The sequence below is a fragment of the Bacillus sp. RIT 809 genome, from assembly GCF_016892495.1.
Classification (GTDB): Bacteria; Bacillota; Bacilli; order Bacillales; family Bacillaceae_G; genus Bacillus_A; species Bacillus_A cereus_U.
In genome coordinates this window covers 1-57671 of the sequence record NZ_JAFEMR010000029.1, presented here as the reverse complement: position 1 = coordinate 57671, position 57671 = coordinate 1, and the positions used below count along the sequence as shown (strand labels likewise).

Here is a 57671-nt window from a genome sequence, read left to right as displayed (position 1 = left end):
GTAACAATAAGGCTATAAAAAAACTTATAAAACGTAGTAATCGAACAGAGGAAGATACTAACCAACGTGTGTTGTAGTCATCTATCCATTGAAAGAAGGAAATGAAATTTATGGGGGCAATCAAAACATTGGGACTTCGATCCACAACAATGGCGAATCTCCCCTGAAGGATGTGTGATACAGTTGAATCTGGTCTTTCGGTCAAGATAAACTGCGGAAAGGGTGAATATGGATTATCTTCAATAAATTCAATTATTTCGCCAGTATTAATAATCGAGTCCACCTTAATATTTTGAAATCTATTTTCCAATTCCTTAAGTACATCTTGAGAAGCTACATCTCTTAAATATAAAATAGATACTTTGGTCTTCCCTCTACTTCCAATTAAAACCTCTTTTAATACTAACTCTCTATTAGGAATATATCTTCGTATTAAAGCTATATTCTGACTAGATGTTTCTACAAACCCTTGATGCGTCCCTTTTAGAGATATTTCATTTCTAGGTTCTGTTATATCTCTTTGTGGCCATCCTTTTGTATTTAGTTGATACCCTGTGTTTTGACCGTGAATTAATAAAATACTATCCCCTTGAAAAATAGCATTTTCGACTTGATTCCAAGTATTGATTGTTTGAATTTCTCCTATTGTGACAGGTAGACCATTACTAACATCAAATGGGTTATGCATCAAAGGGGGCAGTATATTATTATGAATAGATTGTTTATCTGTTAATCCAGATAAGTATATCAAAGCGGCTTCTGATTTATTTACTAGTTGAAATTGACGAATTACCAAATCAGGAGCTTGTTGAAAAAACTTTTGAAGATCATTTGTGTTTTGGAATAAGTCACAGCTGATATTATGATTTCCCATAGTTTCTTTCTGAACATTTGAATTTCTGTTCTCCGAATCATTTATAGAATAACGTCCTTGTTTTAAAAATTTAAATATAGAGAACACAACATTGACTCCCCTCGAAAAGACTTTTCAGTATTTTTATTGTGTATAGTTTAAAAGGATTTATACCACTATTTACTTCAGCAGCAATTTTGTTTTTCAAGCAAAATTCCAACTTTGTAAACAATCTATTTTCACCATATCTTTACACTGTATTATAAAATATTTTAAGATTTTATGAATTTGCTTCTACATATCAGGATTGGATCGGAGTAGCCAAAATGCTAGTGTAAAATTTCAACTAGAGTATGCTTTACTAAGTGGTCAGTTTCTACATGTTCATGTAGGATCAGGAAAGTAAAATGAGAAAATTTATGGTTCCATTTGTTTAACGAGAATGCTTTGTGAATAGATCAATTGTTTTTTCAGATACATAGTCCTAATCTTTATCAAACGTCTCTTATTATTGTATATTCTTTAATAAGAATTCTGTAATCTCTTCATTTAGTTCATGATGGAAATATTCTCGATTAAAACCAGGTGGATCTTGCGACGGAAGAAAAGACGCATTCGTCATTTCTTTTGGAAACGGGCTAAGAAACGAAAAATGTCCTGCGTTCTCAACTATTTTATGTTGAATTTTAGTACTGTCAGTTATCCCGTTCAATATAATTTCCGCATGAAAATAAGGTGTAAATCGATCTTTCTCCCCAACAAGCATCAAAATAGGGATGTTTATGCCTTCCAAAGCCCCTTTTGTTTTAAACCAAACTGAAGCTGGCGCTAAAAGAACTAAAGATTTTATTCTGTAATCAGGTGTAACATTGATAAGATGAGATTTCTCATCAAAAGACTCATAAGGGAAAGAGGTTGATATTCCTCCTGATGCTGCTAATGCTGTGTATCCTCCCATAGAATGTCCGATGACTGAAACAGAATCAGGTTTTAAAACCTTTGTAAAATCTTCACTATTAAAGAACCAATCAATCGCCATAGAAATATGTTTTGGCCTAATAGTTAGATTATCGACTGTACCTTCCAATGTATTGTCGTTTCGATTATTGAATGGATGCTCAAGCATTTCCACAACAAATCCGTTACGAGCCAAGTGACGAGCAATCGTTCGATAAACTAATGGTGAACCACCAGTGCCATGAGATATTAAGACCAATGATACTTTAAATACATTTTTACTTTATTTGGATATGTACAATTACATAAAATTATGTATAATTTCGTCTAAAAAAGTCTTTCCATGTCGATTCATGTAGATTAAACTTTAAATATAATAGTTTAATGTTTTTGCTTCACCCTCTTCATAGGAGAAATGAAGGGTTGTTGTCATTTTCATAATAGTAAGCGCTTATAAAATGTCCAATCATTTCGATATGTAATATTTCATAAAACATTGTTGGTTTATTTTTTAAAATATTCAGGGGAAATAGACGGAATTCAACAGAATAATTTATCAGACAGGGAGAAAATGATCGTATGTATCCAAAATTTATTGATAAAATAGCGTTTTCGAAGGCGCATAAAGAGTTATTAATTAAACTGTATAATAAAGAAATTTCAAGAAGCGAGTATAATCAATTGGTAGATGCTTTTTATCGTCCACAACAAAAGTAAATATGAAGTACGTGTTTATTGTTTTATGTCTTTTGTAGAAACAAAGTTCGTTTTTATCATTTTTGGGACAAGCTCTTCTGCTAGGTTGATGGGCATGTGGAGGTACCCCTACTTCAAAATGTTATCTCCAACTTTTTGACACATTGTTTTTCATAGAAATCACGCCACTTCAAAAGGTGTACCCTTTGATACGAAAATAATTCACATTAAATTATTGTAATTTTATATAAATTATTTAAAATATAACATCTATATATTAATGTTATTCAATTAAATTTATAGGATCCATAATGGTGATATTCAGTCTTTGTACAATTGGATTATTAAGTAATATAGTAAAAATAATGAATGGCACAGCGAAAATATTTAACTATGTATTATTTGTATTTATCTTATCAGCAATAATTTATTATTTATAAACTTCTTATCAAGTAGGAAGAAAAGAAAAAACACTAGCTTAATAACAGTGTTTTTTCTTTTCTATTTATAGGTCAATGTATTTTATTTGAATAAAAAAGAGGATATTATGATAAAGAAAAATAGAATAGGCACAATTATACCGATTTTAATACCGGTTTTATTGATTTTATCTATTGTTAATGTTGCATACAAAATTATTTTAACTGAATTTGTTGGAGTCTCTATACTTTTACCTGTATTTCTTTGTCCAATTGGATTTATCTTAGCTATTTTTTCCTATGTAGTAGATAAAAATATCGGAGCGAAAATCGGGATACTATTAAATGTGTTAGTATTTTTGATTCCTTTTATTTGGATATTCGGAAGAATTACGTAGTTGAAATTTAATCCGGACATCTCTTCTATATCACTAAATCTATGAACATATAAAAAAGGAAGGGAATTTTTATAATTCTCTTCCTTTTTTATTTACGAGAAATTTCATGTTCATTTGCTATTTAGTACTTCGAAAAATGCTGTAGAATTTATCTCTATCATTATAACAGTATAAAAGTTGGTTATAAGATGCAATATTACATATCAAAATCTTTATTTGTTCTGTTATAATTTTAAGAGTAAATTATTCATCCATTAATTTACACCATCCATATCTACAGTTATGGAAACCCTAATTACATATAAAAAGAGAGAAGAACATTGGTGAGTTCTTCTCTTTTTTTTATATACTTAATATTACTATTCATTTTGACGCCCACAATTCACACATGCTCCCCGACTCCGTTGCTGATAAACCAATGTGCTGTCGCTCCCCATAATAATCCTCCTACCATACATAGAAGTTGATTTATAACAGGCCAATCAATGAGTTGAAAATGTAGCATGAATGAATAAGCGAAATTCTGTAATACCCGGACATCAGGAATTACAAACACTAGGGTGATACACATTATCCATGCAAAATGAGCAGGATTGCACGTGGAATTATTTCTCCCCATATTCGAATTGTAGCCAATGCAATGATTGATCCAAGCCACACCCGATGCAAACGATTGCCACTCCTCCCACATCTGATTGTACGTTTGCTAAAAATGATCCCATCATAAACCCTCTGGAATCATTTTCACCAAAAGGGAATCCTGGTCGATCCAGCCTTTGAATATCAAACCCGCAACCATTATCATGAATAGAAAGATATTGTAGGCATCCTATTTAAAAATGAGGTGCACACCATATTAGTGAAGCAGGCATATATATTTCGTATCTATCCAAATAAAAAACAAGTACTATTAATTCCTAAATCTATTGGTTACTGTTATTTTGTATTTAATCGTCTTCTTTCTCTATAAAATTATACATGTGTTACACAAACCCACTTTTAAGTCCATATTTACTTCTTAAAATAAACAGCACCAAAGTTTTCATTAAACCTCTTACACCAAACAGAAACCGAACCATATGCACTTACATCTATCCCTTCAGGAATTTCGTAGTTTTGGTCTCCTTTATTTCCCTTTAATTTTCCTAATTCAATATACTGATAGTTTTTCACGTCTTCATTATTTTTCAAACGATTCGTAGGAACTAATACAACTCGCACATCCGGCCCATTAGATGTTTTAAAATCAGAAAGTCGTAAAACACGTTTTCCATCCGCTAATTGATGAATTGCTGCCGTTCCAATTGTTTCATGAACACCATTTTGAAACCTTCCTTCACTTATTACTCGATCACTTTGTTGCTTTGTTTCATTTGATTGTACTTCTGTTTGTGGCAATGCTTCATTCACTTGCTTATCAATAAATAATTTCTCTGGTCGGAACAATGACCATAAAACCCCCATTACAATTATCAAACCGCCTATAAACCATACATATTTTCTTTTCATAAAGTAAAAAACCTCCTGTAACATACTGTGTAGTAGTATGTTAGCAAGAAGGTCTTTCATTTTTATAACATAAATATTACAAAAGTCTTTCAGCGGTCTTATTTTTTCTGATGCGATGGGAAGCGTAAACCAAAATTCACTACCCTGCTTGCCGTCTGCGCGCCCCCTCTCACCATTTTATCTCTTGTGCATTTCAATCAATGATTTTGCAATAGCTAATCCAAATTCAGGACTTTGCTTGCAAGAGTCTTAGAATTTTTTTGCATCCGAACCATTAAAAGTATAGTGAGGCCTATTCAGGAAACTTAAAAAGAGCAGTTAGTAAATTTAGTTTTTAACTGTGGCTTTAACTCAATAATCTTCTGAAGAATTAACAGTAGCAGAAATCTTTTGTTTTTCATTGCCAGAGACATGTCTCTCTAATTAAATCTCAGGTGTCGCATATTCTCCTGAGAAACCAATCTTAGTAATGACAACATCCATATTTTTTTCTGTTTTAAAGTGATTAATAGTTGCTTGATTAGCTGTTTCTTTAGTCTTTAGCTAGGCTTCTTTACTATATTCATCTATTATACAATCCATAATTGCATATACATAAGCACCTCGTGTTAGTAACGTAGCACTTCCTAAGACAATGTCCATTCATAATTCCATTCTATTGTTTATTTATTTTGTTCATATAAACACTTTGAATTTTAAAGTACCTTATACGCTTTTTCTATTTCATTAGACGAAAATAGCATTATATTTTTATAAATTTCTTTAGAGAATTTTTGTAAGGAAATATATTAATTTTGAATGGTACAAATAGGGAGAGTAACTTCAACCGTTGTTCCTTTATTTATTTCACTCTCAATAAATACCTTTCCGTGATGTGTTTCGATAATTTTATAGCAGATCATTAATCCTAAACCAATGCCCTCTTCCTTAATACTATAAAAAGGTTCTCCTAGATATGGTATACGTTCTTTTGAAATTCCACACCCTTGATCCATAAAACGAATGATTATTTGATCATTATCAAGTTTATCAATTTGAATCAGAATTTCGCCTCCCGTTGGCATGGATTCAATTGCATTTTTTAAAATATTAACAAATACTTGTTTTAATTGATTTCCTTCGCATGGAATCAATGGAATATCAGGTGTAAAATCGATTCTAATTTGTATATTATTCATCATTGCTTGAGGTTGCAGTAGCGTCAAAACTTGATCCATTAGCACACCAATATCATTAGGTTGTATCTTTACCACCTGTGGTTTAGCTACCGCCATAAATTCATTTGTAATACTTTCTATACGCTCAATCTCTGATGATACTATATTTATATAACCCTGATCATTCTCATTTCCCGTTGATTTTAGTAATTGCATAAACCCTTTCATTGCGGTTAATGGATTATTAATTTCATGAGCCATTGCAGTCGCTAATTGTCCTACGACAGCAAGTTTTTCAGATTTTCGTAGTAATTCTTCTGTTTTTAACCGTTCAGTAATATCACGAGAAATGCTTAGGAAAACTTTTTTACCATTTAAGTTAAAAACACGGACACTAAACTCAGTTGTTATTATTTTTCTTGTTGGAAAAACATATTCATCTTGCAAAGTGAAGGAAGTTTGTCCCTCTCTAATTTTTTCTAGTAACCTTACGATCAATCGAGAATCTTGTGGTACAACACTTGGAAATGGCAACGAGAGCAGTTCTTCTCTACTATACCCAAATCTTTTACACCCAACAGGGTTTACCTCAATAAATCGACTTGGAACATGATCTTCATTCAGCTCTACTACATATACTGCGTCAGTTGCTTGTTCGATTAGTGCACGGTACTTCATTTCACTATCTCTTAATTGTTGGTGTAATCGATGCCTTTCTCTTTCTGCTTGTTTTCTTTCAGAAATATCTCTACATATTGCTGATAAAGCTATCACATTTCCTCTTACATCTAGTATAGGAGAAACTGTCAGACTGACATCAAGAAGACTTCCATCGTTACGTTGTCTAATCGTTTCTAATCTAGTAACTATGGATTCCTCCGTTAGAATTTTCTGAATATTTTCAAGTGATTCATCCATTAAGAAATCTGGTACACAAGGTAATCTCTTACCTATGATTTCTTGTGATGACCACCCAAATATCTTTTCATAAGCTTTATTGGCTTGTAAAATATGCCCTTCTCGATCAGATATGGTAATAGCATCTACATTATGCTTTACAAACGATTCCAGTAATTCTTTGGTAGCTCTTAATTCTGATTCTACCTTTTTCCTTTTGGTTATATCGACTGTAGAACCAACAACTTCAATAACTTGTCCATTTCGTTTAATCGGCCTAAGCGCAATAAGAATAATAGTTTTATCATTTGGCCAGGGTAATTCGAATATAATTTCTTTTCCTTCCCATGCCTGAAGATAATGCTTCATCAATTGTGGAACTAAATGTGGAGGAACAATAGAAGCATCAATAGTGCGTAAGCTTTTTCCTACCACCTGTTCAGAATAAAATCCTTTTTGATAATAAAACTGCCCATCACATAAAGTGTGTATAAAGTGCTTACCCACTTTTTTAAATTTAAAAATCCCGCCTTGAAGTTCATGTACGGTATCTGTGAGTTCTTGCTTCGATTTAATTAATTCTCGATTTATTTTAGATAAATCTTGTGTTAAATAATACAATCTCTGGTAAGCTTCCATAAGAAAGAGCCCGATTAGAAGTCCTAAAGCTATATATAATAAGCCTCCAGTGTAAAGCAATGTAGTATTAAAACATAAACCAACTAACCACTTTATTCCCACAAAAACAGAAAAATATAAAGATGCACTTTTAAAAGGATGAAGGTTTTTAAAATATGTTTTAAAAGTAGCAAATAGGATACTCATACTTAAATATGCAATCACAGGTGGCTCCCAATACCCACCAATGTAAAAGATACGCATTATAATAATGCTAATTAATGTAATCCAACCAGCAATGCGACCAAAGTAAATAAAAGATAAAATAAGAGGAACAACTCTAAGATCGTAGGAAAATCCCATGTACGGAAAAGAAAAGAACATCAAAGTAACTGCGATAATCCCTCCATAGAATTTTTCAAAATATCGCCTGGAATGAATCGTAAACACTTGAATAAATATTGCTGCGCTAACTAATAGAGAAAAAATAGAAAGATTGATGAAATAATCTTTAATAATCATGTAATGTCCCTCCTTGCATTAAGTATATTCGACAAAAAAGCAGAAAATCCTACAAATAGTATAAACAGTTCTGGTGCAAAAAAATTAAAATAGATGTAAATAATCTTTAAATCTTGGACATTCTGAGATCCAAAAATTCTCTAAAGCAAATATTGAATTTACAAAAACTATGCTTTTTTAGACTCATATAATCGTGTCTGCAAAAAGCAACCAGAAATATTTACTTTCATAATGGAAGTGCTCTTTTCTAGTCTAATAAACGTAATATATCGTTTTATTGCACCAAAACTTGAAGAAAGAAATCTTCTCGAAAAGACAGAAGTACTGCATAAATTCCAAAGCAATCGGCAGAAATCAACATTCTATTTTAACAGCAATCTTATTTAGTCTGAAATTTCAATTTAACTATAAAAACGATCCTTTTTGTAGGAGCCTACAGAAAAGATCGTTTTTTTTAACTCTTATTCTTTGCTGAAATGCTCATTTATGATGGGATCGAGTGATGGACCAAATATTCCCCTTTTTTAAAACCTACGCGATTTCTTCAAAGTTTCCAATATATCATCTGTAAAGGCAGTATCCCCCTCTGCTTCAGTAAAAAGGTTTGGGTTCCGTAACGACATGATAGGCGTTATTAATAAAACTTAAACTAGAAATTCAAAATGAAATTTATATATTTTTTTGAGTGTTTTTAAAAGAAAGCATCGTCCCCTCACTATTTGATTGTAAAGTGTATTTTATATTGAACATCTTTGATATATCTTCAATATTTTTTAATCCTATTCCCGTTCCTTTGACATTTATATCAAAGCCAATTCCATTATCTCTAAAGGAAACAATATCTTCATCTATAATGATTTTGAGTTTTTTAGCTTGTGAATGTTTAAGCACATTTTGAAAAATGTTATCAAATAGCCTTTGAATCCATAACTCATTACTATTCCATATCAACTCTTTATCTTGTGGATTATATACTAATTCAATTTTATGAATGCTATACAAATAGCTCCATTTTTTAACCATGTTTTCTATTAAATTTTGTATATTCACTTCATCCTTCACAATATAAGTATTCTCTAATGTCTCTGTAGATTGAATATTAAATTCGTTAGTTAAATCACTTATATATTGTATCTGCCCATACATTGATTCAAGTACTGGTGCTTGTCCTTCGTATTCGCCTTCTAAATAATATAATTGTAATCTAACCGCAGTTAAGGGTGTATTAATATCATGCCGTAATTTATTTAATAGTTCTTTTTTTATTTGTTCTTGTTGTTGTAGTTCTAATTCTCGATAAGTCGTTCTTTCTATAAGCAAGTTTACTGATTTAATCAGTTCCCCCATCTCATCATCGATTTTGACATCTATTATATTAGGGATTTTTTTATCACTTGCTAAATCTCGAATCGTTTGATTTAATACATTAATTTTATTTAATAATGAGTTAATCGATTTTGAAAATAAAAAAGCTAATACTAATAGTGATAATAAAAATATGATTAACATAGTAGGATATGCAAAGGATTCGTGAAAAGGAATGTTCTTATTTTTAGTTTTAAAGGCAGCATTATAAATAACTGATACAAAGATACTAATCGACAACAATAACAGAGGTACGCTAATAATAGCAGAGAATAGTAGTAACTGATATTTCTTCTTTAAGTTCATTTCTTCATATAGGTATTTAATCTATACCCTTCTCCATATATATTCTGAATAATATCACCTGTTTTATCATTGATTTTGGTCCTAATTTTCTTTATATGTACGTTCATTATATTTTGATTTCTATCTTCGAGTTGCCATAAGTAATCAAAGAAGTGTTCTTTTGTTAGAATTCTATCTCTATTTTCATACAAATAGAAGAATATTTTACGCTCAATCGCAGTAAACGCAACTTCATCACGCAAACCATTAATAAAAACCCTTTTATATTCTGCATCTATAAATAAATGTTTAATTTGCGTGAAAGTACCATATTGATTATCTAACATTTTCTGAATTCTTAACAGTAATTCTCTAGGATCAAAAGGTTTTATCATGTATTCTTCTCCAATAGTCAGACCTTTTAGTTTACTATCAATATCATTCCGAGCCGATAGAAAAATAATTGGGATATTTAATCCTAGATTTTTTATTTTCTTTGTAATTTGATAACCATCTTCACCTGGTAACATAACATCCATTATGACTAAGTCTATTTCATGAATTACATCAAAAACTTCCTTTCCTTCTTTCTTCCAACACACATTATATTTCTCCCGCTGCAAAATTTTCTGTAATAAATCACCTATAATTAAATCGTCTTCAACAATTAATATGTTATATTCTTTCATCATGTAGACCTTCCGTCATTAAAATAACAATAGCTTAGTTTTTCGCTACTTTATTATTAATAAAATCCATGGTAATTTTGTATATTTCATCAGGAGCGTATAAATAAATACTATGTGTACCTTCAATTATTTTCACATCAGCTATCAATAATTTGCTAGCAAACTCCTTATAATCTTCGTTTTTTTGCTTTGTATACTTCGAATCTTTATATTGCCTAGCAATCGCATCTATAAATAAAATAGGTGTTTCTTTTGGGATTGATAAGGAATTTGATTTTTTACCGTTATTGTAGCTTTGTAACAGCTCTTGCTTCATATCATCATTAAAAGCCCTCTTATATGTAAGCGCTTTATAAATATCTTTTTCCTGTTCGTTTAAAAAGGATTGTCTAATGACTTCGGGATTATAAGTAATAGCGGGAACTAATCTCTGAAAACCAATTTTCGTTAAAATATTCATCCCTTTTATTTTTAATGAATCAACCCTGCCTATTTTATGAGTTACGTACTGTTTAGGTAAACCAATATCTAACGCAATAATCCCTTTTACTTCACTTGGATATTTTTGTGCCCAATAAATAGCCTCTATTCCCGATAGAGAGTGTGGTACTAAAATGTATGGTGGTTTATTTCCACTTTGAATAAGTGCTTCTCTCGTTTGTTCTAGTATCGTATCAATATCTCTATCATCTTGAAAAACATCACTGTATCCATAACCAGCTCTCTCAATTACAGAAATCTTGTTTTCTTTCGAAAATTTACTATATAAGCCTTTCAATTCATAAACAGGAGCGGCAATTCCAGATCCGGCCATAAATACAAACGTATCCTCCCCGCTCCCCTCATTATAAACATTCACTTTTTTATTATTGAAATTAACAAATTCACCTTCATTATTTATTAATTTCGATTCCATTCTTAATTGATAGTTATGATATATAAATACAGCGCCTGTTCCAAGAAACATAATGCTACTACACACAAAAAATATAATTTTTACTATCTTCAATAATTTTTTCATATGACACCCCTTTCAGCCTATACTGAAAGGGTACAATGTAAAAATAAATTTCTAATAAATTTTCCAAAATTAATATTTTCTCTTTGTTTCTAAGTATGGACGATTTTTAATACCTACGCAATTTCTTCAAAGTCTCCAATATATCATCTGTAAAGGCCATACTACCCTCTGTCTCTAAAACTCTGAAATATAAACTTCTTAAGAAAGCTCTAATATTTTGTACTAAAATATCATGCTGGGGATGCGGAATGTCTTCAACAATTACTATACTATGTAGCCAGTTGCTCCATTCTTCTTCAGTTAAAAGATTTTGGTTCCGTAACGACATAATTGGCGTTACTAATCTCTCATCCTCAAAGTGTATGTATACGTAGTCATTCAATCGAACCTTCTGACGAACGGCAGCAAGGATTGCATATGAAAACTCACGATTTCGTATTGTGCGTGCTAAAGCATCTAGTGCATCAGCCGCATGTGCAGTTGAGTGTGCCCAACCTTTTCCTTCTACGTAACCCCTTACATCTTCTTCTAAATAGACATATTCCAGCACTTGTTCTGCTACACTGTACAGTTGTTCTTCAGATAGCAATGGTTCTCTTTCATGAACAGATAATATAAGTGGTGGAATTAATACGGAGAACGCACGTTTAAAAACAGAGTCTGTTCCCTTTTCACCAATTTTATAAAATAAATAGTCAGGACTAATTGCTTGTAACATTAATCCTCGTAATTCTTTTTGTCTAAACACATCATTTGTAATCCATTTGTGAAGCGTACTATAAATTAATTCGTCACGTAATTCAGCATCAGGTGATCCGATATAATCTAGCATCCACTGTGCATATGGATATGCGTCTACATCTTCTGGTACAGCATAATTATTATTTTTAATTTGTTGTAGTTCTTGTTTTAATTCTTGTACTTCATTCATTATATTTCCTGTCCCCTTTTAAAGATTTTTTTATATTTCCCCTTTTACCTTATCTCCCTGCAATTCATTTCATAAAATTAAGTAGATTTCTAAAATCATTTTCACTAAGTATCTATCCTTCTATGAAATTGATTCAATTATATAAAATTTCTCCCGAGAAATAAAAGGAAATACATTGGAACACCAAAGCTTCTCACTTTGTTTACATGCATTTTATATAAGTTTAAATTATAAAATAAAGTATGTTTTTTCATTTGTATTCAAACGTAGTTACAATCAAAATTCGAATCATTTTAGAACTTGTTTAATAAATTCTGTTTTAGCTTTTGTATATGCTTCTCTATCTTGGTTAAACTTTTTTGCTAACTCTTGCTTTAGATTTGAATAATCATAAACTAATTGTGGATTTTCTCGTAAGCGGTTACGAAATAAAAGTTGTTGCTCCCATCGCTCAGTTCCTTTAACCATCAAATGCAGATGAGCTACACGCCTATTATTCTTAACCTTCACAAAGAACCTTCTCCAAGGTCTTTCATCTAATTCAGGGCTTACATAATGCCAATCATATATAGTCAATTCAGCTGCAATATCTATTACTCTATCAAATGAGTCTGTTTCAGCCATTAGATCAATTATAGGTTTTGCAGGTAAACCAGGTATGGATGTACTTCCTATATGTATTACCTTACTTATACCGAGAGGAGTAAGCAGTTCATAAAGTTGCTGTTCTTCACATCTCCCTTTATCTTGCCAATCAGGATTTGCATGAACTATCTCTACTGACTCATTCGCCCATACAGGCCAATCGTTTAGATTATCTTTTTTATCCATCCAAAACATCTCCTTTCACAAATTATAACACTATTTTTTGTTTTTAAATTTCATGTTTATAGAGATAAAGTATTTCAGTTCATTATTTTGACTCATTCAAAACTATAATAACTTTTAGTACATCTATATTTGGTAGCGTTTCAAGCATAGATAGCTACACCCTTTCCACCTTATTATTCTGCTATATAAACGATTTTATATTCCTTTACATACAACTTCCGGATTCTCAAAATCACTATTCTGAAATACAACATCCGCACACTCTTTCGGATTATGCTCGTCTATATACATCTTACAAGCTGCATGATACCTGTTCAAAAACATCTTCTCTGCTTCTTCATAACTCCCAAACGCTTCGGTTTCTCGCTTTGCACCACGATTTCTCGCAATCTCAAAATCGGTATCTACAAAAATTTTATAATCAAATAGATGCTCAATGTCTTTTTTCAATAGAAATGTTCCATCTACTATTAGCACCATATTTGACAAGGCCACTAGCGGCTCATTATGTACAGAGACATCCGTTATTAAGTTATGAGAAATCGTTTCATACTGTAAATTCCCGCTAGGTCCTAAAGGCTTTAATAATCTTTCTTTGAAAGCTGTATAATCGTGTGCATCTTCGTAATACCCTCTTGCTGATTCTTTACCTTGTGTATAGCGAATTGCTCTCGGGTTATGAAAATCATCAATGCTTGCACGTGTTACTGGTACTCCGCACTGTTTCAATTCCTCCGCTAGTTCATTTGCAAATGCTGTCTTTCCTGAGGCTGTAATACCACTCACTCCAACTCTTATTGGATGAGTTAAGTTTAACGTTAAAATATGATCAGCAATTTCTTTCATTCGTTTTTGGCGATGCACGATATGACCTCCTCATTTTTGTTTACATAACAAAATTATGATAAATAAAAATGTCACTACTTGTCGGTATATTTTTATTGATATACATATTCCTTATTTCCCTTTAAACCCTCGATATAAAGCAGTCCGTAACTCTTGCTTGTATTCCTCAATTTCTGGCATATCCAGCTCTTCTGCTAATCGAATTGCTAATTCAATATCATACGGTACACGTACGAGTTGAATGGAAAAGCTCGCTGCTTCTTTTTCATTGTAAATTCCTTCAAAAATTAAATAGGAAGCTTGTGTAATTTCAAGAGGGTTTCCTACACTACCAGCATTACATAACGTTTTCCCTCTGAAATTTTGAACGAACGCTTGGTGAACGTCACCGTAGCAAACGACATCTGGTTTTCTTTCCCCTTCTATATTTTCCGTCAGATCGCTATTTTCGAACATACTAACACGCTCTTCTCTTGAAGCGTGTGGTTGAACTCTTTCATATAAACTTCTCGGTGAAGCGTGGAACATACGAATGAGTTTCCCGCTCATATAAAAATCGATGGAAAATGGTAAACTCCTTAAATATTCATTTTGTTCTTCTGACAGTTGTTTTTGATGCCATTTTAACGCTTCAAATTCAGTTGGCTTTGTAATGAAATCATCCCAGTTCCCCATTACAACTCCTTCACATTCTTTACGAATGATTTCAATCACTTCGCTAGAATGAGGACCTTTTCCTACTAAATCTCCAAGACAAATAATGCGTTTGATTCCTCTTAATTTAATATCTTGCAGTACTGATTCTAAAGCCGGAATATTACCATGAATATCTGAAATTATCGCTATTTTATCCAAATGAACCCCTCCGTTATTTATTGCTTATTATATCCATATGATATGATTGATACCATTTCGGAATATAGGATAAAAAATGATTATGGTCTTCTAAAATTCGGTTTAATCTCTCCTTCATATCATCTACTAAATGCGGTGTGCTTCGGTTCGTCCACACAATATCCGCCGGGAATGTCATCGCTGCATACAATGAGTACAGTTTCCAAAAATAGAGCGACGGTTCACCTTCGCAATAACCGTGAACTTGTCCAACCGCAAAGGGTTTGCTTATTCTCGTAGTAAAAATCGCTACGTTATAAAAATCGTGTATTGGATCGCCAAAATCATATCCACCAAAATCGATAACGATAAATTCATTATTATGAATCATACTATTTGCTGGATGGAAGTCATCGTGTAAAAATGTGATTGGACGATTTTTCAATAAATCTTTATGATTTTTTACAAAGGTTAATACGGGCTTCAAATCCAGAAAATTCACCTCATAATCTGCTAATGCTTCTATATATCTTTCGTACTTATTCCATCTAATTGTTTCCCATTTATTACTTGCACTTGCACTTTCTCTTTCAATTGAGTGAATCCTCTTTAGTACTTCTCCTGCTTTTCTTCCTGCATTATACTGTTCTTCCGCCGATAGCTTACTTAAGCCCTCTTCACCATTTACACCTCGGGTCCATTCAAATACTTGAACACATTTATTTAATTCCTCAAGTTTTATGAAATGAATTAACTTCGGCGTTGGAATATGTAATGACTCTAATTGTTTCATATACGTATATTCTTCTTGTTTTCGTTCAAAGTTAACAGCATCACATACTTTTATAAAATACGTTACTCTGTTTTCTAATTCCACTTTATATTTCTCTTCATGTGAAAACCCTTTTGAAATAACTGTACATTTTACAATTCGAGGCCACCCTAGTTTTCTCTCTATCTCTCTTAACATTTCTTCCACAAAACTCACCTCTATTAATATACGTACATACTACCTAACACTTCATACTCTCGTTTATTTTTCCCTTTAAATTCCACTGCAAATGGATTTTCACCATTCTTATTCAAATGTTCTAGCACTAGACCTCCCCCTACTGGTTCACAAAACTGCACACTAATACCACCAAACAATACACTTTGACACTCCGCATTCCATTCTTCATTTTTCATGACTGAGCTTGCAGTTAGCTCCATTACTTCTTCCCATTTCCGCACCGTTTCTCGAACATTTTTCACTGCGTAATGAATCGTTTCAATTTGTTGTACTTTGTTTTTATGTTCAGTGATCGTCCCTATTTTACGTAAATCGTTTCTTCTTTCTTCATCCGTTTCATTCCACTGTATAAAGAAAGGTAATTTCGGTCCGTTCTCTTCTTGCTTTACAAATAACATTTTCCATTCTAAAAGACGGCCATCTTTCCTTATACGTTTTCCTTCAAATGGTCCTATCGTATGTAAGCCGTGCTTGTTAAGCTTAACTGCTAGTTCTTCAATTTCATCTGTTCGAATTGCGATTTGTAGCATCCCTTCTCCATTTTGCAATTTAACAACCGTTTCCTGTACTAATGGATTTTCTGCTTCTTTCGCTTTTTCTTCATGCTTAACTGCTAAAAATTCTATATATGATAAATCAAAGTAACATAAACTATTCCAAGTCCCCCAGTTTGTATGCTCACCGCCTAACGCAGTATGAAAACCTAGTGCCTGCATTTGTTTTGTCGCCTCCTCAGGCGTACAATGAACTGCGTGAACGAGATGATCAAATGTTAACATTTTCTTTCTCCCCTTTCTCTCCATCCTTTTATTGTATATTTTCTTTTTATTTCATTCAATTCAAAAAAATTTAAAACCTAGTTGATTTATATGATTAATATGTATTATAATAAAACAAATTTAAATATTGCTGATTGGAAAAACCAAAGGCACTTTTCTCATACGGGAAAAGTGCCTTTTTATTTATTATTACAGGGGGATTATTTATGCAGAAATTAATTATCTTTGCTATTATCGGATTTTTCGCTCAATTGATTGATGGAGCACTTGGAATGGCGTACGGGGTAACGTCTTCCTCTTTATTATTAATGTTTGGTATCGCACCGGCTGTTGCATCTGCATCGGTTCATTTAGCTGAAGTCGTTACAACTGCGGCTTCTGGTGCATCTCACATCCGATTTGGAAACGTTGATAAATATACAGTTTCCAGACTTACATTACCTGGAGCAATTGGTGCATTTGTTGGGGCATGTTTTTTAAGTAATTTACCTGGCGATGTAATTAAACCGTATATTTCCTTATTTTTATTTACTTTAGGGGTTTATATTTTATTACGATTCATCATTCAAAAACAAATTGTCACTTCGAATAAGCGTATGTCTGCTAAACAACTTGTACCGCTCGGTCTGTTCGCAGGATTTGTTGATTCAACTGGCGGTGGTGGCTGGGGACCTATTACGACACCTGTTCTTCTTGCAAAAGGAAATGATGCTAGAAAAGTTATTGGATCTGTAGATACGAGCGAATTTCCTGTTTCACTCGCTGCAACAATCGGCTTTTTCATCTCACTTGGTTGGGAACAAATAAGCTGGGTTTGGGTATTTGCCCTAATGCTCGGTGGTATTGTTGCCGCACCAATCGCAGCATGGTTAGTACGCATCGTTCCTTCGCATTTACTTGGCGTACTCGTTGGTGGACTTATTATCTTTACGAATATACGTACATTACTTACATCATTTAAAGTTGATCCAACTATTATTACACTTTCTTACGTTGCAGTTGGTCTGGTCGTTATCATTTCCCTTTTCATCGCTGTCCGTAATCACTCAAATCGTTCTAACACATCGACAGTTGGTTATCCGAAAGATCAAAAACAAATGCTACCGTAATTACGCAAAATACCGCCCGATTTACTTCGAGCGGTATTCTTTATTTTTCAATCTTCCAATTTATCATTGTTTCAGTACTATTTACTCTTTTCATATGTAATTTCTCTAATACACGAATAGAGCTATAGTTATCAAGGAGTGTCTCCGCTATAATCGTTTCCACTTCTCCTGTTTGAAAAGCCCATTTCATTAATTCACTAACTGCTTCTGTTGCATACCCTTTATTCCAATATTTCTCAATAAATCCGTAACCAATTTCTACTGTATGTTGCTCGTTCGGTTTCCCTTTAAATCCTATATCACCTAGAACAACATCATCCTCTTTCCGAATAACATACCACGCGCCCCACGGTAATAAAGCCGCATCTTGTTTCACATTTTCTATATGCCCTAAAATATGCGGGCCACTATTGTATCCTTGATTATTCGCAATTTGAACCCATTCTTCCGCACATGGGATAATATGTAATCTTTCAGTTTCTAATTTCATAACGACGTCCCCTTTTCAATTAAACAATACTTCAATTTTACTATAAATATATAGAATATTCATTCTTTTTCGTATACATATATATTTATTCTTTGAAACAAAATAAAAAACTAATCCCCTTTTGATATTTATGTCGAATTATATTTTCTGAATTTTCATTTAATTTTAAAGGGTTTTTCAATATTTTTTGCGAAACTTTTGTATAACAATTTTTTCTTTGCTTATTGTTACATAACAGTAGGTTCGGGTGGAGTTTTGCAAGCGTTTCCTATACAATAACCGATAATTTTTGACTTTTCCTAACAAAATCCCTTGCAATATATTCAGAAAATCATTACAATTGCCATATATTAAAAATCATAGCAATATATAAATCCTCATCAATCCGATGAGGTAGAGGTTGCGACTTTTAAAAGTAAAATGGACGAGACACAGCGAATGTCACTGACTCCGTTTGAAAGGAAAAGTTGCCGAAGTTTATATTTCTTCTCTGGAAATATGAGCTGGGGCTGTCTCCGAAAGGAACAGAACTGTCACGTTTACAAAATTACCGTGTAAACGTGGTGTGCTATCTTAACGGAAGGGTATGATGGGGTGGTTATTTGTGAAACGTTCCGCCTAATTCCTTTGGCGGTTTTTTGTATTTTTCTCCCCCGCTCCTTCCTAACCTACAAGAAAAGGAGTGTTGAACATGAATAGCGCAACAAATCAATCTACCTCTAAAACGCAAACTACACAAGGACAAGGTGAATTAAAACGCGGATTAAAATCTCGTCACCTTACGATGATTTCTCTCGGTGGTACAATCGGTACCGGATTATTTCTTGCCAGTGGTGGTGTTATCCATTCAGCTGGTCCTGGCGGTGCATTAGTCGCATATGCCGCAATTGGAATTATGGTTTATTTTTTAATGACAAGCTTAGCAGAACTCGCGGCTTACATGCCTGTTACTGGATCTTTTAGTACTTATGCAACAAAATTTGTTGATCCATCACTTGGCTTTGCACTTGGATGGAACTATTGGTATAACTGGGCGATTACGATCGCTGCTGAACTAGCAGCCGTAACATTAATTATGAAATTTTGGTTCCCAGATACCCCTTCTCTTATTTGGAGTGGACTTTGTTTAGCTATTATTTTTCTCTTAAACTATTTATCTGTTAAAGGTTTTGGTGAATCTGAATATTGGTTCGCACTTATTAAAGTAGTTACTATTATTATCTTTTTAATTGTCGGTTTTATGATGATTTTTGGAATTATGGGCGGCGAAGCTGTCGGTTTTAAAAACTTCACTGTTGCAGATGCACCATTTAATGGCGGCATCATGGCAATTATCGGTGTATTTATGGCAGCTGGTTTCTCATTCCAAGGAACTGAATTATTAGGAGTAGCTGCTGGTGAAACTGCTGATCCAGAACGCAATATTCCGAAAGCAATTCGTTCTATCTTTTGGCGCATTATATTATTCTATATTTTAGCAATTCTTGTTATCGGTTTATTAATTCCTTATACGACTGATAGCCTTGCAGCGAGTGATGTTACAGTAAGTCCATTTACACTTGTATTTGAAAAAGCGGGCGTTGCCTTCGCTGCTTCCGTTATGAACGCTGTTATTTTAACTGCAGTTCTATCTGCTGGTAACTCTGGAATGTATGCATCAACTCGTATGCTTTGGGATTTAGCTCGCCAAGGAAAAGCACCAAAGTTCTTAGGCAAATTAGATAGCCGCGGTGTACCTGTTAACGCATTAATCGCAACATCAGTAGTTGGTAGCGTCGCTTTCATCGCTTCTTTATTCGGTGACGGTGTTGTATACATTTGGTTATTAAATGCTTCTGGGATGTCAGGATTTATCGCTTGGGTAGGGATTGCTATTAGTCATTACCGTTTCCGTAAAGCTTATATTGCACAAGGGAAAGATTTAAAAGATTTACCATATCAAGCGAAATGGTTCCCGTTCGGTCCAATCTTTGCATTTACACTTTGTGTTATCGTTATTTTAGGTCAAAACTACGGAGCATTTACGGGAGCATCTATCGATTGGAACGGTGTACTTATTTCTTACATCGGTTTACCACTCTTCTTAGTACTATGGTTAGGTTATAAATTTATTAAGAAAACGAAAGTAATTCCACTTGATAAATGTGAACTGAAATAGAATAAAATATAGCAAAACGAGCAAACAAATTTGTTTGCTCGTTTTTTCATTACAATTCATCTCCCTTCCCTATTGCCACTGTTTTTGCAATAATAGAGGAAATATAAATAAAGGTTGGGATTACATGAACATTCGTATTACTGATGAAGCAATAGCAGCTATACATAGACTAGAACGTGAAGACAAAAAGATCATTCGCATTAGAGGTACAATGACAAACTCTTGTAGTATTTTTGTTGATGTTGATTTAATTTGGGATACATATAATGCGGATGATGTTGTATATGAAGATGAACAGCTTATTGTACAAATGGACTCATTCACGACAGACTACACTGGTGATACATTAAAACTTGATTATAAAACGACTGGTTTTAGTATTACGACTCCTAGTGAGACGTTGGTGTATGGATTGTCGATTAAAAAATAAAAATTGTTTTCATTTGACCACTGAGGTGAAAAAATGGGGAAATACGTTCCATTAAAATTTTTATTCAATAAAGAATTAGCAGAAAAAATGGCTGATTCTATTTGTAAACACGAGTCTAATTTCTCTAAAAAAAACTTTGTAGATTCTGTAACATGTAAAGTTGAAAATTTAGAGTTAAAGCAACGTGTCGAAGTAATAGCAGATGAATTACACAATGCATTACAAAAAGATTTTAATGAAGCAATACATATATTACTGAAAACATTAGGACCAGAAAACACAACAGAAGTAGGCACATTTACAAACGGATACATGTACATGCCTATCGCAAAATACGTTGAAAAATATGGACTTAACGATTTTGACTCCTCATTCAACGCAATGTATGAAATAACAAAAAGAAATACTGCTGAATATGCCATTCGTCCTTATCTTGAAAAATACCATGAAGAAACCTTAGACATATTACAACAGTGGTTACGTGACGAAAATAGCCACATTAGGAGATTAGTTTCAGAAGGTACTAGACCAAGACTTCCTTGGGCAAAAAAAATAGGAGCTCTGAAAGGTGACTTCAGAAATAATTTAAAGCTTCTTGAGCCATTAATGAATGACCCTTCTAAGTATGTTCAAAAATCTGTAGCCAATCACATTAATGATATTACGAAAGAAAATAACGAACTCGTTCTTCAATGGTTGCAACAATTACTCGATAAACAGCATCCTGTTAACCCTTGGATTATGAAACATGGATTAAGAACGATGATAAAAAATGGCACTTTACCAAAAGATTTTTGTTTTTAAGTATTTTAAACAAAAACGCTTATGCTTCAAAGATGAGGTATAAGCGTTTTTTCTCTTTAAAGCATTATCCCTGCCTTAATATATTTTGAAACATTTCTGGCTTACTTTGTTCAAAGCTCTCTATTAGTTCTTTTCCAAATATCGTTATACTCTTTTCCCAAGGATGACCTAAATAGCCCCACTTAAAATCCTTCTGAATAAAGAAATAATAATCTCCATTTGGAAAAATCGGGATAGTCCACTCATCAAATTCATTTCTTTCAAACTCTAAGTGTGGATTCACCCAATAACATTCATGTTGCCAATCAAGTGCCATTATATATTCATTCAATGCTGTATTTTCTTTAAAAACTTGTACCGCTTTATCTTCCAGATCGTCATATGCATTTAAATCTACCGATTCTCCGAAGTAATGGGAAATATCATATGTTACAAAAGGACTTGGCACCTTAAATGATGGGAATATAGAAATACTTGGTGAAAACTCAAGCTCACTATATACCCTATCCCAAATTTGCTCGTACTCTTTGTCTGTAAACTCCATCCAATTTTTCATTAAACAACTGCCTTCCCTTATCATTTCAAAGGATTTTCACTCGATTATCCCGAATATATAAATAATCATTCTCGCAAGGAGCCAATTTATATGAATCTATTCGAACACGAAACGTAAAACCGCTTCATTTTAATAAGAGGTCCTCCATTTCTCTTTTCTTACTATATCATTCATTAACGAAATAGGAGGACAAAATTATGAAACATGATCCATTATTTTTAACTTTATTAGAAAGTGCAAAGACAAACTTTAGCGGCTGGGATTTTTCTTTCATTTCAGAAACTGGCCGAATGAAGAGCGAGCCTTTATCATGGTCATATGGCAGTACTGCTTTCCAACTTATGCTGCGTGCAAAATCTATGCTAGATATGGGTACTGGCGGCGGAGAGTTTTTATCTATGTTACAACCATTCCCGCCAACTATTTATGCTACTGAGGGCTATGCTCCGAATGTCCCAATTGCACGAAAGAAATTAGAACCTTTAGGAGTTATAGTCGTAGAAGTGACTGATGATACTGCTTTACCATTTCAAGATGGTCAGTTTGATTTAATTGTGAATCAACATGAATCCTATTCTGCTTCTGAAGTGAAAAGAAGTCTTTCCATCAATGGAACATTTCTTACACAACAAGTCGGTGGTCTTGATTGTGCGGAACTTAATGAGCAGTTTGGCACACCGCTGAATAGCGAATTTTCAAGTTGGTCACTCAAAACGGCATGTAGTGAATTAGAACAAAATGGATTTACTATTTTAGAAGCGAAAGAAGAATTCCCTCTTCAGCGTTTTTATGATGTCGGTGCTGTTGTCTATTACTTACAAGCAATTCCGTGGCAAATTCCTGATTTTACAGTAGAAAGCTATAATGAGGAATTGTATCGCATACATGAAATCATCTTGCAAAAAGGATATTTTGATGTGAAGCAACATCGTTTTATTATAAAAGCGAATTATGTAGAGTAAAACTTGAATTAGCATTCCTTGCAAAAAAGCCAAATTCTTTATTGGAATTTGGCTTTTTCTTAGTATTTTAACGCATCTTATCCTATTGAGAAATGAGATGTTTTTCATATCGTTTTTTCGTATCATCTTCTGCCAAAACAGCAGTTGTGTACTCAATAATATTCCGATTATCATACGTAAATATATGATCTAAATTGTTGTCCTCTTTTAATAATATCGGTAAATATCTTTGCAAATTGCTAACTACACCTCTATTATCACCATCTAATATCCAATCAATTGACTTCCATTCTAATATACCTTCATCAGTGCTTACTGGCGTATCAATATGTACTTCATCACGTAAATCAGCAAGGAATACATACATTCCCTCTCTATCCTGAGGCTCGTCTTTAACTTTAAAAATAACATTCCCTTTATACGTTGCACTATGAAGCTCTATACCCGTTTCCTCAAACGTTTCTCTAATTATTCCTTCATATGGCGTTTCATTATCCTCGATTTTCCCTCCAACGCCATTCCACATTCCCATTGTTGGCTTTTTGTTTCTATTTAAAAGGAGTATGTTATCCCCTTTTCTAATGAAGCATATTGTGTACTTATACATATCGTCATATCCTTTCTATTTCCTAACCGTTAACTTGAAAATATCATCCTCTTTATAGGAGCACCTGCGGATTAAAAGTTACTTCTAATTCATTGATTGTTTTTTGATGAAAATAAAATAAAAATACTAAACTAGTCTAGTATTTTCATTTTCGAAAAAGGATAATATATAAATTCCACCTTGCCAATAACGTTATCTTCTTCAATATAACCTAAACCATTTCGGCTATCCTTACTATGTTCACGATTGTCTCCCATTACAAATAACTTATTTGGCGGAATCTTTGTCTTTTGAAAGTTGTAAAACACTTGTGTATTATTATATAAATCTTTATTTATATAAGGTTCATCTTGCTTTTTGTCATTTACGTATACTGTTCCATTCGTTATGTTAATTACGTCACCAGGAAGTCCTATTACGCGTTTCACATAATATTTCGACTCATCCTCTTCCTTAATAATGACGATTTCTCCGTGCTGTAAGCTAGAAAAATGTACAGCGACTTTATTTACAAATACGTAGTCTTCTTCATGTAAAGTTGGCTGCATTGATCTTCCTTCCACTTTACATAGAGTGAAAGACTGGTACGTTACTACTAGGACAAATATAAATAGTATGTACTTTCCCCAACCTCTCTTAATCTTCTCTTTCATATCCATTCCCACCTTATCAAAACACTTTTCAACTCAAAAATATATCACTGCACCTGTTCATTTGCGCAGTGATATACTACAATTTGAAGTTTTTTACTGTTCCTTACTCGGCTATTGTGCTACTGGGACTGGACTTGCACCCGATCTCTGCGTTTTTAAGTCAAAATATGCATCCAAAACCTCTTTACCAATTGCAGAATTAATACCTGATTTATCATTATTTACCCATGGCACAACAACAGAAAAAGCAACTTCCGGATCAGCATCATATGGCGCATACCCGGCGAGAGTTAAATTATAACATTTTTTTCGATAGTTGTTTTCATCTCTTCCAATATCACTTTCTCCACCGTACACTGTTTCTGCTGTTCCTGTTTTCCCAGCCGGTTTATAAGGTAATCCTTTAAAAGTTCCAGTACCTGTCCCATCAGCCTCTTGGAAAACCCTTCTAAATCCTTCTTTCACATGATTTATATATGACAGATCCATATCCACTCGATTTAACACAACTGGTTCCATCGATTGCATAACTTTCCCGACTTCCTCTGGTCTATTCGGTTGCTCTCTAATTTCTTGTACAATTTGTGGTTTCATTCGGTAACCACCATTTGCAATCGTTGACATATATTGAGCAAGCTGCAGCGGCGTATATGTATCATATTGCCCAATCGCATAATCAAGTAAAAAACCAGGTATATTATCGGTTCTACCCATTTGACCAATCGATTCATTTGGAAGGTCAATACCAGTTGGCACTCCTAGACCAAATTGTCTAAAATAATAGCGCATTTTATTAAACGCTTCTTGTTTAATATCTAGCGGATTGTTTGGTACATAATCAATCCCCGCAATCTTTAACGCCGTATTAAACATGTAGACATTGGATGAAACTTGCAATGCTCTTAAATCATCAATATCTCCAAAGTCTTTCCAAGATTTCTTCGGCTTCAAACTTCCTTTAAAGTACATTGGTGCATCAAAGAAATGCGTATATGGCTTAATCGCTCCTGTTTGATATCCCGCTAATACCGTAGCTCCTTTCACCGTCGATCCTAACTCATAAGAGCTTATCATCGTTCCTAAAGCGTAGTCTTCTATTTGCATCCCGCCGTCTTTATTTACAATTTTTTTTCCTGCTAATGATAGAATTTGACCATTTTTCGGATTCATCATAACGACGAATGCACGATCCATCATCGGTTCAGAAGAATGAAATGCCCTTAAATTCCTTTCAAGACTTTCCTCCACTTTCTTCTGTAAATCCATATCAACTGTTAACATTAAATTATTTCCACTTTTTCCTTTTGTCACTTTTTCAGTTCGAATAATATTTCCAGCTTTATCAGTAATATTTTTAGACTGTTCTTTCGTTCCATGTAACATATCTTCGTATTGTTTTTCGATGTAACTCTTACCAATACGATCATTTCTGTTATAATCTCGTACTAAATAATAGTCTAATTGCTCCCTTGGTAATCCCTCATTCTCAGTAGAAACACTACCAAGTACAGAACGTAGTATTTTATCATTTGGATATTCTCGCTCCCAATCCACAGTCGTATCTACGCCTGGCAAGATTGATAATCTTTCACTCACTACTGCATATTCATTTTGACTTACATCTTTTTTGACGATTTGTGGCGTCATTTTATATCCCGCATTCATTTTGCTTTTAATTGCTAGTACTTCTATATCCTCTTTCGAAAGCTCGTTTAATTCTTCTTGTGTAATTCTTTCTCGTCTCAACTCTTCTACTTTCTTATCTAAGTCTTTCCCTTCTATTTCCTGCTTCCTAAATTTACTCTCATCTTCTTTCGTTACTTTTGTTGCTGCGCGTTTTTCATTTAACTGCATCCAAAAGTCTTTTTTATCTGTCTCTGTTAACTTGTCCATATCTTCTTGCGGCATTTCAATTAGCTTCGCTAAATTTCTTGCCACTATTAAAACCTCTTTTGAGTCCACTCCTTTCATCTTCGTATATGTAACAGTTCGTAACGGTTTATTATTTACAATAACTTTCCCTTCCCGATCAAACATCTTCCCTCTCGGAACTGGAGTACTCACCGTTACATCTTCCTTTTTATTCACTTCATTTCGATACGTTTCTCCGTCAATGATTTGTACTTTACCTAATTGAATAATAATAGCTGAAAATAAAAGAAACACGATAAAAAATAGTACATTTAACCGAAACGGAATATGAGTCTTTTTCTTTTTCGACTGTTTCTGCTTCTCCTTTTTCTGTCTCATTTTGCTCCCTCGCTTCATTCTATTAACATTTCTCTACATAAAACATACGTTCACTACAGTGCAATCAAATACATCATTATGTATCAAATTTAATTTTATGATATATATAGAATTTTATATTAATTACAAAAGAAATAAAAGATTTAATTTTCAGTTTTTGTATTTTATATCCTATTTATTACCATTCCCCTTAATACGCAATAACATGAATGATATTCAAAAAGAAAGAGATTATAAAACTGGTTTTTCATACCATTCGTTTACATTTCTTTGTATACTAAAGAAATGAATCAATAAAAGACATTACGAAGGAGCAAATGAAAATGCCTGATTCGTTTACAATACATACTAATACGTCACATTGTTTAAACTTTATGATTTATATTCAAAATATTTATCTCAATCAAAAAGAGAACAAAGGGAATTTACGGTTTCCTTACATAGCAAGAAAATTAAATTTCTCTAATGATTTTGAAGCAAATTTCACAGAATTATGGCATACACTTCGCAAACAAATTGCTAATGGGAGCTATGATTTACAGATTTTCCATGAGGAGAATCATATATTTTATGAGAAGCTTTTTGACATCCATTTATGTAATGAAGAATCATTCAAAGAATTGATATGTAGTTTTAAAGTATGGTGGACTAGCATAGCAGGTCAGCTTTCACTAGAACATTCTGTAAGTGAGTATAGTGAGCAACTTTATAATGACTTAGTTTTATATCTTAAGCAAAATCAAATAGAACCTTTACACCAGCTACATATTAGCTTACTTTATGATGATTGTGTATTCGTTAAAGAAAATATTACTTCTTACTCTGCCATTTTACCTACCAAATACTTTTTTATAAATTATAGAGATGTGGTTACTACATTATCGACATGTTTTCAGGTGACTTAAAACAGCGATTCCTCAAATAAAAAACTGAGGTGGTCTCAATACACCTCAGTTTTTTTACGAAAAGATCAATTTATTTAATTGAAGATAATCCTTCAACAAATTCACCAATCTTTTGTCGAAAAACAAAATCAAAGTTATATTCCTGTCCTGTTAATTCTTCATTTACTAAAATTGTTGTTGCGCCTACTTCCCTCTTTGCGATTTCTGGGAATGACGCGACAGGCTGTACTTTGAGTGACGTCCCCATTACAAGAAGTACATCTGTTTCATATAAACGTTTGATCGCATTTTGATACTGAGGTAACGTATCTCCGTATAAAACAACATCTGGATTTAGTATGAAATTACACTTCTCACAACGCGGCACTTCATGATCAATCATATATTGTAAATCATATCCCGTTTTACACTTTGGACAATGCGCTGTTTGAAGCGTTCCATGTAAATCAATTACATGTTTACTACCACCTACTTGATGCAAACCATCAATATTTTGCGTTAAAATCGTTATGTCTTTCCCTTGTTCTTCTAGTTCCGCTAAAAAGCGATGCCCACGATTTGGTTTATATTGATGAAACGTATTAATTTGAAAGATTTCTTTATAATGCTTCCAAAACTCTTTCGGATTTCTATTATAATAGCCTCTCGACAAATACATCTCTACATTCGCATCAGCATATAATCCATTTGCTGAACGAAAATCAGGGATTCCACTTTCCGTACTTGCACCAGCACCTGTTAACACTGTAATTTTCTTCGCCTTTTCTAATATTGAACGTACTTCTTCAAATTGCTGCACAAAAATCACCTCTATGTATTTTCCTATACTTATTATACCAGTTGTTTACAGTAGGTGTTGTACAATTCGGTTTACTTACTACGTTGCATTATCTAAACCCAAACCAATTTAATGGTGTAAGAAAGTTATCTTGGGATCAACCATCCTACACTATCACTTCTCATATTGCAAAGGATGGTAGAGAGTTTATTCATCCGCAAAAAATAGAAGGTTAACCGTTCTAGAATGCTTAAGATTAATGAGTGTTCCAGATACATACGTTATTCCGCCTCATATACCATTAAGTCAACAATATACACTTGTTGGTAATCGCCGTAGCATTCTTAGTAGCTAAAGCACTCTCACAATCAATTCTGGATTGTTTAGAGGTAGATTCAGTGAAAGGTGTGTCTAATGAGTAAATGACGATTTTTCAATTCATTTAGAAAGCAGCCAGAAGGCTGCTTTTCTTCATCGATGGGATTAGATAGTTATGGACTACTGGGAGCCTCTTAAGTTATACTTGTATAATATAAAAAATTAATAAGGGGTAATATTAACATTATGAAAGAAAAAAACGAACTTGTTCAAAATATTCCTCAAACAGGATTTTTTGGGCATCCAAAAGGATTATTCTCTTTATTCTTCACTGAGTTTTGGGAAAGGTTTTCTCATTATGGAATGAGAGCTATTTTACTGTATTATATGTACTATTCGGTCGCAAAAGGTGGATTAGGAATTGATCAATCTACCGCAACCTCGATAATGGCAATTTACGGTTCCTTACTGTTCATGTCTAGTATTATCGGTGGATGGATATCGGATCGTTTATTTGGTCCAAGTAAAACCGTATTCTTTGGTGGCGTTTTAATTATGATTGGCCATCTTATTTTAGCTTTACCGGGTAGTAAAAGTGCGTTATTTATCTCTATGGTCTTCTTAGTTCTAGGAACAGGGTTGTTAAAGCCTAACATATCGAACATCGTAGGAAGTTTATACAGTGAAACAGATGCGCGTCGTGACTCAGGGTTCAGTATATTCTACATGGGTATTAACTTAGGTGCCTTACTTGCACCTTTAGTTGTCGGAACATTAGGTCAGCAATATAATTTCCACCTTGGTTTTGGAGTTGCGGCAATTGGTATGGCAATTGGGTTAGGGGTATTTGTTGGAACAAAACAGAAAAACCTTGGTCTAGTCGGTACGCAAGTACCTAATCCATTATCAGATTCGGAAAGAAAAAAGACTATTAAGTATTTCAGTGTTGGTCTGATTGTATTAACATTGCTAGGTGTGGTTACAATTCCAACTGGGTTGTTAACTATAAATCGTTTTACATTCTTGATTAGTATCTTAGGGATTGTTATTCCAGCCTATTATTTCATTTATATGTATCGTAGTCCTAAAACAACAAAAGTAGAGCAATCTCGTCTTCTTGCGTATATACCACTCTTTATTGCAGCTACAATATTTTGGTCTATACAAGAACAAGGTGCTATTATCTTAGCGACATACGCGGATCAACGAACTCAATTACAGTTCAATGGAATTACATTACATTCCGCTTGGTTCCAATCATTAAGTCCAATCTTTATCGTAACGCTTGCCCCGATTTTTGCATGGGTTTGGATAAAGTTAGGCAAGAAGCAGCCTTCAACGGCAAAAAAATTCGCTATTGGATTGCTATTTGCAGGTTTCTCATTCTTAGTTATGATTATTCCGGCTTTAATCAACGGTACTCACTCTTTAGTGAATCCTATGTGGTTAGTCCTTAGCTTCTTTTTAATTGTAATTGGAGAAGTTTGTTTATCTCCTTCAGGGTTATCAATAACGACGAAGCTGGCTCCAGCTGCTTTCTCTTCGCAAACCATGAGCTTATGGTTCTTATCAACTGCGTCTGCGCAAGCAATAAATGCCCAAGTTGTTAAACTGTATAATCCTGCAACAGAAGCAATTTACTTTGGTGTTATTGGTGCTATCTCCATTTTAGTTAGCATCCTGCTGTTTGCATTATCATCAAAAATCCAAAGTTTCATGAAGGGACTTCAATAACGGTCTCTTATTGAAATGAACAAATACAAGTTTCTATGTGAAGAGTAGCCAAACGGGTTACTCTTTTTTTGTATAACCATAGCAATCTCCACACAAACGCAATATAATGTGATATTTCTAGGAAAACAAAACATACCTAATAGACTAATGCAACTTTGTAAGAGAGCTGACTATTTATCTAAAGAGGAGCTTCTTAAACATAAAGACTGCGTCATCGATTTACTCGATGAACGGGAAATTTGCGAATAAAAGACCAAAACTCCAACTCATTCATGGTTTAAAATACTGATGAGCTGGAGTTTTCTCATTGCTATATATGCAAATAAAATAAAGATTACTAAAGGGATATATGCGAAAAAACTATTTCTTTTGGAGGATTTCAATAAAAGAAATAGTTTTTTGGTTATTGCAGTAAATGAAGTCATGTAGAGGGCTACTAAAATACTATATATACAAATCATTCTAATAATTCCATCTAAGTTGGAATCCCTTTACTTTGTATGTCTTTGAGTTTATCAGAACTTAACTTTTTATCCATTCATATAGACGAAAATTCTACATCATTAAGAAACTATTTAAAAAGTTTCCTTTTATTTGGAACAATTCCATATTTGTTAGAATACTCCCATTGCAACCTTTCCCTTTATATTCTATACTGCATCTTCAATTACAAAATACAAACACACAAAGAGGGCTGCATCAGCCCTCTTTAATTAACATGCTTTTTACTTAATGCGTCGCACCGCCGCACGCTACAATATCTACTTCCACCTCCGTCGTTACCTCGATTGCTAATTCTATCCCTTTACTAATAGTAGAAAGTGACATACTCGGTTGACCTGGATAGTTAGTAGCTTGTTCTGGTAAGAACGGAATATGAACAAATCCACCTTTTATTTTCTTATCATGTTTCTCTAGTTCGTGCATAAGACCATAAAATAAATGATTACAAACGAATGTACCTGCCGTTTGTGAAACAGATGACGGTATACCTTCTTCACGAAGTTTTTTCACGATTGCTTTCATCGGTAATGTCGACCAATACGCAATCGCTCCTTCTTCTACAACCGGTACATCCACTGGCTGATTTCCTTCATTATCAGCAATTCTTGCATCATCAACATTAATTGCTATTCGCTCTATCGTAACATCTGGTCTGCCCCCAGCTTGTCCAATACATATAATAATGTCAGGCGACAACTCTTCTATATACGCTTTTAATACTTGTATCGATTTATGAAATACCGTTGGAACTTGTTTACTTATAATCGTGTATTCTCCAATTGTTTTTTCATGTAAACTTTTTGCGACTTCCCAAGCTGGGTTGATGCTTTCTCCTCCAAACGGATCAAATCCTGTTAATAATACTGTTTTCATAGTTTCACTCTCCTAATTAGAAACGATATACAAGGCCGTACATGATAAACATATTGATAATGAAAATGGAAAGAGCAATTGGTACTTGCGCCTTAATAACAGCATTCTTATCTTTCAATTCTAAAAGCATCGCTGGAACAATATTAAAGTTTGCCGCCATTGGCGTAATAAGCGTTCCGCAATATCCAGCAAACATACCGAGTGCTGCCATAATTGCTGGGTTCCCGCCGTGCATTTGAACAATTAAAGGCAAGCCAATTCCGCCAGTAATAACCGCAAACGCAGCGAAAGCATTTCCCATTACAACTGTGAATAGCATCATTCCTAAACAGTACGCCATAACAGCAACAAATGGATACTCTGTCGGTAACACTTGTCCGACTAAATCAGAAACAACTTGGCCAACGCCAGACTTCGCGAAAATACCGCCAAGCGCTGCTAACATTTGTGGTAAAATAACAGCCCAGCCGACAGCCTGTAGTAATCTGCTTCCTTCTTGAACAGGCGTTGTTATTTTCGCTTTTGTAATACGCATCGCTGCAACGAATGCGAGTAGTGCTCCTAATGCTAATGCAACTAACGTTACTTTATCTGGATCAACAAGTGCGACATTTCCCCATTTTATTTTTCCTAACGTTAACGTACCGATAATCGTAAAAATAGGTATTAATAGTGCAGGCATGAAAATTTTATTCTTTAATTTCTCAGCATGTTTCACACGTTCTTGCACTGGTACTTCTTTCTCCTCAGATTTTGTTACTTTATTTAATGAAGCTAAAACGACCATAGCGAGCACAATACAGCCAACATAAAATGAAGGTATTACATTTCCGAATATGAATGTAACTGCAAACAATGCCCAAAATAAGCTAGAACCGAATCGGTTTGGATGTTCACGATCAAATGCAATACGAACAGCGATAAATGCAACGATTATTCCTAATATATAATAAATTGTATCCATTGTTATGATGTTCATCTTATATAGCCTCCTTCTCTTGTTTTTCTTCTGCCTTCATTGTTTTCTCTATATACTTATCAAACCTTCTAAACCTAATCCAGCTCACAATAAGGGCAGATATCGCAGTTGGAATACCCCAAAGCGCCATATCCCATACACCGACATGCATACCTACTGAATCGAAGAACCCTTTCATTAATAAAATGGCACCAGTTGCGATGAAAATATCCTCTCCGAAAAACCAAGCTGTATTTTCCGCAGCTGCTGCGTTTGCTTTAATCTTTTCTCTCAATTTTTCAGGGAGTTTACCATATTTACCTTGTGCAGCTCCTTCTGCCATTGGCGCAACTAGCGGTCTCACTGTTTGCGCATGACCACCGATATTAAGTCCAAGTGCTGCTGATGATTCTCTTATCGTAAAATATGACATTAATACTCTTCCAGTTGTTGCTCCTTTTGATTTCGTTATAAGTGCTTCTGCTCTTTCTTTTAAACCGTAACGCTCTAAGATTCCGATTACCGGTAAAGTTAATATGATTGGCATAGACATATATCTGTTTTCTATGAAAAATTTACCGAACATGCTAATCACATCATAAAAGCTTAAGCCTGAAACCATACCAGTAACAATACCCGCAACCATTACTACTAACAGTGTATTTAATCTAAATAAAAACCCAACTGCAACAAGTAGTATCCCAATTAATTTAATCATTTCCAGCACTTCCCCTCATTTATTATTTCGGTGCACTTATAGAAACACCGTTAAGTTCGAATGTTCTGTATATTTTTTTCGCAAATTGTACGGCTTTCTCTCCGTCCCCGTGTAAACATATCGTTTGCGCCTGAACTGCTACTTTCTCCCCATTAACCGATTCTACATACCCTTCCTTCACCATTTGAAGTACTTGTTTTATTGCTTCATCTTCATTTTTTATAAGAGCATTTTCTTCTGTACGGCTCGTTAAAGTTCCATCCTGCTTATACGTACGATCAGCAAAAGCTTCTTGTACGAGAGTTATATTATATTTTTCTGTTGCCCTTATAAACGCCTCACTATTCGCTAATCCGTAAAGTAATAATCCGGGGTTAATATGATAAATTGCTTTTGCGATTGCATCCGCAATTTCCGAATCAGTTGCCGCCATATTATATAAGGCACCGTGCGGTTTTACATGTTGCATCTTCCCACCGGCAGCTTTAACAAATCCTTCTAATGCGCCAATTTGATATAAAACATAATCGTATACTTCACTTGCTGAAACGTGCATGTTCCTTCTCCCAAATCCAATTAAATCAGGAAATCCAGGGTGTGCTCCTATTGCTACGTTATGCTGCAGAGCTTTTTCAACCGTTTGCCTCATAACGGCCGGATCACCCGCATGAAAACCACAAGCAACATTTATAGAGGAAACGAACGGAAGAATTTCATCATCATTCCCCATTTTATAAGCTCCAAAACTTTCTCCTAAATCACAGTTTAAATCAATTGTAGTCACGATGTTTTCCTCCTAATCTCAGCTTCGTAAAGCGATAAATTTCTTTAATAGACTCATACTTATTTCCTGTTCTATATATAAGTGTGCAGCTTCTTCCATAGTTATTTTTTCAAAAGTTACATAGTCTCCTGGTTTCAGCTGCGCTAGAAGAGGTAAATCTACTGAAACTACATTTCCAATTCTCGGATAACCACCTGTCGTTTGTCTATCCGCCATTAATATAATAGGCTGTCCACCATTCGGTACTTGAATTGTTCCGAATGTAACTGGGCTCGATAAAATTTCTATCTCTTCAACTCTATTTAAAACATCTCCGTCAAGCCTATATCCCATGCGATCCGCATAATTGGATACTTTATACTCTTTCGAAAAAAACGACTTTATACTTTCTTCTGTAAATTGATCATATTCAAAGTCTGTTATGACGCGAAGAATAGGCTGCTTCTTATATTTTGGTAAAGTATTGTTACAAATTGCCCACTTCGTTTTTATACGCTCTTCTTCTTGTAAATTTCGAATGAAACGACTCCCAACTTCTGCCCCTGTACCAATTTGAAAATAATCTCCTTTTTTCAGCATTCTCCCTTCAATACCGCCAAGAGCAGCACGTATGTAAGTACTTTTACTTCCCATCGTACGATCAATATTTATACCACCCGCAAAAGTCACATACGCCCTGCAACCGCTTTTCGCTTTTCCGAGACAAAGCATGCTTCCTTCTTCAGCTAATACGGGACGCCATAATGGAATGCGTTCTCCATTTAACAACGGTTCCATATCTGCTCCACCAATCGCGAGCAAAGTCGTTTTCTTGATTAACAATTTAGGTCCCATTATTGTAATTTCGAGTCCAGCCTCATTCTCCTCATTACCTACTAACATATTAATCATCCTGAGCGCATTTTTATCCATAGCCCCGCCAACAGGTACACCGTATTGTTGATAATGAGATCGTCCTAAATCTTGGACTGTTGTAAACATTCCTGCATGCAAAACCTCTACATCCATTCTTTAGCCCCCTCAAGCGATACGTACTCTTCCTTTGTTATTGGTATAAATCGTAAATACATACCACTTTGAATATATGTTGGTGTTTCTTCTTTTGGATTAAATAGAGAAATAGGTGTTCGGCCGATAATATTCCAGCCTCCTGGTGTTTCAAGCGGATAAATACCTGTTTGATTTCCGCCAATACCTACTGAACCAGGAGCAATTTGTAACCGCGGTGTTTCTTTTCTAGGTGTTTCTAGTTCTTTCGGTAATCCGCCTAAATATGGGAACCCAGGTGTAAAACCTAACATATACACGAAATATGTTGTTTCACTATGTATTCGAATAACATCCTCTACTTGTAAGCCTTGATAATGCGCAACCTCTTCTAAATCAGGTCCATATTCTCCCCCGTAACACACTGGTATAGAAATATGTTTCACATCTCGGTTCACTTCTTCTTTATATGAATCACACAGCTCCTTTATATACTGGCAAACGTGATCATATGGTCTTATATTTCTATCATTTTTCTTCCATACTTCGTACAAATTGTAGTACACCGCTAATGAAGTAAACGACGGAACGCATTCAACCATTCCTGCAAATGGATGCCGCCTCAGCGCTTGAAATAATCGTTGTACTTTTTCGTATATATCCATCCCAATTTCTTCACCAAATGTAACAATAATTGCTTGATCCCCTAACGCAGAAAATTTCATCCCACTCCCTCTTTCTATGCCCAAAAGCCGAGTTCTTTCGAAATGCGGTATGCTGTTTCTTTCACTTTCGCAGTAAAATATGCAATGTTACTTTCGCTATACTCAATTGCTAATCCCGAAATACTAATGCCAGCTACAACAGTTCCATCACTTGCAAAAATTGGTGCTGCTATAGCCGCTGTATGATTTTCTAATTCAGAGTAGCTAATTGTGTACCCTTCTTTTTTCGCCATATGTAATACTTCTAACAAATGCTCCTTATTCACGATTGTTCCATCCGCAAACTGCTTTAAATCTGTTTCCTCTACGTACTTTCTTTTCTCTTCCTCAGAAAAATACGATAGCAAAATTCTCGGACATGCACCCGCATACAGTGGAGCCCTTCTTCCAACCGCCGTATAAACACGTACCGGCTGAGCTCCTTCCATCTTCTCAACATAAATTGCGTCATTACCATCTTGAATAATCAAATTTACTGCTTGTCCTAAACTATCTCTAAGCTCTTTCATATAAGGTATCGCAATATTTCTTACGGATAACCTTTGTGAAACAAGTTGACCAAATCGTAAAAAAACGACTCCGAGACGATACTTGCCCTTTTCTGTTTTTTGTAAAAAGTCCATTTCTTCTAACGAGCCAATTAAACGATAAACAGATGTTTTCGGCATATTCGTAAGCTGAACCATCTCTGTTAAACTTAGCTCCTCATGCTCATAAAACAACTCCAAAATATCCATTGTCTTAACTGCCGTTTTATTTATACTCATCCTATCTCCTTCTTGTTCCGAATTTCGGAACTTAAATTCCGTTTTTCGAAACAAACCTATAATTTAAAATTATAAAATATTCTTTCAATTCTATCAATATATTTTTCACAAACAAAAAAGTATGGAAGAATATTTCTCCCATACTTTTGCTTTACTTTATAACGCTCTCACTTGTTTCAATGGCCAGAAAACAGCTTGTCCTTTTCCGACAATTTCATCTTCTGAAATAAACCCAAACATACGACCGTCTTTAGATACTTCACGATTATCTCCTAAAACAAACACTTGGCCTTCTGGCACTTTCGTTTTCCCTGTGATTTGTTCTAACGTAAAATCAGGAGTTAATACACGACCTGACGCCTTTTCTTTAAATTCTTTTAAATACGGTTCTTCCATCGCTTTTCCGTTTACATATAAAACATCATCTTTATACTCAACTGTATCACCTGGTAAACCAATTACTCGTTTTACTAAATCGTACCCTTCTTTTCCGTGGAAGACGATAACGTCAAAACGGTCTAACCCGCTTATACTATAACCAATCTTATTAACGAGAACTCGCTCATTATTTTCTAAAGTTGGCATCATCGACTCACCTTGTACTAATGACGGCGTAAATAGCACCCCACGAACGATAAAGGCAATCGCAAGGGTAATACCTATCGTTTTAATCCATGAGATCAATTCTTTCTTCGTATTTGTCTTCATCGTCTCTCCTCTTTCTTAAATACTTACTTTATTATTTCAACTAACTCTTGTACTAAATTTAGGTCAATTTCAGAAAAACATGACTTACCTTCTCTAACCGCTGTACCTACATGCGCCTGCGTAATTCCAGTTTCATCTAGCAATTTTTTTACATTCTCTTTCGTTACTCCGCTTCCGACAACAAGCTGTATATTCCCTTCACTTTCCTTTTGCATCTCTGTAAGCACCGGAATATTATCTACTACATTTCCTTGTCCGCCTGAAGTTAACACGTGAGTAACTTTATTGAATTTCTTCAAAGCTTTCATCGCTTCTACTGGATTTTCTGTATCATCTATCGCACGGTGATACGTTACATTTATTCCATCTACAACAGATAATAAATCTGCTAATTTCTCTTCATCAACTTCATTTTGTTCGTTTAACACACCTAATACAACACCAGCAGCTCCAAGATTTTGAGCAACTACAATATCTTCTTTCATCATTTCAATTTCTTCTTCCGTATATGTAAAAGACTTCGCATGCGGACGAATCATAACATGAACTGGTATTTGCACTGCTTCTACTGCTTTTTTTATAAAAGCATAACTCGGTGTTAAACCACCTTCTGTATACGATGAAATGAGTTCAATTCGATTTCCACCAGCCTTTTCAATTCGCTTCACATCTTCTAAACAAGTTGCAATAACCTCTAGCATGAGATACCCTCTTTTCGTACTTTTTTCTTATTATACAGTAGGTGAAATAAGAAAAATAGCATTCCACTATAAAACTATAAAAAGAAGAATGAAAAGAAAGATTTCTTAATTGATAAATCGAGAATTCCCTCTTCTTGAACAATGACATAATACATGGAATTATATCAACGATTTTTTAAATATATCTATCACAACTCTAAATATGTCAACGATTCACCGACAACGAAAAGTCTGTTCCAGAACGGAACAGACTTTATATTTCTTTATTACAACCGAAACGCCGCATCCGCCAGCATAGACAGTGTTGCATCATCCATCGGCGGATTGTGTAATCCTGCTCTGACGTTTAAATAATAGCGATGAAGCGGATTTTTTTCTGATAAACTTTTCGCTCCTACGATGCGCATTGCTTTATCTACAATAGATATTGCCGCGTTCGTTACAACATATTTCGCAGCTGCTAGTTCGGCTTGCAATGATAATTTATCTTCTGCCTCATCGTATTTTTTCGCAATTTGATATAAAAAGACGCGAGCTTGCATAAGCTCAAGTTCTAATTCTCCAACTAATCTTCTAACATTCGGCAATAAACTAATAGAATGATTTAAACTATTTGGCTTGTATGATTCCGCAAACTGAACCGCATAATTTCTTGCTGATTGTGCAATCCCTAAATAACATGCTGGTATATGAAGTAACCAGCCAATCCCCTTAGCTTTAACCTTTGAACCCTTTATATCAGTGAAAAAGCGATCTGGTATCTCTACATTTTGTAAAACGAGATCATGGCTCGCAGTTCCTCGCATTGCGATACTATCCCACGTTTCTTCAATTGATACACCTATCGTATTCTTTGGAATGACAAACTCTCCGATTTCTTCCTGGCCTTCAACACTTGCTGAAATGATAAAATAATCAAGTACTGGCGCCATTGTCGTAAACGTTTTTCTTCCATTTATAATCCACTTCTCACCTTTTTTGACAGCTAACGTCTCTGGTTTCCCGCCGCGCGTAGGACTACCTGTATTCGGCTCTGTCGCTGCTCGATTAAAGAGGGCGCCATTACGCACTTCTTCACAAAACCAAGTGAACATTTCCTCATCCCAAGAGCGATTTTCAGCTAATTCCTTTACAATGCCAAGGTGCCATCCAATTGATAATGCGGTAGCACCGCATCCTTCTGCTATTTTCTCTTGAAATAAAACGAAGTCATATAAAGAAATCGCATTGCCTCCCAATTCTTTTGGCAACGTTAATTTCGTATATCCGATATCTTTCAAATTATTAATATTTTCATACGGAAATGATCTTAATTCACTTAGTTGATGCTCCCTTTCCATGAACTTCGGAATCAATTTATTTATTTTCTCAATAACTAAAGATTGTTCTTCTGTTTCAACAAATGAGAGTGCCATACATAATCTCCTTTATGTTCGATTCATAAACCGTTCATTTTGTCATTATGATTATATGAAGTTACTTCTCTATTGTTTCACTATTCCGATAAAAATACAATGCTTTTGAACAATAAGAAAAGTTCCTATATGAAAGGATAGGTTCTTTTCTTATATTAATCCCCTTTCAATGCCTTTAATGGCAAAGAGGTTACATATCCAATATACGAGCATAATTCTTTAAAAAAGAAAGGGATTTCTGTATCTAACGTTTTATACGCTGACGTTGGAGTTGGTGATGCATACGCTTCAATTTTAAGATGTTTGGCAATTTTCATCGCACGTTTCATATGAAGTGGATCACTCACGATCGTATATGTGTGTATTCCGTTCTCTATTCCAACTTGCTTTGCATTCTTTAAATTCTCTTCTGTGAAAAGAGATTTTGTTTCAATTAAAATATCCTCATCTTTTACACCATGTTTCAGTGCATACACTCTAGCAGTACGCGCTTCCTCAAGCTCTGCCTCAAACTTTGTACCACCTGTGAAAATAATCTTTTTAATATTACCATTCTTATATAAGGAAATTGCATGATTAATTCTTTCTTTAAATACAGGAGATGGTTTTCCGTTCCATGAAGCTGCTCCCAGCACGATACCAGCATCTGTCTTCACACCATCATCTGTTTTAAAGCGATAACTCCAAATATCGTAAGCTGCATAACTTACATATAAAATAATAGAACAAATCATAAGCAAGAATACTTGCAAGATTCTTTTTTTCTTACTCTTCTTATTTTCTTTCATTCATAACTGCCTCCGTACATCATCCATACTTCTATATAAAAACGTATATATCAAATCATTTTATTTGAATTAGTTTAAAAGAAGGAATTTTTCTTGTCATATATATATTAAAGGGTTTTCATTTAAAATTGAGGATTATCAATTCATTTTTCGTTTGCGGTTTCATTACATTTGTGTAATTTATAAGTTTATTACCATACAACTACATTGTAACGAATTTTTTATCATAATGGAATGATGAAACAAAAGTAAATAAAAGAAGTAACCGTTTTGTAAGAAAAAAGGTATATTTTTCATCTTGACGATCAATACACCTTTCTTAATATGAATTATCGTTTTTCTTTATACGACTCTAATTTTTCTAATAACCGTTCTTTTACAGCTGGCCATTCACTTCCAATAACACTGTATACAACTGCATCTCTAACATGTCCACTCGGCAATTTTCTTTCGTTTCTAAGTACCCCCTCTTTTACTGCGCCGAGTCTTTCAATTGCTCTTTGTGCTTTTCATTTCGTGCATCCGTCTTAATTTGCACTCTCCGCATATGCAATTTTTTAAAAGTATATTGTAATAGTAGGATTATCAAGACCTAAATCCAAAAAACACTTGAAATATCACGCTTCTAACATATTATATATGACTAATATGTTAGGAGCGTTTATTTTTGGTAATGAGTTTTGAAACTGAATTTGAATAGTATTTTTCTCTATCCGGATAGAAATAAGTAAAATACCATAAACGGTCGTTTTTGTTACGGTGGTTAACTTAGTGCAAATAGGGTCAACATATTTGCTTAATAATGAGTTAATCTTATGCTATGATACACCCTTGTTCATAGTTTCTCTCTTCTCTTTTTGTAAAACTAGCACTTGAGGTATAAAAACTCCAATCAAAATACCCAAAACCCCAAACCATTGTAAAAGCGATACTTTTTCATGTACAAGTGTTATTGAAGCAATGATAGCTACTGGTAGTTCGGCTGCCCCTAAAATTGTTCCAAGACCTGTACCGACTTTTGGTACACCCAACGAGAAACAAATAACCGGTATAACTACCCCAAATAAACCTAGGAAAAAAGTATATTTCCATAAGCCCGCTTGTAATGTACCATCTATTAAAAAATTAGGAGGATATATGAAACAAACAAGGAGTGTAGCACCTGTTGTCATGAGAAAACTTTTAGAATAGGTTGGTACAGTTGTAGCTACACGTCCGCTTGCAAATATATATAAGGCAAAAACTATAGCTGCTAGTAATCCATAAATAATTCCTTTTACAGATAAATGTTGTCCTAAGCCTTCAAGCATACCACTAGCAAACAAAGTTCCTATAAACAGAACCAGAATCGATAATAGTTTTTCACGGCTTGGGAAAGTTTTACTAACAACAGCTTCAATAAGCACACCAATCCATGTGGATTGAAATAATAAGATAACAGCGATTGATGCTGGTAATTCTTTTACTGAATACCCATAAAAAATACTCGTTACGCTCATAGTTGTCCCAACAACTAACAATAGAAATATATTTTTTCTTGATACTTTATGACGGGAAAATAAGAGAACAAGTACTAGTAGTCCCAACCATCCAAATACATATTGTCCACCTAATAATTCATCAAAAGAAAATCCATTTAAAAATCCAACTTTTAGAATAGATGAAAGGACACCATAGCTACAGGCACCTAATAACACTAATAATGAAAACTTTAGTTTTCCCAAAAAATCCCTCCTTTGAAAATAAAAAACGCCCGTTGTCTATACATAGACAACGGGCGAATGAAACAGAGTTAAACTCTACAAAATTCCGCCGCTCACATACATGTGTGTGAGTTTGCGAATAAAATTCTAATTAAGATTCTATACATAAAACTTAAAATAGTCAACGACTAATATATATATAAGAGTCGTCTTTTATGTTCATCAGAATAAATAGACGAGAATTACTAGGTACAAAAAAGTTATAACTGATCATAAATGACCCATTAGACGGTAAAAAAGACCAACCAATGGTAAAATCCCGATTTGAGCACAGTTATAACCAAATGGGTAAAAAAGCTTTAAGTATCGATTAATAATAGAAAAAGCCTATTTTGATCGTATATTTCAAAATAGGCTTTTTCTATTACCTCTCATAATCATCCACAATCACTTGAATCACACGATACGATTCTTCGGCTACTTTCTCATTACTATCCCTATTCGCATCATATGTAATTAGCGCCTTCCAAAGCGCCCATCCTCTCGCTCTATTCCATGTTTCTTCATCCATACGTAGTACTTTTTTAAATACCTTTCTACTATTCTTATCAAAAAATGTCCATGCCATCGCTGCATCACAAGCAGGGTCTCCTACTCCTAAAATACCAAAATCAATTACGGCACAAAGCTTTCCATCTTTAACAAGTAAGTTACCCGGTGCAACATCTCCATGGACCCAAACTGGTTTGCGGTCCCATGTTGACCGAAGTGCTAAATCCCAAAAATGTTTTAATAATGTCTCATCAAAAACATCCTTATTATTTTCAATGGCTGCTCTCGCCTCTTTATCGTATACAGATATAAGCCCGCCACGGTAAAAATTATGCGCTCCAGCTATCGGTCCGTTACTCGTATCAATTGATTGCAATTCTACTAGAAATGAACCTAAGTCCGTTGCAAATCCTTTTAAGTCACGAACATTTTCTTTCGTAACTGTTTCTCCCTCTATCCACTTATTAATAGACCAGGACCACGGATACTCTTCAGACGGATTCCCTTTCGCAAGTGGTGTAGAAATCGGTAAAGAAAGCTCCTTACTTAATATAGGTAGCCACTTATTTTCTTTCTCTACTTGCGGTGCATATGCCGCATCACTTGGCAATCTTACACTCATCTTATCCCCCAGATGAAACGTTCTATTATCATGCCCACTAAACTTTACGGGCTTCACTTCTAAATGTGCCCATTCAGGAAACTGTTCCCCTATTAACCTTTTAGCTAAATCAGTATGAATTTGATTCATTCACTTACCCCTTTTCTTTTGAAACTTACTAAGTCCATCTGTACTCCCAACATATTCGAAACCATTTTTCTTATAAAAATCATTCAACGTACGATTATGCCCAACACAATCTAGTTTCAAAAACTCTTTGTCATGTTGTACATTCTCTTCTACCCACTTTAAAATCCATTCTCCGATTCCATTCCCCTTATACTTCCGTTTCACCGCAAATCTATGAATATATAAAGAATCTGAAACTTCCTCCTTACCAAAAATACGCTCATCCCATTCATTTTGTTTAGGAGATACTGTAACCGTACCGACAATTTCATCTTCCTTCGTAACAACATACGTATATTTCTCGCTTATGCCTTCTAATATTTCAGCTGTAGCTTCTCCTCCTAAAAGATACTGCCATTGATTCACTTCTTTATGTTGTAGCCACTGTGCTACTTCTTTTAATAGAGTGATAATGCTATTACTTTCTTCTTCTGTAGCAATTCGAATTGTATATTCTTTAACTGTATTTCTCTCCATATTGCGTTCTCCTTTCATATTACTACCATACTGACAAACGCGTTCTACCGTCATTGTCATCTGTAACGTATTCAACGTAAAAACCTTGATTCAGTGCATTTTCATACATCAACTCAATCGCCTTTTGATTTTTCGCATAAATTTGTATGTAATCACCATCCGCCACTAGCACGACTACTTCGCACTTACTCTCTTTAAATTATTCATATGTTTCAACCTCTTCTAATACTTCCCCTTTTGGATATGCTTTTAAATCTGCAAAAATGAGATAATATATGTTGTCTTTTATTAATTTTTTCAATTCTAATCCACTCATTACCTTGTTATCTTCTGAAAATAATTCTGGTCCTAATCCATCAGGTAATATGAAATAAGATTCCTCGTTTTCCACTCGCCAATCAAATAACGTAATATCGATCGGCTTTAACACTTTCCAAAGTAGATTATCATATTCATTTGGAATATCTACTGTAATTCCTCTTTTCATTTGTTTGCTCCTAGCTTATTTATTTTCATTTTCTTTCCATACATTATATACCAAATTCAACTACTATATTTTGTCGATACTCTTTGTAACTTGTATTTCATCGCAAAAAAACCGCCCCACTACTAATGAAACGGCTTCCTTCTACTTGTATTTAAGTATTTCACTCAATTACTGCACTACGTTTTAAACTAATTTCTAATATATTCACCACATCAACCATTCATTTTTCATATTCACTTCGCCTTCACAAAATAATATAAAAACCATACCGCATGATTTTGTTCATCTGCAGCTATTCTGCGCAATAAATCTTTCATATGTGCATCCGATGTTTCATCTGAAATTTCCAAATAAAAATCTACTGTCTTTTGTTCATCTTGTATAGCAAATTCTAATCCTTGTAAGTACGTATTAGGACATCCTTCATTGATCTGCGGTTTAGGCTGCTGACCAGTTAAATTCGTATAGATTTGTACAAAATTTTGAAAATGCCTTATTTCATCATTACGAATTTCAAGAATTTGATTTCGTTCTGCCTCGTTTGGAGCCATGTTAGCTAATTTAGCATAGCAGCTTATAGCGCTATACTCTCCGTTTATAGCTTTTTCAATATCACTTATCAACTTATCATTCTGCCTATAACAATCATGATAATTCGAATTATACATCGTATCCCCTCCATAATTTCGCATAACATTCTATGCACTTTGAAATAGTAGGAGCATGTATACAAAAAAGAACCGCAAATACTAATTCTTCAATCACCTTTAAAATATTGAAAAAGCCTATCTATCGCTGCTTAATTTCCTTATCAATTCATAATGAATTCATCAAAAAAACGCTTCACTACAAGTGAAACGTTCTTTACCTTTTAAGCGCTTAATTCAGTTTTATGTTCCTTTATTGCACTACGCTTGAAAGCCGTTACTAAAATGATAACCATACTTACCACACCAATCCAAACGAGCACAGTAACAGGTGTACTCCAGCTTAACCCTTTTCCAAAGAAGAATATTTCTCTAAGTCCTTCGATCATAAATTTCATCGGTAACCAAGAGTAAATCCAGTCTTGATAAAATGGCGACATCATTTCAGGCGCTAGCGCCAATAGCGGTGCACCAAAGAAAAGTAACAGTGCAAATATACCTATTCCCTTTAATCCCATTAATGAAAGAACAGCCGAAATCATTAAGAAGAAACTAAATGATGTAATGGATAAAAATAAAGCCGTATCCATGAAATTCGGGATATTTAATCCTACCATGCCATCCGCGATCCATGTTAGACCAAATCCAATTACAAGCGCCGCGATAGCTCCAGCTAATATTTGTTTTAGTTTTAATACAAAGTTTTCTTTTCTTGTACCTACCGGCATTTTGCTAATCGCAATAAAGATGATTGCTGCGCTCGCTAAACTTGCGATCCATAACGGTTGGAATAACGAAATTGGCGAGTTACCGTTTGCACTATTTTTGCCAATTTCATTCACATTCGTTACTTTCTTTGTAATCGGTGTTACTAATTTCGAAACTTGATCAGTTGTTAAAGTAGTCCCTTTTGCTTTAAATCCTTCTAGTAACTGCGTACGAACGTTATTGTTCATATTATCAACTACGCCATTTAACATTTGCCCTGCCATAGTTGAAGCCGCCGTATTCATTCCTTGATTTATTAATATTTCTATCTCTGGCGAAGATGGCTGTGGTGTTCGTAGCGATGCTTGTTTTACGCTAAAGTCTTTCGGAATGACTAGTGCTGCGTAATACTCTTGATTATTTAAACCTGTTTGAACAGATTCCTTATTTTTTACTTCTACCCACTTTACCGCAGGTTCTTCATCTGATTTCGATGTTTTTTTAATAGTATCAACGATTGTTTGCCCCATATTCATTTTAGCTTGATTCGGAATTTCCACTCCTTGATCCTCATTTACAATTGCGATTGGCAAGTTTTTCGGCTTAGGTTGAACCGTTGGAAATAATGTTAATGAAAAAATAAAAACAACAAGTAGTGCAACAACTGGTGATAACAATAAAAGTTTATTTTTAAACATATTCTTTTATCCTCCTATAATTTGATTTATAATAACCAACAACGTGTTGTTTATTTGTATTTTGAATTATATGTTTGAGTTAAATCTTATACAATAATCAAAAATCGTGAATGTGTCGGTTAAAAGACACTTTCTTTAAATGTGTTGGAAAAAATTAAGGAGGGACATGCTTTGCGCGATAGTAATTTAGATTTACGTGTTATTCGTACGAAAACTGCCATACGAAATGCATTGGTGGAGCTAATTGAGGAAAAAGGTTTTGACGCCATTACAGTGAAAGATATTACTACGAAAGCAAACATAAACCGTGGTACTTTTTATGCACACTATCAAGATAAATTTGATTTAATGACGAAATGCCAAGAAGAAATTATGTATGAGTTTTCTAGCATTGCCAAACAGAAATTCCCGGAAGTTATTGCTGAACTTGGATCAAATCCTTCTCCGACAACGCCGTTTGTACTTATCACTTCTATCCTTGAATTTTTAAACGAAAATAGTGATTTTATGAAAGCTGTACTAAGCCCAAAAGGAGATTTATCTTTCCAAACAAAATTGAAAGACTTCATGTGGAAAACACTATTTGAAGATACGAATGGCGCTCTCATTAATAAGGAAAATTTACTTGTTCCAAGTCAATACTTAGCTTCTTATATGGCATCTGCTCATATAGGTGTCATTCAGCAATGGTTAAATAATGGACAAAAAGAAACACCTGAGGAAATTGCTCGTATTTTATCAACAATCGCAGTTCATGGACCTTTTTATGCAGCTGGCTTAAAAAAATAAGCTTGCCTGCATAGAAACATGATTTAATCAATCTGAACATCAACAAACTTCTAAATGAAATATATGGCTGAGTAGTTACTATTATTATTAATAACTTGAAATTTATGTTCCTATGAAAAAAGCTGTTGAAAGGAATCCTCTTCAACAGCTTCTCCATTATTAACGATATAAACGAACTGCACCTGCAGTATTATCATCTGCTTGTCCAACTACTTCAAATTTCAATCCAAACTTCGGTACTTTACGTCCTGCATCTGGGATTAAATCGTTCATATACGATTTAGAATCATCAAACTTCGTTACACCTGGTAACCCTTTGTAATCATATGTTCCGCGTGTTGGAGATACAACTTTCCATGCTGGCGTTTGGTTAAAGGAGAACGCAGCATCTGCGATTTGGTATCGTGTACTATTTTTAACAGTTGGTTTGCCGTTTAGCGTTCCAACAATTGCCTCTGGGTGAGAGTCAACAACCCCTAAGAAACCTTCGCCTGGATGCATACCTACCCAATTATCTGTAAAGCTAGAGTCTGCATACCATACAACAAGACCTGTATTATACGGTACACCACCGCTATATTTTAACGCTTGATCAGCACCAGCGTAGTTTCTCCACTCTAAATAATAGTTATGTTTCTTCTTATCAAAACCGTTTGCTGTAACGAAACCATTTAATTTTAATTTCGCTTCGCCTTCTGCATCATCAGAGAACACAACATTTCCATCTACAGTTAATGTAGCGTTATCAAGAGTAAAACCGTTCGGTGCTAAACCACCATCTGTAATGTATTCGAATACCAGTTTTATTTTTTGTCCTTTAAATTGGCTTAAGTCATATGACTTATCTACCCATTTACCATCCGTTGTGTCTAGACCATTTTTCACATTCTTTTCGCCAATTCGATCCACTAACGTTTTCTTATCATCCTCTGTCACTGCATGTACTTCAAGGAAGTCATAATCTGTTTCAATTTCATACAATGATTTGTAATCAAACTTCGCCATTGTTGCATTTGTTAAATCAAACACTGGCGTTTCTATTGTTGTATGAAGATTATCACCTTTTGTACTATAGTAATATTTCTTACCGAATGCAGGCTGAATACCTTTTACATCTTTATCTGGTAAGTTAACGCGAATCAGACCAGGACGAGCTGATTTCGTTACACTTTGATCTAAGTACGTCGCAAGACCTATACCGCGATTTAATTTATCATAGTCAATCTCTACAATATTTGCCCAGTTTCCACCCATGTTCTTTTGAAAGAACTCTTTGTTTTGCGGAGAGAAACTCGGTGGCGTTGAACCTGCAATTTTACCAGCCCAGCTGCCGCCGCTCATAACAGACCAAGAATTAATTGGCTCACCTGATCCTGAGTACTTCGTATCATACTCATCTGGAAGACCTAAATCATGACCAAATTCATGTGCGAATACACCAACTGCTCCGTCTTCTGGCTCAATTGTGTAATCGTATGCTGCCATTTTTCCGCCCCAGTTATCAACTTTTGCTTTTGTTCCTTCAATTGGATATGGTGTTCCAAGGTTCCAGCGATGTGACCAAATTGCATCATCACCTAGTCTACCGCCGCCTCCATCTTGCCCAACTCCAGCGTGAATAACCATTAAGTGATCGATAAGACCATCTGATTCGTTTTTATTGCCATCACCATTATTGTCATATTGATCGTATTGGTCAAATTCTGATAAATCAATACCACTTTCTACAGCTGCATTTAATGCCTCTTTTACAAAATCACGAGGTCCTTTTGGTCCTTTATTATCATGACCGCCATCTCCTGCATCTGCACCATAATCCGCTGCTGTACCTGGAACTGTCAACCACTTTGTTACTGTCCCATCGACTGTATAACTACCACCAGATTGCTCTTCATAATATTGTTTAAATGTTGGGACTTTTGAACCATCAAAGAGTGTAAACGGCTCATTACCAAATAACATTTTTTGATAATGTTCTGGATTAAAATCATTTGAATACATATAACCTGGTACTTGATCAATATTGTTATGCTTAAAGTCAGCAAACTCTACTAGCAATACAAGAACTTTATCTTTACGAACATCACCGTTATATTGTTTTTGCTTCGCTGAAGTAGTTGGTACTTTGCCGTTTAATCCCCCTTTAACCGGCTCTTGTCCAGCTACCGGGCCACTAATAGGTTGATTTGCTTTTTCTTTCTCATCTGCTTTTGCATCTTTAACCTTTTTCAAAAAATCAGAAGCTTCTCTCGTAACACTATCCCCCGCTGCTGGTTCTTTTCCAGCATTTTCGCCTTTTTTCTTCTCTACGTATTTTTCAACAGCTTTTAATGTGTCTTCTTTCGACGTAGATTCACTAATTACACCGCGTTTCTTGAGCGCATCTGCTAAACGCTCCTCTGGAATTAAATTTTCATCAATTGGACTTAAAGCTCCTACACTAGACGGTGTTGCCGCATAAACAGATTGACTACCAAATCCAAATGTGCAACTAAGCACAGCTGTCGCCGCAAGCGTAGACAGCACTTTAAAAGGCTTTTTCTTCATCCCCATTCCTCCCCAATATTAAATACGTTACAATGTTTATATAATAAAGAATATTCTAATAATTTGCAATATACTGTCTTAATTTGTAATATTTTTGAAAATATTCTTTGTTTTAGATTGGTGTACATTCTGATTCATCGATATTTATGGTTGCTTCTTGCATGTGAATTAGAATCGTGGCATGTATGTTTTCTTCTACGACAAGGGCATCCAAAGAAATCCAATCCATATGCTCATTTTTATTTTGATCTTCAGTTTCAGGTGATAGCAGTTGACTTAAAATCATAAAGAAATCGTCCACTATATTTAGTGGACGATTTCTTTATTTATCTAAAATACAACTACAGTATCTCAATATACCCTTCTGTTCCATGTACCCGAATTCGTTGCCCGTCTTTTATTAGTTTTGTAGCATTCTCTACTCCGACGACTGCTGGTAATCCATATTCACGTGCAATAACTGCTCCATGTGTCATGAGTCCGCCAACTTCGGTGACTAACCCTTTTATAGATACAAACAATGGTGTCCATCCAGGGTCAGTAAATGCGGTAACTAATATATCTCCATCTTCTAAATTCGCATCTTCCATGTTTAAAATAACGCGAGCTCTCCCCTCTATAACTCCAGAAGAAACAGGTAGACCTACAATTGCTTCGGCCGGAAGGTTTTCTCGTTTATACTTCCCTGTAATGATTTCTCCATCAGACGTAATAACACGCGGAGGCGTTAGTTTTTCATATAATTTGTGCTCATTTTTCCGTTTATGAATAACCTCGTAATCCAGTTTATTCGTACGGGCAACTTCGTGAAGTTCTTCCAAAGTCAGATAGTATATATCTTCTATTTCATGAATAACGTTATTTTGCAAGAGTTGCTCGGCTTCTTTTAATATTGCCTGCTTATATATGAAATAGCGATTAATCATGCCGTACTTTGGATATTCACGATAACCGATAAAATTCCGGATGTTACTAATCATTCGCTTCGTCTCTTCTATTTTTTGTTTACCATCCGGCAAGTGCTGCAATCGCTCTAACAACTCTTCTTCTTTTTTCAAAGCTTCCTGCAGCCCTGCTTCAAATTTCCTTTTACCAGCACCAATTTCAAAATCTCTTATGTTATTTAAAATCATCGGGATAATTGTAGTTGGCTTTTCACTCCAGCGCGTTTTTGTGATATCGATTTCTCCGCTACATCTCATTCCGTATTTATTCAGAAAAGCATAGATTGCATCTTGTGCTTTATCCCCGCCTTCAAACTTAACTAGCTCATCTAAAAAACTGTCATCTTCTATATGCTGTAAATACGCAATGACTTCTGGATATGGCCGAATCACATCTGCAACATCGAGTAATGCTAGACCCATTTCCGACGTAATATTGTTTTGTACAGATTGTGAAAGTGTGTCTGCTACGTTTTTTTCACCTAGCCATTGCTCCATCTTTTCATTGATCCATGATGAAGCATTCATACCTGCCATAAGGACAGCCATACTTTGCGGGTGAAATAATATTTTCTTTAATTGCTGGATATCTTCTAAAATAAAATCAAGTACATCCAGCCCTGATTTCGTTTGAATGTTTTGTTTTAACTCTTCGATCGATGCTTGACTATTCTTTATTAAATCCATAACGATTGCCGGATCGCTTTCAATTTGTGTTTGTGAACTTGCAGGTGGCATACTTTTACCAAGACTCTTTTCTTTTTCATCATCCGGTAACAATTTGATAAAATTATCTCGCTCTATTACAGTCGTTAATGCATCTTTAATAAGCGGCTCCGAGTTCCCTATTGTATTTAATAAAAGTTCTCTACTAGCAGGCGACGCCAATCTTTGTGCAACATCAACAAACAGCCTTCCTCCAGCTTGAAACCTCGGTCCAAAGGATGTTAACTGGAATAAAGACATTCCTAACGGCTTCAAAGGATCGGTCATCATTTGTTGGTGACCAACCGATACATACACATGATTTTCCTGATCATTTGCTTCTGGAATTGGATATAAAGTCGTTATCGGCCTGCTTTGAACAATATAAAATGTGTCATTAACTAAACACCATTCAATATCTTGTGGGCAGCCAAAATAAGCTTCGATCTGTCTTCCAATCTGTGCTAGTTGTAATATTTGTTGTTCCGTAAGCGTTTGAATCTTTTGCTGAGCGAGATTGATTTGTTTCGTCTCTGTTCCGCCCTCTTTTAAGGCATAGATAGCCAATTTTTTAGTTGCGATCATCTTCTCGGCGATTTCGCCTTCTTTTACTTTATAATTATCGGCAGAGACCAGTCCTGATACTAATGCCTCGCCAAGTCCAAAACTGGCATCGATCGATAACACCTTTCGGTTACAAGTAATCGGGTCAGCAGTAAATAAAATTCCCGAAGCCTGCGGGAAAACCATTCTTTGAACGACAACACATATAGAAACTTGGCTATGTTCAAAACCATTTTGCATGCGGTAAATGACTGCTCGATCTGTAAATAAAGAAGCCCAGCACTTTCTTACATGCTGCAAGATTGCTTCTTTTCCGATGATATTTAAATACGTATCTTGTTGACCAGCAAATGAGGCATATGGTAAATCTTCAGCAGTAGCGCTAGAACGCACTGCATAAGCATGTTCATTTCCAAAACGAGAGAGATAATGAGCCACCGCTTCCACTACATCAGAAGGGATTTCTACTTCCATAATGGTTTCTCTAATCTTCTTACTGATTTCAGCAATTTGAGCCCGGTCTTCAATTTTTAACATTGCTAATTGACTCAACAAAGCTTGAAACGCTTCATTTTGTTCGATGGCTTTTTCATACCCTATCGTTGTAACACAAAACCCTTCTGGCACTTGTATCCCTTGAATATTTGATAATTCCCCTAAATTCAATCCTTTTCCGCCAACGAGCGAAAGCTGCACCTTTTCTATTTCCTGAAAATCGAGAACGAAAGAACTCATTCGGCACCTCTCCTTACTGTTCATGTGCTATTGATTGTAGCAGTAGTAAATGAGAATAAACAGTCTATTTTGAACGTGATTTACATGATATAATTAAGTTAGGAAGAGATAATTATTTTTATTCCCCCTCTAATTCACTTCAATTACATCACCAAACTTAAACATTCTCTTATTACGAAAAACATCAGTACATATAATCGTCTTATTTAATGGATGAATATCAACTACTGTTATGTAATTTTTATATAAGTAGCCACCTCTGTAATATGTAAACAGTGTGTATGTTCAATTTCACGACCATTACGACAAAAAAATCACCAACTTCTTTACGTACAGGAAATCGGTGATTTTTGTTTAAATAGTCCCTTAAGGAACTATCAGTTTTTTGTTATGTTCAGATTTTCCAAAACTAGTTTCTTATACTCATCACATATGGATACATTGGATCTCTTAATTCAAAGTCATACGTTTCTCCATTCACAATTCCTACCACCTTCTCACTATCATATAAATTGAGTAAGAAACCGGCCATTTGTTCAGCTGTATGGAACTTAGGAACAACATTATCATATTCAAAATTATCAACATCATAAGACCGTTTTGCAAATTCGGTCTCTGTAGCAGCAGGAGCCAACACTTTTGCTTGCATTGCCGCTCCTTTTTCTTTTAATTCTTGTGCTAGACCTTCTGTAAAGGCACTTACATAGAACTTTGTCGCGCAGTAAGTCACAGCATCGGCCACAATCCTATATCCTCCTCCTGAAGATATATTGATAATTTGAGTTCCTTCAACATCTGCATAATCACGTACATAAAGAGAGGACAGAACGGTTAAAGCCTCAATATTCAAGTGAAGCATCGTCTCAATTTTATTTAACTTTTGCTCCCCAATGGAAGCAAAGTTTCCAAATCCAGCATTATTAATCCAGGTGTCGATTTGATAAACCTGAAGACTTTCATAGAATTCATAAACATTTGCAGTAACAGATAAGTCAACGGTTCGAATGACAACATCCAGGTCTGGATTAATTTCAGCCACTTTTGACTTTAACTTTCCTAATTCCTCCGTTCTGCGTGCTGCTATAATTAAGTTTTTTCCACGAGTCGCAAAAGCAAGAGCGGTTTCATATCCAATTCCTGAGCTAGCCCCTGTAATAACTGTATATTTCATATAAATCCCTCCTGAATTTTATCCAATTGATTTAATTGTAAACGAACTATGAGTTGATTATAATGATTAGAGTAAACTATAAGTCAAGAAAAATTTATATGGAGGTTTCTTATGTACACTATTGGTGAAGTGGCTAAAATGTTAGAGATAAGTACATATACATTACGGTATTACGAAAAAGAAAAAATTATAATTCCTGTTCGTAACATTAACGGAGACAGACGATATAACGATTCACATATTAAATGGCTGCAATTTGTTATCAAGTTAAAAGAAACACAAATGCCAATTGCGAAAATAAAGAAGTATGCTGCATTAGCTTTGGAAGGAGAACATACCACGACAGAGCGTTTAAATCTTTTAGAAGAACATAAACACTCTATTAAGGAACAAATTAGAACGTTAAAAGCTGCGGATGAGATGCTTGAATATAAAATTACCACTTACAAAGATTTCATCAATAAACGAGATTAAATACAGGTTTTATAAGGAAAATCGCCACAGATCTATGGAATAGAAAGAACCATAACCTTGCCGTTTCCCTCTTATTCCAAACTATTTTTTGGGATTGAACAGTTAAAGATATAAGCTGGTGGTACATTTCTAAGTTCCCTTTTCACATCTATTCTATTAAAAAACTGACTAAGAAAATTCTTTTTAAATTTAGTATATTGAAAGGTAATAAAATTCCCACCTTCCTTTAAAATTTTGGTGGTAGTTAATAATATTTTTTTTGAAACATTTGGGGGTAAACTAGAAAAAGGAAGACCAGAAACAATATAGTCTGCATAAGGAATGCAATAGCCCTGTAGATACTCGTCAATATTTTCCGCAGACCCTAATACAATGAATACATTTTTCTCTTTTTTATATTTTTCTTTCAATAATAAATAAAACTCTTTATTATTTTCCACTAATAAAAGAGTAGTATTCGAACTTCGTTTTTCAAGCAATTTATTCGTGAATACACCCGTACCTGGCCCATATTCAACAATATATTTAGCTTCCTTAAAATTGATGCTTGCCACCATTTTATCTGCAAGAAACTTTGAACTTGGAAGTACTGCACCCACGTTTCTTGGATTCGTTATATATTGAGATAAAAAAGACAGAGGCTTCATATTTAATCACTCCAATAGTTTGAATTTACTACTATAGTTTAAAATTCAAACCTGAAGAAACTATAGTGACATCCTTAAGAATCCTTAAGATTTGAATAAGCTCTCTAAAAATAGTTTTTCTTAAAGGACATACCTTATAAAAACTCCCTCTCTCCCCTTTACCATAGTTTTTTCAAACGTCAGATACAGAAAACCATATATTTCTCATTCGCTTTTCAAAGAAAACCTATAAGATTACCGGTAATTATACACATACTTGCGGTCATATCCATGAAAAATTCGTTGGTGCAACGTTTTGTAAGGCTAAACTTGTTACATAATTGGATTTACAATCATTATGTCCGTACATTTTCATATTTCGTACAACCTAATCATCTCTTCATCCATAGCACTTTTGAAGGTACTTCTCCTACTACAGCCCACTTTATATACCGCGAATCGAGTCTTTTTTTAATATATGAAACAATTACATAAAAGTTACGAAGATCTACACAAATAATAATCACACAAGGTCATCACTCAAAGTGACAAACATAATGACTCCCATGCTCTATTCTCGTTAATCTGCATAAAAGGAATCCCATGCTCGCGTAAATAATGCGTAAGCTGTAATGTAACAAAAAGCCTTTATTTTGATCAAACTTTCTTTCAAATCTACAATTAGAAAAAAACTCTGTAAAATTTTTTACAGAGTTTTTTTCTAATTATTTATTGTTTTACATATCGAATACGAACGTTATCGTCCATGTGATAAATTTGTAATGTATTACCATCGTAGTTTTGTAGTTTATACATTACACTGTCATTTGTTAGCTTCACTTCTTGACCGTCTTTAACTGTTTTTGTTATTTTTAAGGCTAACTGGAATGACGGAACATCTACTGTATATGTTCCTGTTAAGTAGTTATCCTTATTCGGATAAGAACCATTCGCATAAGACTCAAATGTCTTATCACCTTTTAGTACTAACGTAGTTTTTACGCCACTACCGTAATCAATACCCCAATTACCAATAATTTCAGTACCGTCTTTTATGTTCTTTTGCATGTTTCCATAACTAATTCCTAACTCTTCAGATGTACCAATTGTACCTACGAATACGCCAGTTTTAGCTTGACTTTTATCTGTCTGAGCCTGACTACCAGTAGTTGGGTTTGCTGATATAGAACCACTAGAACTACTTGTTGTACTGGAAGGTTTATCTGTAGTTGTACCACCGCTTACTTCGGATCTTAACTTATCGAATGTAGGTTTCCAAATACGTTTTGCTTCCTCTAGCTTTGTATTTGCTTTATCTAAGATTTCCTTATCAGTCTCTAAGCTGAAACCTTTATCGTTGAATAACTTCTCTATTTCACCGAATGTTTCTCTTAATTTACCTGTAGCTCTTTCAATCTCTTTTTGATCTTCTTTATGTTTTGGCGGTGCGGCAATCTTCTCTATCTTGTCAAATACTTTATAGACGTCTTTAATGCTATCTAATACCTCAGCGTTTGATTTACTTCCGTTTCTCAAATCTCTTACCGAAGCATCATAGTAATCAAATCGTCTTAACATATCCTGTTCAATATCTAATAAATATTGTGCATAATCTTCATCTAAAACTCGAACCTTTTGAACATCTTTACTTTCTTCTTTCGAGTTAGTTGATTTTTCTTTTGTTTCAGAAGACTTATGTTTACTTGTTTCTTCTGTCTTTTCTTCTTTATTTGCCGATTCTTTTACTGTAACACAACCACTTAATAATAATGCAACTGGAACTGCAACACCTATTAGCTTCTTCACTTTCATACCTCATACCCCTTTGAGTAATATATTCTTAGTTGGTTTTACTAGCGATACTCTTTGCGGCTTCTTCAAACAGTTTTGAACCTTCTTGTGCTTTCGATACGGATTGATGCATTTTACTCTCGTCTTCTTGGTCTAATGCATCAAAGAGAAGTTGGAAACAATCCGCATACAGTTCCATTGACTGCTTTATCTTCGCCTGTTCTCCCTGTAACTCAGGAGGTGCTTGTAGATTCTTCAGTTTCGTTGTGGTTGCCTTTGCTCCACCTAAACTCAGTTGTACTTCACTTCACTTTTCTTTTGTTTGTATGACTTTACGTCTGAACCTGCTATTCCTTCAATTAATTTCATTGTATCTTCAATTTGAGTAGCACTGTTTATGATATCTGACTTATACCTTTCAACATCTGAACCAGTTACCTTACCAGTTGAAGAACTAGAAGAAGAACTTGGTTGACTACTTGATGAACTACTGTTTGTACCCTCACCTTTCGCTACAGATAAGCTATCCTCTTTCTTGCTATCAGTTGACTTACTCTCTTTCTCAGAAGTCTTACTCTCTTTCTCTACCTTTTGCGTTTCTTCTTTCTTTGGTTCAGCTTTCTTACCATCAGTTTCAATTGTAATACAACCACTCAATAACATAACTGGTAACGCTAAACTTACTAATTTCTTTGCTTTCATGCCCCTCATACCCCTTTATTTGTAAAATCCAGTGCAAACAAGTTAATATACTTAACTAATAAATTTCCCCCGAATAATTTATTAGAAACTATTATCCATAGATTGTCTGTATATTCACAATTTTTCTATATATATCATTTTACAAAAAATCACAAATATGGTCAAAGGTATTTATGCAGTTTTTTAAGAGTAATTTACTAGATGGGGTCACCATATTAGATCCTTGCGTTGGGTTTTCCACCTCTTTTAGGTTTAGAATT

At 34.6% G+C, this 57671-nt stretch carries 54 protein-coding genes, 7 pseudogenes and 1 riboswitch (1 of these 62 running past the window's edge); of the genes and pseudogenes, 15 read left to right on the top strand and 46 right to left on the bottom strand.

Annotated features, from left to right (window positions below):
- The coding region annotated (locus JTF23_RS23730; protein WP_204209882.1) for a spore germination protein crosses the window boundary (this coding region is incomplete at its 3' end): on the bottom strand, positions 1-961 show 961 of its 1164 nt. 203 nt of the annotated region lie to the left of the window's left edge.
- A 69-nt stretch (positions 962-1030) separates the two neighbouring features.
- Between JTF23_RS23730 and JTF23_RS28415 the strand changes: the two are divergent.
- Positions 1031-1256: pseudogene (locus JTF23_RS28415) on the top strand (IS4 family transposase); the annotation flags it as partial.
- Positions 1257-1361: 105 nt separating this feature from the next.
- Here the strand turns inward: JTF23_RS28415 and JTF23_RS23725 are convergent.
- Complete coding sequence (locus JTF23_RS23725; RefSeq protein ID WP_078181837.1) at positions 1362-2069, bottom strand: alpha/beta hydrolase family protein; 708 nt, start codon at positions 2067-2069, stop codon at positions 1362-1364.
- 320 nt (positions 2070-2389) lie between these two features.
- On the opposite strand from JTF23_RS23725, the gene JTF23_RS23720 reads away from it, so the two are divergent.
- The 3 genes from JTF23_RS23720 (at position 2390) to JTF23_RS28160 (ending at position 4293) form a co-directional block, all read left to right on the top strand.
- Positions 2390-2527 (top strand): hypothetical protein, encoded by a 138-nt coding sequence (locus JTF23_RS23720; protein WP_000283272.1) that lies wholly within the window; start codon positions 2390-2392, stop codon positions 2525-2527.
- 526 nt (positions 2528-3053) lie between these two features.
- Positions 3054-3323: a hypothetical protein gene (locus JTF23_RS23715; protein ID WP_078182184.1), complete on the top strand. Its 270-nt coding sequence runs from the start codon at positions 3054-3056 to the stop codon at positions 3321-3323.
- Positions 3324-4167: 844 nt separating this feature from the next.
- A complete protein-coding gene (locus JTF23_RS28160; protein WP_307839251.1) occupies positions 4168-4293 on the top strand; it encodes a helix-turn-helix domain-containing protein in 126 nt (41 codons plus the stop codon).
- Positions 4294-4334: 41 nt separating this feature from the next.
- On the opposite strand, the gene JTF23_RS23700 is transcribed toward JTF23_RS28160, so the two are convergent.
- From JTF23_RS23700 to JTF23_RS23695, 3 genes and pseudogenes are all read right to left on the bottom strand, one after another.
- On the bottom strand, positions 4335-4832 hold the full coding sequence (locus JTF23_RS23700) for a DM13 domain-containing protein (protein ID WP_078182186.1): 498 nt from the start codon (positions 4830-4832) through the stop codon (positions 4335-4337).
- A 76-nt stretch (positions 4833-4908) separates the two neighbouring features.
- Positions 4909-5054 (bottom strand): annotated as a pseudogene (locus JTF23_RS28410) (sensor histidine kinase); the annotation flags it as partial.
- A 566-nt stretch (positions 5055-5620) separates the two neighbouring features.
- Positions 5621-8026: a PAS domain S-box protein gene (locus JTF23_RS23695; protein ID WP_204209881.1), complete on the bottom strand. Its 2406-nt coding sequence runs from the start codon at positions 8024-8026 to the stop codon at positions 5621-5623.
- A gap of 118 nt (positions 8027-8144) precedes the next feature.
- Between JTF23_RS23695 and JTF23_RS28275 the strand changes: the two are divergent.
- Positions 8145-8407 (top strand): annotated as a pseudogene (locus JTF23_RS28275) (hypothetical protein); the annotation flags it as partial.
- A gap of 288 nt (positions 8408-8695) precedes the next feature.
- Here JTF23_RS28275 and JTF23_RS23690 read toward each other — a convergent pair.
- The 9 genes from JTF23_RS23690 to JTF23_RS23650 all read right to left on the bottom strand — a co-directional run bounded on the left by JTF23_RS23690 (position 8696) and on the right by JTF23_RS23650 (position 16619).
- The gene (locus tag JTF23_RS23690; protein WP_204209880.1) at positions 8696-9697 is read right to left on the bottom strand and encodes a sensor histidine kinase; all 1002 of its coding nucleotides are present in this window, start codon (positions 9695-9697) and stop codon (positions 8696-8698) included.
- Complete coding sequence (locus JTF23_RS23685; RefSeq protein ID WP_078182189.1) at positions 9694-10365, bottom strand: response regulator transcription factor; 672 nt, start codon at positions 10363-10365, stop codon at positions 9694-9696. Before JTF23_RS23685 ends, JTF23_RS23690 begins: the two co-directional genes overlap by 4 nt.
- 34 nt (positions 10366-10399) lie before the next feature.
- Entirely contained in the window at positions 10400-11386 is a 987-nt protein-coding gene (locus JTF23_RS23680; protein WP_078182190.1) for an alpha/beta fold hydrolase, read from the bottom strand.
- A 106-nt stretch (positions 11387-11492) separates the two neighbouring features.
- Positions 11493-12317, bottom strand: coding sequence for a DUF2785 domain-containing protein (locus JTF23_RS23675; protein ID WP_204209879.1), 825 nt, complete (start codon positions 12315-12317; stop codon positions 11493-11495).
- A gap of 288 nt (positions 12318-12605) precedes the next feature.
- Positions 12606-13148 (bottom strand): GrpB family protein, encoded by a 543-nt coding sequence (locus JTF23_RS23670; RefSeq protein WP_078181714.1) that lies wholly within the window; start codon positions 13146-13148, stop codon positions 12606-12608.
- Positions 13149-13343: 195 nt separating this feature from the next.
- Complete coding sequence (locus tag JTF23_RS23665; RefSeq protein WP_204209878.1) at positions 13344-14012, bottom strand: nucleoside/nucleotide kinase family protein; 669 nt, start codon at positions 14010-14012, stop codon at positions 13344-13346.
- 93 nt (positions 14013-14105) lie between these two features.
- Positions 14106-14849, bottom strand: coding sequence for a metallophosphoesterase family protein (locus JTF23_RS23660; protein ID WP_204209877.1), 744 nt, complete (start codon positions 14847-14849; stop codon positions 14106-14108).
- Between the two features lie 13 nt (positions 14850-14862).
- The gene (locus JTF23_RS23655) at positions 14863-15807 is read right to left on the bottom strand and encodes an aminoglycoside phosphotransferase family protein (protein ID WP_204209876.1); all 945 of its coding nucleotides are present in this window, start codon (positions 15805-15807) and stop codon (positions 14863-14865) included.
- Positions 15808-15821: 14 nt separating this feature from the next.
- A complete protein-coding gene (locus JTF23_RS23650) occupies positions 15822-16619 on the bottom strand; it encodes a VOC family protein (protein ID WP_204209875.1) in 798 nt (265 codons plus the stop codon).
- Positions 16620-16825: 206 nt separating this feature from the next.
- Between JTF23_RS23650 and JTF23_RS23645 the strand changes: the two genes are divergently transcribed.
- Positions 16826-17728 (top strand): sulfite exporter TauE/SafE family protein, encoded by a 903-nt coding sequence (locus JTF23_RS23645; protein ID WP_078174743.1) that lies wholly within the window; start codon positions 16826-16828, stop codon positions 17726-17728.
- Between the two features lie 40 nt (positions 17729-17768).
- Here JTF23_RS23645 and JTF23_RS23640 read toward each other — a convergent pair whose 3' ends face one another.
- Complete coding sequence (locus tag JTF23_RS23640; protein ID WP_016105306.1) at positions 17769-18218, bottom strand: GNAT family N-acetyltransferase; 450 nt, start codon at positions 18216-18218, stop codon at positions 17769-17771.
- Between the two features lie 386 nt (positions 18219-18604).
- Positions 18605-18797: riboswitch (Lysine riboswitch) on the top strand.
- A gap of 112 nt (positions 18798-18909) precedes the next feature.
- Between JTF23_RS23640 and JTF23_RS23635 the strand changes: the two genes are divergently transcribed.
- The 3 genes from JTF23_RS23635 (at position 18910) to JTF23_RS23625 (ending at position 21610) form a co-directional block, all read left to right on the top strand.
- A complete protein-coding gene (locus tag JTF23_RS23635; RefSeq protein WP_204209874.1) occupies positions 18910-20376 on the top strand; it encodes an amino acid permease in 1467 nt (488 codons plus the stop codon).
- Positions 20377-20500: 124 nt separating this feature from the next.
- On the top strand, positions 20501-20806 hold the full coding sequence (locus JTF23_RS23630) for an iron-sulfur cluster biosynthesis family protein (RefSeq protein ID WP_204209873.1): 306 nt from the start codon (positions 20501-20503) through the stop codon (positions 20804-20806).
- Positions 20807-20839: 33 nt separating this feature from the next.
- Positions 20840-21610: a DNA alkylation repair protein gene (locus JTF23_RS23625; protein ID WP_204209872.1), complete on the top strand. Its 771-nt coding sequence runs from the start codon at positions 20840-20842 to the stop codon at positions 21608-21610.
- A gap of 64 nt (positions 21611-21674) precedes the next feature.
- Here the strand turns inward: JTF23_RS23625 and JTF23_RS23620 are convergent, their stop codons facing one another.
- Complete coding sequence (locus JTF23_RS23620; RefSeq protein ID WP_204209871.1) at positions 21675-22166, bottom strand: DUF2716 domain-containing protein; 492 nt, start codon at positions 22164-22166, stop codon at positions 21675-21677.
- A 197-nt stretch (positions 22167-22363) separates the two neighbouring features.
- On the opposite strand from JTF23_RS23620, the gene JTF23_RS23615 reads away from it, so the two are divergent.
- Positions 22364-23128: a class I SAM-dependent methyltransferase gene (locus JTF23_RS23615; RefSeq protein ID WP_204209870.1), complete on the top strand. Its 765-nt coding sequence runs from the start codon at positions 22364-22366 to the stop codon at positions 23126-23128.
- Between the two features lie 82 nt (positions 23129-23210).
- Here JTF23_RS23615 and JTF23_RS23610 read toward each other — a convergent pair whose 3' ends face one another.
- The 3 genes from JTF23_RS23610 to JTF23_RS23600 form a co-directional block, all read right to left on the bottom strand.
- A complete protein-coding gene (locus JTF23_RS23610; RefSeq protein ID WP_016095735.1) occupies positions 23211-23735 on the bottom strand; it encodes an NUDIX hydrolase in 525 nt (174 codons plus the stop codon).
- 131 nt (positions 23736-23866) lie between these two features.
- Positions 23867-24388 carry a signal peptidase I gene (lepB, locus tag JTF23_RS23605; protein ID WP_204209869.1) on the bottom strand — a complete coding sequence of 174 codons (522 nt, stop codon included), beginning with the start codon at positions 24386-24388 and terminating at the stop codon, positions 23867-23869.
- A 111-nt stretch (positions 24389-24499) separates the two neighbouring features.
- Positions 24500-26656 (bottom strand): peptidoglycan D,D-transpeptidase FtsI family protein, encoded by a 2157-nt coding sequence (locus JTF23_RS23600; protein WP_176108029.1) that lies wholly within the window; start codon positions 26654-26656, stop codon positions 24500-24502.
- Between the two features lie 305 nt (positions 26657-26961).
- Between JTF23_RS23600 and JTF23_RS23595 the strand changes: the two genes are divergently transcribed.
- Complete coding sequence (locus JTF23_RS23595) at positions 26962-27543, top strand: hypothetical protein (protein ID WP_204209868.1); 582 nt, start codon at positions 26962-26964, stop codon at positions 27541-27543.
- A gap of 70 nt (positions 27544-27613) precedes the next feature.
- Here the strand turns inward: JTF23_RS23595 and JTF23_RS23590 are convergent, their stop codons facing one another.
- On the bottom strand, positions 27614-28342 hold the full coding sequence (locus JTF23_RS23590) for an NAD-dependent protein deacylase (protein ID WP_204209867.1): 729 nt from the start codon (positions 28340-28342) through the stop codon (positions 27614-27616).
- A 238-nt stretch (positions 28343-28580) separates the two neighbouring features.
- On the opposite strand from JTF23_RS23590, the gene JTF23_RS27995 reads away from it, so the two are divergent.
- Together JTF23_RS27995 and JTF23_RS23580 are read left to right on the top strand one after the other, a co-directional pair.
- Positions 28581-28676, top strand: coding sequence for a hypothetical protein (locus tag JTF23_RS27995; RefSeq protein ID WP_252188039.1), 96 nt, complete (start codon positions 28581-28583; stop codon positions 28674-28676).
- 209 nt (positions 28677-28885) lie between these two features.
- Positions 28886-30373, top strand: coding sequence for a peptide MFS transporter (locus JTF23_RS23580; RefSeq protein WP_204209866.1), 1488 nt, complete (start codon positions 28886-28888; stop codon positions 30371-30373).
- A gap of 729 nt (positions 30374-31102) precedes the next feature.
- On the opposite strand, the gene pcp is transcribed toward JTF23_RS23580, so the two are convergent.
- The 18 genes and pseudogenes from pcp to JTF23_RS23490 form a co-directional block, all read right to left on the bottom strand.
- Positions 31103-31750: a pyroglutamyl-peptidase I gene (pcp, locus tag JTF23_RS23575; protein WP_204209865.1), complete on the bottom strand. Its 648-nt coding sequence runs from the start codon at positions 31748-31750 to the stop codon at positions 31103-31105.
- Positions 31751-31766: 16 nt separating this feature from the next.
- Entirely contained in the window at positions 31767-32729 is a 963-nt protein-coding gene (locus JTF23_RS23570) for a DUF979 domain-containing protein (protein ID WP_204209864.1), read from the bottom strand.
- Position 32730: 1 nt separating this feature from the next.
- Complete coding sequence (locus JTF23_RS23565) at positions 32731-33426, bottom strand: DUF969 domain-containing protein (protein ID WP_000593391.1); 696 nt, start codon at positions 33424-33426, stop codon at positions 32731-32733.
- A 22-nt stretch (positions 33427-33448) separates the two neighbouring features.
- Positions 33449-34210: a 5-oxoprolinase subunit PxpA gene (pxpA, locus tag JTF23_RS23560; RefSeq protein ID WP_204209863.1), complete on the bottom strand. Its 762-nt coding sequence runs from the start codon at positions 34208-34210 to the stop codon at positions 33449-33451.
- 18 nt (positions 34211-34228) lie between these two features.
- Positions 34229-35218, bottom strand: a complete 990-nt coding sequence (locus JTF23_RS23555) for a 5-oxoprolinase subunit C family protein (RefSeq protein ID WP_002161262.1) — start codon at positions 35216-35218, stop codon at positions 34229-34231.
- Positions 35209-35922: a 5-oxoprolinase subunit PxpB gene (pxpB, locus tag JTF23_RS23550; protein WP_204209862.1), complete on the bottom strand. Its 714-nt coding sequence runs from the start codon at positions 35920-35922 to the stop codon at positions 35209-35211. The genes JTF23_RS23555 and pxpB overlap by 10 nt, the downstream gene beginning before the upstream one ends.
- Before the next feature lie 14 nt (positions 35923-35936).
- The gene (locus JTF23_RS23545; RefSeq protein ID WP_204209861.1) at positions 35937-36689 is read right to left on the bottom strand and encodes an IclR family transcriptional regulator; all 753 of its coding nucleotides are present in this window, start codon (positions 36687-36689) and stop codon (positions 35937-35939) included.
- 156 nt (positions 36690-36845) lie between these two features.
- Entirely contained in the window at positions 36846-37397 is a 552-nt protein-coding gene (lepB, locus tag JTF23_RS23540; protein ID WP_002084707.1) for a signal peptidase I, read from the bottom strand.
- Positions 37398-37420: 23 nt separating this feature from the next.
- On the bottom strand, positions 37421-38098 hold the full coding sequence (locus JTF23_RS23535) for a copper homeostasis protein CutC (protein ID WP_204209860.1): 678 nt from the start codon (positions 38096-38098) through the stop codon (positions 37421-37423).
- A gap of 266 nt (positions 38099-38364) precedes the next feature.
- Entirely contained in the window at positions 38365-39513 is a 1149-nt protein-coding gene (locus JTF23_RS23530; protein WP_204209859.1) for an acyl-CoA dehydrogenase family protein, read from the bottom strand.
- 155 nt (positions 39514-39668) lie between these two features.
- A complete protein-coding gene (locus JTF23_RS23525) occupies positions 39669-40301 on the bottom strand; it encodes a YdcF family protein (RefSeq protein ID WP_070146704.1) in 633 nt (210 codons plus the stop codon).
- Positions 40302-40630: 329 nt separating this feature from the next.
- Positions 40631-40881: pseudogene (locus tag JTF23_RS23520) on the bottom strand (GNAT family N-acetyltransferase); the annotation flags it as partial.
- Positions 40882-41119: 238 nt separating this feature from the next.
- Positions 41120-42025, bottom strand: a complete 906-nt coding sequence (locus JTF23_RS23515) for an EamA family transporter (RefSeq protein WP_204209858.1) — start codon at positions 42023-42025, stop codon at positions 41120-41122.
- A 403-nt stretch (positions 42026-42428) separates the two neighbouring features.
- Entirely contained in the window at positions 42429-43307 is an 879-nt protein-coding gene (locus JTF23_RS23510; RefSeq protein WP_204209857.1) for an aminoglycoside phosphotransferase family protein, read from the bottom strand.
- Positions 43308-43823, bottom strand: a complete 516-nt coding sequence (locus JTF23_RS23505; protein WP_204209856.1) for a GNAT family N-acetyltransferase — start codon at positions 43821-43823, stop codon at positions 43308-43310.
- A gap of 22 nt (positions 43824-43845) precedes the next feature.
- Positions 43846-44310 (bottom strand): annotated as a pseudogene (locus JTF23_RS23500) (DUF2691 family protein).
- Positions 44311-44543: 233 nt separating this feature from the next.
- Positions 44544-44978, bottom strand: a complete 435-nt coding sequence (locus tag JTF23_RS23495) for a ferritin-like domain-containing protein (protein ID WP_070128595.1) — start codon at positions 44976-44978, stop codon at positions 44544-44546.
- A 203-nt stretch (positions 44979-45181) separates the two neighbouring features.
- Positions 45182-46363 carry a YhgE/Pip domain-containing protein gene (locus JTF23_RS23490; protein ID WP_204209855.1) on the bottom strand — a complete coding sequence of 394 codons (1182 nt, stop codon included), beginning with the start codon at positions 46361-46363 and terminating at the stop codon, positions 45182-45184.
- A 171-nt stretch (positions 46364-46534) separates the two neighbouring features.
- Here JTF23_RS23490 and JTF23_RS23485 point away from each other — a divergent pair, with 171 nt between their 5' ends.
- Positions 46535-47152: a TetR/AcrR family transcriptional regulator gene (locus JTF23_RS23485; protein WP_286674648.1), complete on the top strand. Its 618-nt coding sequence runs from the start codon at positions 46535-46537 to the stop codon at positions 47150-47152.
- Between the two features lie 159 nt (positions 47153-47311).
- On the opposite strand, the gene JTF23_RS23480 is transcribed toward JTF23_RS23485, so the two are convergent.
- The 5 genes and pseudogenes from JTF23_RS23480 to JTF23_RS23460 all read right to left on the bottom strand — a co-directional run bounded on the left by JTF23_RS23480 (position 47312) and on the right by JTF23_RS23460 (position 53818).
- Positions 47312-49699, bottom strand: coding sequence for an immune inhibitor A domain-containing protein (locus JTF23_RS23480; RefSeq protein ID WP_204209854.1), 2388 nt, complete (start codon positions 49697-49699; stop codon positions 47312-47314).
- 112 nt (positions 49700-49811) lie between these two features.
- A complete protein-coding gene (locus tag JTF23_RS23475) occupies positions 49812-49985 on the bottom strand; it encodes a hypothetical protein (RefSeq protein WP_204209853.1) in 174 nt (57 codons plus the stop codon).
- 55 nt (positions 49986-50040) lie between these two features.
- Positions 50041-52647 carry a phosphoenolpyruvate synthase gene (ppsA, locus tag JTF23_RS23470; protein ID WP_204209852.1) on the bottom strand — a complete coding sequence of 869 codons (2607 nt, stop codon included), beginning with the start codon at positions 52645-52647 and terminating at the stop codon, positions 50041-50043.
- Positions 52648-52776: 129 nt separating this feature from the next.
- Positions 52777-52923 (bottom strand): annotated as a pseudogene (locus JTF23_RS23465) (YolD-like family protein); the annotation flags it as partial.
- Between the two features lie 133 nt (positions 52924-53056).
- Positions 53057-53818, bottom strand: a complete 762-nt coding sequence (locus JTF23_RS23460; protein ID WP_002110647.1) for an SDR family NAD(P)-dependent oxidoreductase — start codon at positions 53816-53818, stop codon at positions 53057-53059.
- A 111-nt stretch (positions 53819-53929) separates the two neighbouring features.
- Between JTF23_RS23460 and JTF23_RS23455 the strand changes: the two genes are divergently transcribed.
- On the top strand, positions 53930-54292 hold the full coding sequence (locus tag JTF23_RS23455) for a MerR family transcriptional regulator (protein WP_002110648.1): 363 nt from the start codon (positions 53930-53932) through the stop codon (positions 54290-54292).
- A 71-nt stretch (positions 54293-54363) separates the two neighbouring features.
- On the opposite strand, the gene JTF23_RS23450 is transcribed toward JTF23_RS23455, so the two are convergent.
- The 3 genes and pseudogenes from JTF23_RS23450 to JTF23_RS23440 form a co-directional block, all read right to left on the bottom strand.
- Entirely contained in the window at positions 54364-54939 is a 576-nt protein-coding gene (locus JTF23_RS23450; protein WP_204209851.1) for a class I SAM-dependent methyltransferase, read from the bottom strand.
- Positions 54940-55647: 708 nt separating this feature from the next.
- Entirely contained in the window at positions 55648-56730 is a 1083-nt protein-coding gene (locus tag JTF23_RS23445; protein WP_204209850.1) for a DUF3994 domain-containing protein, read from the bottom strand.
- 28 nt (positions 56731-56758) lie between these two features.
- Positions 56759-57411: pseudogene (locus JTF23_RS23440) on the bottom strand (DUF7018 domain-containing (lipo)protein).
- Positions 57412-57671 lie beyond the last annotated feature (260 nt).

Excerpts from the sequence above, each read along its gene's own strand:
- JTF23_RS23720 (WP_000283272.1), top strand. The coding sequence starts at position 2,390 with ATGTATCCAAAATTTATTGATAAAATAGCGTTTTCGAAGGCGCATAAA.
- JTF23_RS23715 (WP_078182184.1), top strand. The coding sequence starts at position 3,054 with ATGATAAAGAAAAATAGAATAGGCACAATTATACCGATTTTAATACCG.
- JTF23_RS23700 (WP_078182186.1), bottom strand. The coding sequence starts at position 4,832 with ATGAAAAGAAAATATGTATGGTTTATAGGCGGTTTGATAATTGTAATG.
- JTF23_RS23695 (WP_204209881.1), bottom strand. The coding sequence starts at position 8,026 with ATGATTATTAAAGATTATTTCATCAATCTTTCTATTTTTTCTCTATTA.
- JTF23_RS23690 (WP_204209880.1), bottom strand. The coding sequence starts at position 9,697 with ATGAACTTAAAGAAGAAATATCAGTTACTACTATTCTCTGCTATTATT.
- JTF23_RS23685 (WP_078182189.1), bottom strand. The coding sequence starts at position 10,365 with ATGAAAGAATATAACATATTAATTGTTGAAGACGATTTAATTATAGGT.
- JTF23_RS23680 (WP_078182190.1), bottom strand. The coding sequence starts at position 11,386 with ATGAAAAAATTATTGAAGATAGTAAAAATTATATTTTTTGTGTGTAGT.
- JTF23_RS23675 (WP_204209879.1), bottom strand. The coding sequence starts at position 12,317 with ATGAATGAAGTACAAGAATTAAAACAAGAACTACAACAAATTAAAAAT.
- JTF23_RS23670 (WP_078181714.1), bottom strand. The coding sequence starts at position 13,148 with ATGGATAAAAAAGATAATCTAAACGATTGGCCTGTATGGGCGAATGAG.
- JTF23_RS23650 (WP_204209875.1), bottom strand. The coding sequence starts at position 16,619 with ATGTTAACATTTGATCATCTCGTTCACGCAGTTCATTGTACGCCTGAG.
- JTF23_RS23645 (WP_078174743.1), top strand. The coding sequence starts at position 16,826 with ATGCAGAAATTAATTATCTTTGCTATTATCGGATTTTTCGCTCAATTG.
- JTF23_RS23640 (WP_016105306.1), bottom strand. The coding sequence starts at position 18,218 with ATGAAATTAGAAACTGAAAGATTACATATTATCCCATGTGCGGAAGAA.
- JTF23_RS23635 (WP_204209874.1), top strand. The coding sequence starts at position 18,910 with ATGAATAGCGCAACAAATCAATCTACCTCTAAAACGCAAACTACACAA.
- JTF23_RS23630 (WP_204209873.1), top strand. The coding sequence starts at position 20,501 with ATGAACATTCGTATTACTGATGAAGCAATAGCAGCTATACATAGACTA.
- JTF23_RS23625 (WP_204209872.1), top strand. The coding sequence starts at position 20,840 with ATGGGGAAATACGTTCCATTAAAATTTTTATTCAATAAAGAATTAGCA.
- JTF23_RS23620 (WP_204209871.1), bottom strand. The coding sequence starts at position 22,166 with ATGAAAAATTGGATGGAGTTTACAGACAAAGAGTACGAGCAAATTTGG.
- JTF23_RS23615 (WP_204209870.1), top strand. The coding sequence starts at position 22,364 with ATGAAACATGATCCATTATTTTTAACTTTATTAGAAAGTGCAAAGACA.
- JTF23_RS23610 (WP_016095735.1), bottom strand. The coding sequence starts at position 23,735 with ATGTATAAGTACACAATATGCTTCATTAGAAAAGGGGATAACATACTC.
- lepB (WP_204209869.1), bottom strand. The coding sequence starts at position 24,388 with ATGAAAGAGAAGATTAAGAGAGGTTGGGGAAAGTACATACTATTTATA.
- JTF23_RS23600 (WP_176108029.1), bottom strand. The coding sequence starts at position 26,656 with ATGAAGCGAGGGAGCAAAATGAGACAGAAAAAGGAGAAGCAGAAACAG.
- JTF23_RS23595 (WP_204209868.1), top strand. The coding sequence starts at position 26,962 with ATGCCTGATTCGTTTACAATACATACTAATACGTCACATTGTTTAAAC.
- JTF23_RS27995 (WP_252188039.1), top strand. The coding sequence starts at position 28,581 with ATGAGTGTTCCAGATACATACGTTATTCCGCCTCATATACCATTAAGT.
- JTF23_RS23580 (WP_204209866.1), top strand. The coding sequence starts at position 28,886 with ATGAAAGAAAAAAACGAACTTGTTCAAAATATTCCTCAAACAGGATTT.
- pcp (WP_204209865.1), bottom strand. The coding sequence starts at position 31,750 with ATGAAAACAGTATTATTAACAGGATTTGATCCGTTTGGAGGAGAAAGC.
- JTF23_RS23570 (WP_204209864.1), bottom strand. The coding sequence starts at position 32,729 with ATGAACATCATAACAATGGATACAATTTATTATATATTAGGAATAATC.
- JTF23_RS23565 (WP_000593391.1), bottom strand. The coding sequence starts at position 33,426 with ATGATTAAATTAATTGGGATACTACTTGTTGCAGTTGGGTTTTTATTT.
- JTF23_RS23555 (WP_002161262.1), bottom strand. The coding sequence starts at position 35,218 with ATGGATGTAGAGGTTTTGCATGCAGGAATGTTTACAACAGTCCAAGAT.
- pxpB (WP_204209862.1), bottom strand. The coding sequence starts at position 35,922 with ATGAAATTTTCTGCGTTAGGGGATCAAGCAATTATTGTTACATTTGGT.
- JTF23_RS23545 (WP_204209861.1), bottom strand. The coding sequence starts at position 36,689 with ATGAGTATAAATAAAACGGCAGTTAAGACAATGGATATTTTGGAGTTG.
- lepB (WP_002084707.1), bottom strand. The coding sequence starts at position 37,397 with ATGAAGACAAATACGAAGAAAGAATTGATCTCATGGATTAAAACGATA.
- JTF23_RS23535 (WP_204209860.1), bottom strand. The coding sequence starts at position 38,098 with ATGCTAGAGGTTATTGCAACTTGTTTAGAAGATGTGAAGCGAATTGAA.
- JTF23_RS23530 (WP_204209859.1), bottom strand. The coding sequence starts at position 39,513 with ATGGCACTCTCATTTGTTGAAACAGAAGAACAATCTTTAGTTATTGAG.
- JTF23_RS23525 (WP_070146704.1), bottom strand. The coding sequence starts at position 40,301 with ATGAAAGAAAATAAGAAGAGTAAGAAAAAAAGAATCTTGCAAGTATTC.
- JTF23_RS23510 (WP_204209857.1), bottom strand. The coding sequence starts at position 43,307 with ATGAATCAAATTCATACTGATTTAGCTAAAAGGTTAATAGGGGAACAG.
- JTF23_RS23505 (WP_204209856.1), bottom strand. The coding sequence starts at position 43,823 with ATGGAGAGAAATACAGTTAAAGAATATACAATTCGAATTGCTACAGAA.
- JTF23_RS23495 (WP_070128595.1), bottom strand. The coding sequence starts at position 44,978 with ATGTATAATTCGAATTATCATGATTGTTATAGGCAGAATGATAAGTTG.
- JTF23_RS23490 (WP_204209855.1), bottom strand. The coding sequence starts at position 46,363 with ATGTTTAAAAATAAACTTTTATTGTTATCACCAGTTGTTGCACTACTT.
- JTF23_RS23480 (WP_204209854.1), bottom strand. The coding sequence starts at position 49,699 with ATGAAGAAAAAGCCTTTTAAAGTGCTGTCTACGCTTGCGGCGACAGCT.
- JTF23_RS23475 (WP_204209853.1), bottom strand. The coding sequence starts at position 49,985 with ATGATTTTAAGTCAACTGCTATCACCTGAAACTGAAGATCAAAATAAA.
- ppsA (WP_204209852.1), bottom strand. The coding sequence starts at position 52,647 with ATGAGTTCTTTCGTTCTCGATTTTCAGGAAATAGAAAAGGTGCAGCTT.
- JTF23_RS23460 (WP_002110647.1), bottom strand. The coding sequence starts at position 53,818 with ATGAAATATACAGTTATTACAGGGGCTAGCTCAGGAATTGGATATGAA.
- JTF23_RS23455 (WP_002110648.1), top strand. The coding sequence starts at position 53,930 with ATGTACACTATTGGTGAAGTGGCTAAAATGTTAGAGATAAGTACATAT.
- JTF23_RS23450 (WP_204209851.1), bottom strand. The coding sequence starts at position 54,939 with ATGAAGCCTCTGTCTTTTTTATCTCAATATATAACGAATCCAAGAAAC.
- JTF23_RS23445 (WP_204209850.1), bottom strand. The coding sequence starts at position 56,730 with ATGAAAGTGAAGAAGCTAATAGGTGTTGCAGTTCCAGTTGCATTATTA.